Consider the following 57,671-nt stretch of genomic DNA (forward strand, 5'->3'; position numbering starts at 1 on the left):
TGGCCGTGGGACGCCGCCGCCCGGCCGCCCCCGACCAGGCCGCTGCGCTCACCGAGGCGCCGCCCGGCCCGGGGCTGCTGCTGGGCTGCCTGGTGCTGACGGCGGCGGCCGTGATCGTGGCGGGGCCGCTCGCCCTGCTGGTCCCGCTGCTGGCGGTGGTGGCCTGGCTGCGGCCCGGACTGCTGGCCCTGGTGGCGTTCGGGGCGATGGCGGCGGCCGGAGTGGTCGCCGCGCTCGGCGCCGACGACGGCTTCGCCACCGACCGGGGCGCCTTCGGCAGCACGGCCCAACTGCTGGCGCTGCTCGCCCTCTTCGCCGCCCTGGTGACCGTCGGCCCGATCCGCCCGCGCGGGCTGCACCGGGCCGGTGAGCCGGACGAGCGGCCCGACCGCGGTTTCCCGAGGGAAACGGGCGGCTCGCACCGGGAAACGAGCGGCCGGGACCGGGAAACGACCGGTCGGGACCGGGAGACGGAGGAAACCCCCAAGGAAACGGGGGAAACGAACCCGGAAGCGGTCAGGGAAACGAACGCGGAGACGGACACCCGGACGGACACGGCCCGCGGGCAGCAGCACAACCCGAGGAGTACGCCATGACCGCCACCCACCAGCAGCATTCCGCCCGGCCGGGCGGACCGCCGCGACGGCTGCCGTTCCCGGTGGTGGACGAGATCGCCCGGCACTGCGCCGACCCGGACGAGCCCGACACCGTCCATATCGAGATCCATCTGCCCGGGCGGCCCGACCCGGAGCGGCTGCGGGCCGCCGTCGCCACCGCCCTCACCCGCCATCCACGTGCCCTGGTCCGCCAGCGGGCACCCCGGCCCCTCGCCCTGCGCTATGCCTGGGAGCTGACCGGCGCGCCCGACACCGAGGTGGTCGCCTTCCCGCCACGGGCGGCCGGGGCGCTGGCCGCCGCACGCGTGCGGGCCCTGGCCGAACCACCACCGCTGACCGCCTCCCCGCCGCTGCGGCTCGATGTGGTCGAGGAGCCCGAACGGCCCGGCTGCGTCCTGCTGTTCACCCTCCACCACGCGGCCATGGACGGACCGGCCTGCCTGCGGATCGCGGCCACCGCCGCCGAGGTGTACGCGGGCGGGGCCCCGCCCGCCGCCGAGCCACCGCCCCGGTCCGCACCGGCCGGCGGCGGCACGGGCGGCCTCCCGGCCGGCGCCCGACCGCCCCGTACCCCCGGCCGCCCCGCCCGGGTGGCCGCCGGGCACCCGGGACCGCCCGCCCCCGGCAACGGCATGCTGGTCTGCGAACTGCCGGTGCCCCGCCGGGCACCCGGCTCCGGCCATACCGTCAACGACCAGCTGCTGGTGGCGACCGCGCTCACGGTCGCCGACTGGAACCGGCGCCAGGGCCAGGCCCAGGACCGGCCGGTGCGGATCACCATGCCGGTGGACGACCGCCCGCGCGGCCCGGGGATGCCGATCGGCAACGGCACCCGGCTGGTCGAGGTGGCCTACTCCGCGGCGGAGACCGCCCCCGGGACGGACCCGGCCGTGCTGCTCGCCCGCACCGCCGAACGCACCCGGCTGCTGAAGACGCTGCCCCGCCGCCCGCTCGGGCTGGGCGCCGCGCTGCTCACCGCTCCGGTCGCCCCGGTGGCCGTCCGGGCGCGCGCCACCCGGGCGCTGCGGCGACTCGCCGCGCCCTGGACCTCGACCACCCTGCTCAGCAACATCGGCCGCGTCCCCTATCCGCTGGACTTCGGCGACGCGGGCCGGGCCGAGCGGGTCTGGTTCTCCGCGCCCGCCCGGATGCCGCGCGGGCTCACCTTCACCACCGCCTCCACCGGCGGGCGGCTCCATCTGGTGCTGCGCTGGTCCCGGGCCCTGCTCGGCGCGGAGGACGCCGAGGTGCTCCGCGAGCTGTTCACCCGCCATCTGGCCGCCACCGGCGCCCCGGCCCAGGGGGAGACACCATGACCGAGGCAACCCAGGCAACGACCGGGGAAACCAAGGAAACCGAGGCAAACGGAGCGACCGGCACCACCGAGGCCGCCGGGGCCCGGCCCGTCGTCCAGGGCCTACGGGACTTCTACGAGGACCCGGCCGTCCCCGTGGCCTCGGGCGACGCCCGCTCCCGCCGCCAGGCCGCACTGCTGGCCGCCGCGCTCGGCCCGCCCGCCGCGTACGGTCCGGACGGGGCGCTCGTCCTCGACATCGGCTGCGGCGACGGCACCGCCGCGGCCGCCGCGGCACCCCTGCTCACCGGCCACCGGCTGGTCGGCGTCGACTGGTCGCAGGACGCCCTGCGCCGGGCCCGCACCCGGGTCGACCGGGTGGTGCGCGGCGAACTGGACGGCGGCGGGCTGCCGCTGGCGGACGGCTGCGCGGACGCCGTGCTGTTCAGCGAGGTCATCGAGCACCTGGTCGACCCGGACGCCGCCCTGGACGAGCTGCGCCGGGTGCTGCGGCCCGGGGGCCATCTGATGCTCTCCACCCCCAACCTGGCCGCCTGGTACAACCGGGCGCTGCTGCTGGCCGGGGTGCAGCCGGTGTTCTCGGAGGTCAGCCTGCGCGCCGTGCACGGCCGCCCGGGCCGGGAGGTGGTGGGCCATCTGCGCCTCTACACCGCCCGCGCACTGCGCTCCTTCCTCCAGGCCGCCGGCTTCGCCGAGGTCCGTATCGCCGGTGCGCCCTTCCACGGGGTGCCGCGCGGGCTGCGGCTGGCCGACCGGGTGGCCTGCGCCGTCCCCTCGGCCGCGTCGATCCTGCTGGCGCACGCCCGGCGGCGGTAGCCGTGTGGTGGGGCGTGGCGGCCGCGCTGCTCGCCAACGCGCTGTACAGCGTGGGCTTCGTCCTGCAGAAGCGGGCGCTGGGGCGGCTGCCGGAGCTGTCCGCCGCCCGCCCGCTGCGTACCGTGCTCACCCTGGCGGCCAGTCCGGCCTGGCTGGCCGGATCCCTGGCCCTGGCCGCCGGGTTCGGCGCCCAGCTGGCCGTCTACCGCACCCTGCCGATCGCCGCCGCCCAGGGCATCTTCGTCTCCGGCCTGGTGCTGCTCCTGCTGCTCTCCTCGGCGGTCCTCGGCGAGCGGACCTCGGGCCGGGAGCGGAACGCCCTGCCGGCGGTGCTCGCCGCCCTGGTCATGGTCGTCGCCTCGCTCCGCGACGGGGACGGCGTCGGCCGCACGGCGCCCTGGCCGACCGTGCTGCTGGTCTGCCTGCCCGCGCTCGCCGCCGGGATCTGGCTGTACGGGAGGGTGGACCAGCGGGCCCGCCGGCCACACCGGATGCCGACCAGCGGCATCGGCTACGGGGTGGCGGTCGGGCTGCTGTACGGCGTCAGCTCGCTGGCGGTCAAGGGCGCCTCCTCGCTCCCGTACGGCGACGGCCCGGTGGCCGCCGCACGGGCCCTGGCGGCCTCCCCGTACCCGTATCTGCTGCTCTGCACGGCCGCCGCCGGGCTGGTGATGTCCCAGGCGGCGCTGCAACGCTGCCGGGCCTCGCTGATCGTGCCCGTCTGCACCACCGTCAGCTGCGTCTTCGCCGCCGTCCTCGGCACCTTCGCCTTCGGCGAGTCGCTGCCCGCGGAGCCCCTGCCGCTGGCGCTCAGACTGGCCGGGACGGCTCTCGCGCTGGGCGTCCTGCTGGCCCTGCCGCGCCATGACGTCCCGGCCCCGGCCGCACCCCTCCACCCGCACACCTGACCTCAGCACCCGCGAGATCCGCCCCCTCCCCGTGAAGGAGCCCGCCATGTCCCCCGACGATCCGCTGCTCGGCATCCTGGTCTGCCCGCTGGACAAGGGCCCGCTGACCCTGCTGCCCACCCAGGACGCCCTGGTCAACCCGCGGTTGAAGCTGCGCTATCCGATCGTGGACGGCATCCCGCAGCTGCTCCCCTCCTCCGGGACACCGCTGGCCGACACCGCTGCCGCGGCCGCCGACCGCGCGTCCCGGACGGAGGGCTGATGGGCACCCTCGCCGCCTCCGTCGCCGCCCGCCTGCCCACCGGACTGGTCGGCGCCACCGCCCGGGCCCTGTACCCGAGGCTGGAACCCGAACTGGCCCGGCTCGCCGACTACTGCCCGGCCGGCGGCACCGCCATCGACCTGGGCGGCTGGTTCGGGCCCTGGTCGCGGCGGCTGGCCGACCGCTGCACCCGGGTGGTCACCGTGGAACCGGTCCCGCATCTGGCGGCCCACCTCCGGGCGGCCCTGCCCGCCAACGTCCGGGTGGTGCAGGCCGCCGCCTCCGACCGGGAGGGCACCGCCGAGCTGTGGCTGCCGGACGGCGACAACGGGGACCGCGGCCTCTCCTCGCTGACCCGCGCCGGGGTCCACGGACACAGCGTCGAGGTGCCCACGGTGACCGTGGACAGCCTCGGCGTACGGGACGTGGTCTTCATCAAGGTGGACACCGACGGCGGCGAACTGGCCGCCCTGCGCGGGGCCCGGGGCGTGCTGGACCGGCGGCGCCCGGCGCTGCTGGTGGAACTGGAGACCCGTATCCGGCCCATCAGCCCCGTGGTGGACCTGCTGGCGACGAAGCACGGCTACGCGGGCTGGGTGCTGCTCTCCGACGGCTGGCGCCCGCTCACCGGCTTCGACCTCCCCGCCTACCAGCGCCGCACCGAGCACCTGGTGCACCGCGGCATGCTCCGGCGCACCCTCGCCCCCGGCCGGGAGCGGTACGTCAACTCGGTGCTCTTCCTGCCCGAGGGCCGGACCCCCGGGGCGGTGCGCCGGCTGCCGTGACCGGGTCGGCGGGGGCGGGGGCGGCGGCGGGACGGAGGGCGTCGGCCCCGTACAGGGCCTCCCAGTTGGCCTGGTAGATGGTGTCCGGACACCGGGTTGTGGCGGGCGCGTCCGTACGTTCGTACGCCCGGGGTGTCAGTCCGTACGGCGTGCCCCGAGACGGCCGCGCCGGTAGGCGAACCAGCCGCCGACCATCAGCAGCCCCGCCACGCTGGCGAGCGTCAGCACGGTGACCCCGGTGGAGGCCAGGCTGCCGCCGCCCCCGGTGGACGAGGTCCCGCCCACGGCGCCGCTGGAACCGCCGGCCGAACCGCTGCCGCCGACGGACCCGCCGGAGCTGGTCCCGGAGGACCCGGACGAGCCGGTACCGCCCGAGGCGCCGGAGCTCCCCGTACCCCCGGAGGCACCGCCCGTGGAGTCGCCGTCGCCGTCGTCGGTGGCGACCGGGTCCTGGCCGGTGAAGGCGACCGGGACCTTGACGTCCTGCGAGCGGTCGCCGGACAGGGTGTGGTCGGCGCGGGTGGCGAGCACACAGGTCTTTGTGAAGCAGTCGGTGTACTGGTCCTTGGCGTCCACGGTGAGTTCGACCGAGAAGGTGCCGCCCTTGCCGTACGGCTTCGCCAGGCCCTGGCCGTAGTCCGGCGGATTGGAGGAGATCCAGGCGGAGCTGTGCGAGGAGCCGGTCATGTCGACCCCTCCGACGCACGGGGTGGGCAGCTCGCCCGCGCCGTTGTCCACGCACAGGGCGACATAGATGCCCTTGGCCTCGTGGTAACCGGAGCCGGAGACCTTGAGCTTCTGGCCCTTGGTGGCGAGGTGGTTCACCGGGGTCACCGTCAGCTTCTGGCCGTCCGGCCCGGTGATCGTCCTGGTGCCGGAGGGCTGCTGGTCGTCGTCGCCGTTTCCTCCGTTTCCTCCGTTGCCTTCGCTTGAGTTTCCTCCGTTGCCTCCGCCGGGCTCGGTGACGGTGAGGGTGACCGGCGTTGTACGGGTGGTGCCGGCGGCGTTGGTGAACTGGGCGCGGTAGCGGTAGCCGTCCTGGGCGGTACGGGCGGTGAAGGTGTACGCGCCGCGGGTGGCGCCCTCGATGTCCTGCCAGCTCTGACCGCCGTCCGCGCTGACCTGCCAGCGCACCGAGGGCTCCGGGGTGCCCTCGGCGGCGGCGACCAGCGAGACCTCGTCACCCGGGGCCGCCGAGCGGTCGGTGGGGGCCTGGACGACCTTGGGGGAGACCCGCCGGTCCAGCCTGGTGACCTTGCCCTCGGCGGGGCTGGCCACATAGACGGCCGAGCCGCCCGGGGCGACCGCGACCGAGGCCTGGCCGATCTGCCCCTGGTTGCCGTTGAGCGGGGTGGGCGTGGCGGCCTCCTGGTACGTCCGGGTGTCGTAGACCGCCAGGGAGCCGTTGTTGTCGCCGCCGTCACCGGTGTCGCCGCTGTCCTGCCAGACGACATAGGCGCGGCCGGACGTGCCGTCGAAGGCGATGTCCACCGGACGGTCCCGGCCCTCGATGGTCTTCAGCGGCTTGGCGTCCTTGTCGAACACCCGGACGCTGTTCCCGCTGCCCGCCCAGACGTTGCCGGTGGCGGGGTCGGGGGTGACGAACCAGAGGCTGTCCTCCGGCAGGGCGGCCTCGGCCGTCACCCTGAAGGAGCCGGTGTCGACCCGGCTGAGCTTCCCTCCGGCGTAGCCCGACCAGACGGCGCCGCGCGCGAGGTCCACACCGAGCCGGCTGCCCCCGTCCAGGGTGAGGCTCCGCTCGGCGGCCCCGGTGGCGGTGGTGACCTCGGTGAGCGTCCCGCCCTGCTGGACCAGGGTGGTGGAGGCCTTGGTGCCCGGGCCCGCGCCGGTCACGGTGGCGCCGGGCAGCCAGACGCCCCGCGCCGCGGTGTCCCCGTCCTCGGCGGTGCCGAGGCCGCGCAGCGGGTAGTGGAAGACGACGCCGTCACCCGGGAGCGGGGCGGCGAGGACCGGCACCCGGCGGTCGGCCAAGGCGCCGGTGGACCCGGGGGCCTTGCTGATGTGGCTGCGGACCGTGCCGTCGGCGGCGTCGAGGATGTAGAGGCCCTGCTCGTTGACGTCGGCGGTGTCCACGATGTTGTCGGCGCCCACGTAGAGCTTGCCCGAGCCGGGGTGCACCAGCAGGTCCAGCGGCTTGCCGGCCCGGGTGAAGTCGGCCGCCTTCGCGTGGCTGACGGTGCCGGGCGGCACGTCCACCCCGTCGCCGCCGTCACCCCCGCCGGGGTCCTGGCCCTTGAAGGTGACCGGGATGCGGACGTCCTGGGAGCGGTCGCCGCTGCCCCGGTGGTCGACCCGGGTGACCACCGAGCAGGCCACCTGGAGGCAGTCCAGACCGGAGTCCTCGGCGGTCAGCTTCAGTCGGACGTCGAAGGTGCCGCCCTCGCCCCAGGGCAGCGCGAGTTCGCCCGCGTACGGGTCGTCCTCGGGCACGATCCACCGGGAGGCGCTGCCCCCACCGGTGGTGTCGGCGCCGCCCAGACAGGGTGAGGGGATGCGGTCGTCTCCGTTGTCCTTGCACAGGGCCGCGTAGATGGCCTTGCTCTCGTCATAGCCCGAGCCGGTGACGCGGATCGTCTCACCGGCCGGGTCGAGGTGGGCGGAGGCGGAGACGGTGAGCTTCTGACCGGCCTTGCCGAGCGCGGTCCGCGGGGTGTCCGCCGCCCGCGCGCCCGGGCCGGTGGCGACGGACGCGGCGGCGACGGAGGCGAATACGAGCGCGGCGGCCGCGAGGAGCGCCGGACGTCCGCGCCGGGAGGGCGGGACGGCCGCACGGCCCGGTCGCCGCCGTCCCGTCGGGTCAACTGCCATGGAGTGGTCCTCACGTGTCGGGTGCGTCCGGCACCCCGGGGGACGCGGAGGGCCGGGCCCCGAGGTCACGGGGCCCGGCCGGCGCGCGGGCTACTGGAAGGTGATCGGGACGTGGACGTCGTACTTGCGGTCGTTGGTGTCGAAGTGGTCGGCGCGGGTGACCACGGCACAGGTCACGTCCTCACCGCAGACGCTGCCGTCCTGGAGGGTGGCCTTCACGAAGACCTTCGCGGTGAAGGTGCCGCCGGTGCCGAACGTGGAGGTGTTCGGGAGCGTTCCGCCGAAGGAGTTGTTCACCCAGTGCGAGGCGCCGGTGGTGCCGGACTGGTCCTGGCCGCCGAGACACGGGGTCGGCTTGTTGGCGCCCGGAGCACCGTTGACCACGCACAGACCGACGTAGACGCCCTGGGACGGGTTGTAGCCGGAGCCGGTGACCGTGATGACCTGGCCCGCGGCGGCGGCCGTGTCCGGCGAGGTCAGCTTCAGGTTGTAGGTCACGCCCCCGTCGGTGACGGTCCGGGTCGAGGTGGCGGCCGAGGCCGAGGTGGCCAGGCCCAGCGTGAGCGCCGTGGACGCGACGACGGCGAGGCCGGCGCGGGCGGCGGTACGGGCAGAAGGCAGGACCTTGATGGCTCGCATGGGTGACAGCACACCTTTCGGCAGGCGGAGCCCGGATCGGGGATCGATCCGAACTTAGGTAAGGCATACCTAAGTGAAGATCGAATCGATTGTCAACAGAGTGTGAGAGAACGGTGGTGAGATCAACTGGGGCTTTTATGCGACGAGTTGAGGCGCCGGGGCGTGCCTGGGAGCGGACCGTTTCCGGTCCGCTCCCAGGGCCGCAACCATGGTGGTGGCTCAGGGGCTCCCGGCCCCGGTGGCCTCGTCGGCTCCCGTGACGGTGAATCCGGCGGCGGGCGCGGCTCCCGTGCCGGACACCGGGCGCAGCTCGACGGCGTGCGCCCCCGGGGTAGCCGTCCGGTACACCGGGAACGCCTGGGACACCCGTCCCTCGTCGTCGGCCACCACGTCATACCGGGTGTCGTCGTCGATGGCGACCAGGACCACCTCGCCGGGGCTGAACCCGGCGCCGGTGACCAGTTGTTCGCCCCCGGCGGCCACGGCCGGGTGCGCCAGGACCGCGGTCGGCGGGGCGGCCGGTTCATCGGCGGTGCGCGTCTGGGCGGGTGCCGAGGAGGTGTCCCCCCGGGGCGGGGCCTCGGGGGACGGCGACGGTGGCCCGCTCGGCTCCCCGGCGGGCGTACCGGCCCCGTCGCCCTGGTCGCCCGTGCCCTGGCCGGCCAGCCCCACGGTGACGTCCAGCGGGGCGAGTTCGCCGCCCTTCTCGTACCGCTCACCGCTCCAGTCGGAGAGGAGCGCGGCACCCTGCCCGGTCAGGGTGAGCCGCAGCCCGGACCAGGTCGCGCCCGCGCCCCGGACCAGGGGTGCCGTGCCACCCGGGTGCACCTCGGCGAGGGGCAGCCGCTCGGTGGCGCCGGGCCGTGCCGCGTACGCCGAGAGGACGCCCCGGCCGCCATCGAGGCTCAACCGCAGTTGGCTGAGCGCCAGTTCCGCGCCGTCGGCTCCCGCCGCCGTCAGTCGCAGCGTGCCGGTCAGCTCCATGGCGGCGTCCCCGGCGGCCGGGTCCGCGCTACCGTCGCCCACGGGGAACCAGACGCGCTCTCCCGTACCGGCGGTGGCCGGCCGATCGGCGTGTACGGTCACCTCGGCGCCGCCGCGGCCGGTGAGGCTCCCGCCCGCGAGTGCCCAGCTCGCATACCCGCCGGACACCTCCCGGGGCGTTCGGGGCTCGTTCTCCCGTGCGCCCGCCGACGGTTGGCCCAGGAGCGCCAGCAGCACTCCCGCGGCCAGGGCGGCGGCGCCCGCCTTCCTGTTCATCAAGCCCCCTGGTATGCGGCCGTACGCCCGCTGCGATGGGATGGACTCGGGTAAGTGATCAGTGCGCCGACGGGGTGCTCCCGGCCGCTCCGGTGGACCGGCGGCGACGGGCCCACAGCCAGGCCGCGCCTCCGGCGGCCACCAGACCCGCCGCGCCCAGTGACAGGGGCAGGGCCGTGCCGGAGCCGGTGGAGGCCAGCGGGCCCCCGGGGGTGCCGCTCTGGGAGGCTCCGTCGGACGGAGTCGTGCCGCCCGTGGTGGCCCCGGGGCTGGGTGAACCGGTCGAACCGGAGGCGGCCGAAGGCGAGTCGGTGCCGGTGCCGGTGCTCAGCGAGGGCTTGCCCGGGGCCGCCGCTCCGCCGAAGGTGACCGGGACACGGACGGTCTGGCTCTGGTCGCCGCCCCGGGTGTGGTCGTTGCGGGTGATGACCGCGCAACGGACCCCGGGCTTGGCGCAGTCGGTGTTGGCGTCCTTGGCGCGCACCTTGAGGCTCACCGAGAAGCCGCCCTTGTGCCCGCTGCCCTGGTAGGGCTTGGCCAGCCCCTTCCCGTACGAGGGCGGGTGGGAGGACACCCACACCGAGGCCCCGGACTCTCCCGACATGTCGACCCCGCCGACACAGGGGGTCGGGGTCTTTCCGACACCGTTGTCCACGCAGAAGGCGACATAGATGCCCTTCTCCGTGTTGTAGCCGGAGCCCCGCACGGTGACCGTCTCGCCCGCGGCGTCCAATCCGGACGTCCTGGACACGGTGAGGCTCTGCCCCTCGGGTCCCTTCGCCGATCCGCCGGCCGCCGCCGCGCCGGGCGAGACCGCGATGACCAGGGCGGAAGCCAGTGCCAGCGCCGCGGGTCCGACCCGCAGGGCCCGTTGGCCGGTTCTGTGCATACGCATACGTGTCCGCACCCCCACATAGGCAACTCAGGTAAGCCTAACCTAAAGTATTCCGGGTTGAGTTCGTACGGACGAGAGGGAACGACCGAGCGATGCGCACCCCTGGAAGAGCCGAACTGCCCTGCCTGTGCAGCGGTGTTGCCGTCCGTCGAGGTGTCTCCCTCCGCGGCGGTGCCGCCGCTCTCGCCGTCGTCCTGGCGGTGCTGCTCACCGGCTGCGGCGGTGGCGCCGGCGCCTCCGCCAAGACCTCGGCGTCCTCGGCTCCCGCCGACGCGGGCACCCGCGCCGCGGCCGCCGCCAAGCAGCTGGCGACCAACTCCGTGATCCCGTTGAAGGGCGAGCCGCCCACGCCCGAGCTGCCCGTCACCGTCGACTCCTCCGACGGCCGGAAGGTCACCGTCACCGACGCCTCGCGCATCCTGCCGCTCAACGGCGGGGTCGCGGAGATCGTGTTCACCCTCGGCCTCGGGGACCGGGTCGTCGGCCGGGACATCACCGCCACCTTCGCTGAGGCCGAGAAGCTGCCCCTGGTCACCAAGGCCCACGATGTGAGCGCGGAGAGTGTGCTCTCGCTGAAGCCGACCGTGGTGCTCGCCGACACCGACACCGGGCCTTCCGAGGCCATCGACCAGATCCGCGCCTCGGGCACCCCCGTGGTGGTCCTGGACCCCGCCGGCAAGCTGGCCGATGTCTCGACGCGCACCACCAGGGTCGCCGAGGCCCTGGGCGTACCGGAGGCGGGGCGGGCCCTCAACGAACGGATCACCGGTCAACTCGCCGAGGCCCGGGCGGCCGTGCCGAAGGGCAGCAGGCCCAAGGTCGCCTTCCTCTACATGCGGGGCACCGCGGCGGTGTACCTGATCGGCGGCAAGGGCTCCGGCGGCGACTCGCTGCTGGAGGCGGCCGGCGCGGTGGACGCGGGCAAGGAGTCCGGTCTCGACCGGCCGTTCACGCCCATCACCAGTGAGGCCCTGGTCACCGCGGAGCCGGACGTCATCCTGATGATGTCCAAGGGGCTCGACTCCGTGGGCGGGACGGACGGGCTCCTCGCCATCCCCGGAATCAGCCAGACCCCGGCCGGAGCGGACCGCCGGGTCGTCGCCCTGGAGGACGGCGTCCTGCTCTCCTTCGGACCTCGGACGCCGCTGGTCATCGACATCCTGGTGGACCGCATCCACCGCACCTGAGCCCCTGCCGGTCGCGGTCCGGCCGCCCGGCGGGCGCGGCCGGACCGCGCGCGGGGTGGTGCCCGGTGCGGCGCACAAGGCCTTGCGCGAGGTATGGACAGCCGTGTCCCCGCATGCTGTCATTCCCCCGCACCCCGTTTTTACATCGTTGAAATCGAGACGCGGGCCGTCAACGGCCCATGGGGCGCCCCGACTTCCTCGCCATCTCCGCCGAGGGGACAGACAAGGGGACAGATGTGATGACACCACCTCACACCCGCCACCGGAACCGGCTTCGCGCGCTGCTGACCGCCGTCGCGCTGCTGCTTCCGGCCGCCGCGCTGACACCGGGCACCGCGACCGCCGCGCCAGCCCTGACGGAGAAGCAGCAGGCCCCGACCGGGGATCAGCTGACCGTGGCCGGGCGGCAGCAGGCCCCGGCCGAGAAGCCCCCGATCGAGGTGCACGGGCTGAAGGGCGAGTACTTCCGCATGTCGGCGCCGGGAGCCCGGGACTTCGCCGAGCTCGGCGGCACCTCACTCGACCCGCAGATCAACCTCCCCGGCCTCGCGGCCGTCTTCGAGAAGCTGACCGGGGGCGCCGAGCACACCACCGCCCGCTGGACGGGCGGCATCAAGGCGCCGGCCACCGGCGACTACACCTTCCACGGCATCGGGGACAACGGCTTCCGGCTGCTCATCGACGGCAAGCCGGTCATCGACCACTGGGTGCCCGACTGGGACAGGGAGCAGACCAGCGCCCCGGTCCGGCTCACCGCCGGCCGGACGTACGACTTCCGGCTGGAGATGTTCCAGGACACCGGCGGGGCCAACATGTTCCTGCGCTGGTCCACCCCCACCCTGGCCAAGCAGCTGGTGCCCGAGTCGGCGTTCACCCCGCCGGCCGACTTCGAGGTCCACCCGGTGGAGCTCACCGCGGGCCGGGACGGACGCACTCTGCGGGCCCGCTTCGAGGGCCGGGTCGGGGACATCGCCCGGGTCAGGGACCATCTGACCGTCGAGGCGGACACCACGGCCATGCCGATCTCCTCGGTCGAGGTGCCGCGCGCGGAGCGTGACACCCTCCTGGTCCGCCTCGCCAAGCCCATCCAGAAGGACCAGCAGGTCCGGTTCGTCTACGACGGCAAGGGCGGCCTCACCGACGGCGGCAAGGCCGTGCCCGAGATCGCCCGCACCGCCCGGAACACCTCCACCCACCGCCTCACCACCTCCTGGGGCGACCGGCTCGACACCCGGCGGCCCCTGCCGGAGTACCCCCGTCCGCAGGCGGTCCGCTCGGCCTGGCGCAACCTCAACGGGCCCTGGCAGTTCAGCGCGGCGAAGGCGGGCGAGCAGCCGGTGTCCGGCCGGAACCTCGACGAGCGGATCATCGTCCCGTTCCCCGTGGAGTCCCAGCTCTCCGGGATCGAGCGGCATGAGGACCACATGTTCTACCGCAAGCTCATCGAGGTGCCGAAGGATTGGAAGATCGGCCGCGGCAACCGGCTGAAGCTCAACTTCGGCGCGGTGGACTACCGGGCCCGGGTCTATGTCAACGGGCGGCAGATCGCCGAACACACCGGCGGCTACGACGCCTTCACCGCCGATGCCACCGACGCGCTCCGGGGCGGCGGGAAGCAGGAGGTCGTGGTCGCGGTCACCGACACCGGCGGCGCCGACCAGCCGAAGGGCAAGCAGTCCACCGACCCGGGCGGCATCTTCTACACCCAGTCCTCCGGCATCTGGGGCACCGTCTGGATGGAACCCGTCGCCGCCACCGCCATTGACCACCTTGTCACCACCCCCGACATCGACAGCGGCACCCTCGCCGTCACCGCCGAGTCCGCCGGCGCCTCCCCGAAGGCCCGGGTGGAGGCCGTCGCCCGGGACACCCGGGGCAGGGTCGTCGGCCGGGTCAGCGGACCGGCCAACCGCGAACTGCGGCTGCCGGTGGCGGACCAGCGGCTGTGGAGCCCCGACGACCCCTACCTCTACGACCTCGACGTCCGGCTGACCGACGGCAGGTCCACCGACCGGCTCGGCAGCTACTTCGGCATGCGGAAGATCGCCGTCAAGAACGTCGGCGGCTTCCCCAAGCTGGTCCTCAACGACAAGCCGGTCTTCTCCCTCGCCACCCTGGACCAGGGCTTCTGGCCCGACGGCCTCTACACCCCGCCCAGCGACGAGGCCCTCGCCTTCGACCTCAAGGCGCACAAGAAGCTCGGCTTCAACGCCGTACGCAAGCACATCAAGGTGGAGTCCGCACGCTGGTTCCACCACGCGGACCGGCTCGGGCTGCTGGTCTGGCAGGACTTCGTCTCCGGCGACCTCACCAGCGAGACCGGCCGCACGGCCTTCACCGACCAGGGCCGCGCGATGATGCGCCAGCACCACAACTCCCCGTCGGTGATCGGCTGGATCGTGTTCAACGAGGGCTGGGGCGAATGGGACCGGGAGGCGACCGGGCGTATCGCCGAACAGGTCGAGGCCGCCGACCCCTCCCGGGTGGTCAACGCCCACAGCGGGGTCAACTGCTGCAACTCCAAGGGGGATTCCGGCAAGGGCGACATCATCGACCACCACGACTACAACAACACCGACCCCGCCTACCCGGACGCCACCCGGGCCGCCATGGACGGTGAGCACGGCGGCTTCACCCTGCGCACCCCCGGCCATATGTGGCCCGGCCCGCCGACCGTCATCTACAGCGGCGTCGCCGACAAGGAGGCCCTGACCCGCACGTACGTCGAGAACACCGAGAAGTTCTACCTGGAGGCGGCCGGCGCCGAACTGTCCGGCTCGGTCTACACCCAGATCTCCGACCTGGAGAACGAGCTCAACGGGCTCTACACCTACGACCGCAGGGAGATCAAGGTCGACCCGGTCCGGGTCCGCCAGGTCAACGAGAAGGTCATCGCCGCCGGCGCCGCCGCGGGCGCCCGCCCCGCGCCGAAGGGCGGCGGCTCCTGGGCCCTGGACGAGGGGAGCGGCACCACCGCCCGGGACGGCGGCCCCCAGCAGCGGCCGCTGAAGCTCAGCGCGGGCACCGGCTGGACCCCCGGCGTCAGCGGCAGCGCGCTCTCCTTCGACGGCCAGGGCCAGTACGCCCAGACCGACGGTCCGGTCCTGGACACCACCAAGGACTACACCGTCTCCGCCTGGGTGAAGCTCGCCTCCCTGCCCGGCAACTACGCCACCGCGGTCAGCCAGGACGGCCGCCGCCGGGAGAACCCCTTCTACCTCCAGTACGGCCAGGGCGCCTTCGCCTTCAGCACCCCCGGCGCCCACCGCGCCCGCGCCGAGACCGTCCCCGAACTCGGCCGCTGGTACCACCTCGTCGGCGTCCGCGACGCGAAGAGCGGCACCCTCAGCCTCTACCTCGACGGCCGGCTCGCCGCCACCGCCCCGGCCGGCCCCGCCGATGTCAGCACCGGCCCGCTGTCCGTCGGCCGGGCCAAGTGGGGCGGCGGGAACGTCGACTTCTGGCACGGCGCCGTCGACCGGGTGCACGCCGTCGACCGGGCCCTCGCCCCCGAGGAGGTGACCGCGCTCCACGACCGCGAGCGCCCCTGACGACCCGCGGGTGCGGCCGGCGCGCGGTGGTTCAGCCCCGGGCGCCGGCCACCGCGGCCAACCGTCCCGCGACGAGGGCCCCGGCCACCTCGGTCACCCGCTGGTGGGCCGTCCCCGGCCCCTGGCCCGCCCCCCGCTGGGCCCGGGCCCGGGCGCGGTGCTCGGTGGGGCGGATCCCGCGGGTGCGCTTGAACGCGACGCTCAGCGCGTACGCGTTGGCGTAGCCGACCTGGCGGGAGACCGCGTCCACGGTGGCGTCGGTACGGGCCAGCAGATCGGCGGCGCGGCAGATCCGCCACTCGGTGAGATACGCCATCGGGGACTGCCCGACCAGCTCGCCGAACCGGCGCGCGAACCGGGCCCGGGACACCCCCGCCTCCGCCGCCAGCGAGGCCACCGTCCAGCCGCGCGCCGGATCCCCGTGCATCAGCTTTAGCGCCCGCCCGACCACCGGGTCCGCATGCGCCCGGTACCAGGACGGGGCCTGGGCGCCCGGCAGCTCGAACCACTCCCGCAGCGCGCACACCAGCAGCAGGTCCAGCAGCCGGTCGAGCATCACCTGCCGCCCGGGGGCGTCCCGCCGCAGCTCCGCCTCGATCATCTCCAGCGCCGGGCAGCCCTCCGGGGTGGCGGGCACCAGCGCCACCCTCGGCAGGGCGGTGAGCACCCGCTCCGAGACGCTGCCCCGCACCTGGAAGGTGCCCCGGAGCAGCTTCGCGCCGCCCTGCCCGTCGACCGCCGGGCCGGGCCCGCACATCGGCAGGGCGTCCCCGACCACCAGCGCCCCGCCCGGGGTGGTGCACCGGTCGCCGGAGTGCACGAGCACCAGCTGCGGCGTCCCCGGATCGTCCGCCACCGTGTACGGCTCAGGCCCGGTCACGATCGCCACGTCACCCTGGAGCACCCGCACCGGCTCCCCGCCGTCCGGGACCACCCAGCCGCCACCGCTGACCATGGTCAGCAGGGAGAGCGGGGCCGCGTCCAGGAAACGCAGCGACCACGGGGGGTTGACCACCGACTGGTCGAAGAGCGCCCCCTGCGGGCGGACATCCTGGAGCAGGCCCGACAACGCGTCATCCATGCCACCCGATCCTACAAACCCCCGGCGACCGCGATTCCCGAAGGAAACCGCGGGAAACGAGGCACCGACTCCAGGGAAACCGGTGGGAAACGAGGTACCACCCCTAAGGGAAACCGGCGGGAAACGAGACGATCGGACATCGAAACGAGTGGATCAGCCATCGCCGGTGCCGCCCGCAGGCGGTGTACTGGCGCCCATGACCACTCACACTTCCTCCGCCCCCTCCACGATCCTGGTGCTCGGCGGCACCGGCAAGACCGGGAGCCGGGTCGCGGCCGAGCTCCGCCGCCGCGGGCTGGACCCCGTCGTCGCCTCCCGCCGCAGCGCGGTCCGCTTCGACTGGTCCGACCGTTCGACCTGGGGCCCGGCCCTGGAAGGCGTCGACGCCGTGTACGTGGTGGACTCCGAGACCGCGGACGCGCCCGCCGAGGTGGCGGGCTTCGCCGAGCTCGCCGCCAAGTCCGGGGCCCGGCGGCTGGTGCTGCTCTCCGCCCGGGTCTGGGACGAGCTGCCCGGCGAGGACAACCTGGCCACCGAGCGGGCGGTCCGGGAATCCGGCCTGGAGTGGACGATCCTGCGCCCCACCTGGTTCGCCCAGAACTTCACCGAGTTCGAGCTGCTCGCCCCCCTGCTGGGCGAGGGCGAGCTGCGGCTGCCGACCGGCGAGGGCCGCGAACCCTTCGTCGACCTGGAGGACCTGGCCGAGGTGGCGGCCGTCGCCCTCACCGAGGACGGGCACACCGGTCGCACCTATGTGCTCTCCGGCGCCCGCGCGCTGAGCTTCGGCGACGCGGTCGCGGAGATCGCCCGCGCCTCCGGCCGCCCGCTGCGCTTCGTTCCGGTGGACGAGGCCGCCTACCGCGCAGACCTCGCGGCCGCCGGATTTCCCGAGGCCGACACCGAGCTGCTGGCCGCGCTGTTCCGGCACATCCGCGAGGAGCGCGGCGCCGAGGTGACCGACGGCGTCCAGCAGGCGCTGGGCCGCCCGCCCCGCGACTTCTCGGAGTACGTCGCCCGCACCGACTTCACCAGGGCGGGTTAGCGGGAGAGCACCTCGGCCAGCCAGCGGTCGACGGCCCGGGCGGTGGTACGGGCATGCTCCTCCAGCATGGTGAAGTGGTCCCCGTCCACGGTGACCTCGGAGTGCGGCCGGCCCCACGCCGGGGCCGGCTCGGTGCCCGGCAGCAGGTCCCGGGCCCGTACGAACAGCGTCGGGCAGGACAGCGGGGCGGGCTCCCAGCCGGCGAACAGGCCGAAGTAGCCGGCCATGGCGGTGAGCCGGCCGGGGTCCGCCGCGGCGAACTCCGCCGCCCGGTGCAGCATGTCCGCGGTCATCGCGGACAGCTCCCCGGCGCTCCCGGTGTCATCGCTGGGATGGGTGTCGACCAGGACCAGAGCGAGCGGACCGGAGCCCTCCGCCTCCAGCCGCTCGGCCACCGCCTGCGCCACCCAGCCGCCGGCCGAGCGCCCCAGCAGCACCACGGGCTCACCGCCGCCCGCCGCCGCGCGCACCGCCGCGCTCTGGGCGGTGACCAGGGCGTCCAGGTCGGCCGGCAGCGCCTCCCCGGGCCCGAAGCCCGGATGGCGCAGCGCCGACACCGGGCGCAGATCCCGCAGACCGGCCCCGAACCGCGCGTACTCCTGGGGCCCGGACAGCGGGCTGAGGGCGGGCAAGCAGACCACCCGGGCCCCCGCGCCACCTGCCGCCAGCACGGTGGGCGCGATTACCGCACCGGGCGCCCCGGCGGCGTCGAAGACGGTCCGCAGCCGAGCGGCAGCGGTGAGCAGCACCATGCCGTCATAGGTCCTCCCCTGGGCGCAGGCGCTACGGAAGAGGGCACCGAGGAAGTCGGAACCACCCCCCGTCTCCGGCACCCGGCCCCGGTCGGCCCGGAGTTCGGACCCGGCACCGGCCGTCTCCCGGGCATGACGCTCCACCAGCTCGGCGGCGACCGCGCGCGGTGTGGGGAAGTCGAACAGCAGGGTGGTGGGCAGAGCCGACCCGACCGCCGCCGAGAGCCGGTTGCGCAGCTCCACCGCGGCCAGCGAGTCAAGGCCCAGCTCGGCCAGCAGCCCGTCCGGGGCGATCGCCTCCGCCCCCTCGGGATGCCCGAGCACCAGCGCGGCCAGGCTTCTGACCTCGGCGAGCAGCAACCCCTCCCGCTCACCCCGGGAGGCGGCGGCCGTCAGCCGAGGGCCGAGGAGCGAGCCGGTGCCGCCCGGAGCGTCGACCCGTCGAGGCCGTACGGGTGCCAAGGCCCCGCCACCCCTCACCACCTCCGGATCGAGGCGGGCCGCCACCACCACCGGATCGTCGCCGCCCACCGCGGCATCGAACAGCGCCAGCCCCTCCTCCGCCTCCAGCGGGGCGAACCCGGCCCGGGCCATCCGCCGCAGGTCCACCTCGGTGAGGTGCGCCATCATCCCGCCGCTCTGCCGCCACGGCCCCCAGGCGATCGACGTACCCGGCAGACCGAGCCGCCTGCGGTGCACGGCCAGGGCGTCCAGTACGCAGTTGGCCGCCGCGTAGCCCGCCTGCCCGGCCGAGCCGAACGTCCCCGCCACCGAGGAGAACAGCGCGAAGACCGCCAGGTCGAGGTCCCGGGTCAGCTCGTGCAGGAGGAGCGCGGCATCCGCCTTGGGCCGCAGCACCCGCTCCAGACGGTCGGCACTGAGCGCCGGAACGATCCCGTCGTCCAGCACACCCGCCGTATGCACCACCCCGGTCAGCGGATGCTCCGGCGGCACCTCGTCGAGCAGGGCGGCGAGCGCCGTCCGGTCCGCGGCATCACCGGCCCGTACGGTCACCTGGGCGCCCGACTCGGCCAGCTCCGCGACGAGTTCGGCGGCCCCGGGAGCCTCCGGGCCGCGGCGGCCGACCAGCAACAGCCGGCGCACGCCATAGGCCGCGACCAGATGGCGGGCCACCAGCATGCCCAGCGAACCCGTGCCGCCGGTGACCAGCACGGTGCCCTCCGGATCGAGCCGCCGCATGCCCGGGGAAACCTCCAAGCGGACCTGCTCCGGCGCATACGCCGCACCCCGCCGCACAGCCGTCTCCGCACCCAGCTCCGGGGCAGCCGCCAGCGCGGCCAACACGCGCCAGGATTCCGCGTCTTCGTCCACGTCGACGAGCGCGAAGCGGCCCGGATCCTCCCGCAGCGCCGAGCGGACCAGCCCCCACACCGGCGCATGGACCGGCACCGGACCCCGCTCCCCGGCGGTGTCCAGCGCGACCGCGCCCGAGGTGACCAGAACCAGCCGAGAGTCCGACAACCGTGGTTCGGCGAGCCACCCCTGCACCAGGGCCAGCGCCCGGGCCGCGACCCAGCCGACCTCGGCCGCCCCCGGCACACGGTCATGTCCCGCCTCCGACGGCCGGGCCTCCGGCGGCATCGGCAGCGGGGCGACCACCACGGCCGGCGCCCGGCCGCTCGCCACCACCGCCGCCGGATCCGCGTACACAGGGACCCCGGAGCCCGGGGGAGCGAGCCGTTCCACCAGCGCCTCGCCCACCTCGCCCAGGACGCCCCACCCTGTCCCCGCCCCCGACTCCCCGGTCGGCCGGGGCAACGGCACCCAGTCGATCCGGTGCAGCCCCGCCGTCGGTCGAGCCATGGGCGGCAGGGGGCGGAGGTCCAGCGATCGGACCGTCAGCACCGGGGCGTCCGCCTCGTCGGTCAGCCGCACCCCGGTCCGCCCGTCCGGCCCGGGCACCATCCGCACCCGCAGCCGCCGGGTGCCGGGGGAGTGCAGCCGTACGCCGCTGAAGGCGAACGGCAGCGCGATCCCGCGTTCCGGCCCGCCGCCGGTGCCGTCCGCCGAGAGACCGTCGAGCGCCAGCACATGCAACGCGGCGTCCAGCAGCGCCGGATGCACAGCGAAGCCCACCCCGTCGGCGGAGCCCGCCCCACCGGCCGAGCCCAACCCGTGGGCCGAGCCCAACCCGTCGGCCGAGGCCGCCCCACCGGCCGAGGCCGCCCCACCGGCCGAGGCCGCCCCGGCTCCGGTAACCGCCTCGGGCAGCTCGACCTCGGCGTACAGCGCCTTCCCGTCCCGGCCGCGCCAGGCCGCCCGCAGCCCCCGGAAGGCCGGCCCATAGCCCAACCCTCCACCGGCCAGCAGGGAGTACGGGTCGGCGTCCGGCTCGTCACGGTGCAGCTCGTCACGGTGCAGTGGCACCGCCCCCGGCGGCGGCCACGCCACCTCCGGCCCCCGGCTCTCCGCCGCCTCCTCCCTCTGCTCCACCGCCAGCCTCCCCGAGGCATGCCGCTCCCACGGCCCGCCCTCCCGCCGAGCATGGAAGACCACCGACCGCCGCCCCTCCGCGTCCGCCCCCGCCACCTTCAGCTGCACCTCGACGGAGCCGTCCCCGGGCAGGGGCAGCGGTGCGGTCAGGACCAGTTCCTCCAGGACCGGCGTACCGGCGAGCCCGCCCGCGTACAGCGCCATCTCCACCAGCGCCGTCGCGGGCAGCAGCACCGCACCCGCCACCGTGTGGTCGGCCAGCCAGGGCTGGTCGGCGAGCGAGAGCCGCCCGTGCAGCAGCAGCCCACCGTCATCGGCCGTCTGGGTCCGGGACCACAGGAACGGATGGGCCCGCCCCTCCGGCCGGGGCGCGCCCGACCGCTGCCGGGCAGGCGCGTCCAGCCAGTAGCGACGGCGCTGGAAGGCATACGTGGGCAGCGCGGTACGCCGCCCGCCGCGCCCGGTGAACAGCGCCCGCCAGTCCACCGGCACCCCGTGGGCGTACAGCGCCGCCACGGCGTCCAGCAGGGTGTCCGCCTCGGCCCGCCCACCCCGTAGCGTGGGCAGCACCAGCGGCGACGGCCCGGCCGCCGGGGAGGCACCGGCCCCCGGGCCATCAGCCGCCAGGCAGTCCCGTACCAGCCCGCTGAGCACCCCGTCCGGCCCCAGCTCCAGATGGTGCGCGGCACCCAGGGCGCCGAGATGTTCGACCGCGTCGGCGAAGCGCACCGGGCGGCGGACCTGGTCCACCCAGAACTCCGGCGAGCACAGCTCCTCCTCACTGGCGGCCCGCCCCGACACCGCGCTGACCAGCGGAACCGAGGGCCGGGCGAAGTCCAGCGCTCCCACCACCTTGGCGAACTCGCCCAGCATCGGCTCCATCCGGGCGGAGTGGAAGGCATGGCTCACCCGGAGCGGCGTGGTGGACCGGCCTCGCTCCCGGAAGTACGCCACCGTCTCCCGTACCGCCTCCGCGTCCCCCGAAACGACCACCGAGCCGGGCCCGTTGACGGCCGCGATCTCCACCACCCCCCGCTGTGCGGCGAGTCGGGCGGCCACCTCCCCCTCCCCGGCCCCGATCGCGGCCATGGCACCGCCCGGCGGCAGGGCGTCCATCAGCCGGCCTCGGGCGGCCACCAGGGTGCAGGCGTCTACGAGCGACAGCACCCCGGCGGCATGCGCCGCGGCCACCTCGCCCACCGAGTGGCCCGCCACCAGATCCGGGCGTACGCCCCAGGACTCCAGCAGCCGGAACAGCGCCGTCTCCAGGGCGAAGAGCGCGGGCTGCGCGAACCGGGTCGTGCCCAGCAGCGCGCCCGCCTCCGCGTCACCGTCGGCGAACACCACCTCCCGCAGCGGCACCGGCAGCAGCGGGTCCAGCAGTGCGCGGCTCTCGTCGAACGACCGGGCGAAGGCGGGAAACAGCTCCCGAGCCGCGTACAACTCCGCACCCATCCGCGCCCGTTGACTGCCCTGCCCGGTGAAGAGAAAGGCGAGCGGGCCGTGTTCCCGGCTGGTGCCCCTCCGCACCCCGAGCCCCGCCTCGGGGCCACCCTCCGCCACCGCCCGCAGGGAGCCGAGCAGCCCCTCCCGGTCCCTGGCCAGGAACACCGCCCGGTGCTCGAAGGCCGCCCGGGTGGTGGCGAGGGAGTACCCGACATCCACCGGCGCCAGGCCCGGGTCGGCGGCCACCCGCTCGTACAGCCGCCGGGCCTGGTCCCGCAGCCCCGGGCCGCTCCTCGCCGAGAGCGGGAAGAGCACCGGTACCGGTACCGCCCCCGTCCCCACGGGCGCCACCGGGGGTGGGCCCGCGGGGGCTTCCTCCAGGATCACATGGGCGTTGGTGCCGCTGATGCCGAAGGAGGAGACCCCGGCCCGGCGCGGACGGCCCGCCCCGGCCGGCCAGTCCACCTCCCCGGTCAGCAGCGCCACCCGTCCCGACGACCAGTCCACCCGGGGCGTCGGCTCGTCGGCGTGCAGGGTGCGCGGCAGCACCCCGCACGCCATCGCCTGCACCGTCTTGATGATGCCCGCCACCCCGGCGGCGGCCTGGGTGTGCCCGATGTTCGACTTGACCGAGCCCAGCCAGAGCGGACGCTCCCGCGCCTCGCTCCCGTACGTGGCCAGGAACGCCTCCGCCTCGATGACATCGCCCAGCCGGGTGCCCGTACCGTGCGCCTCCACCGCGTCGATGTCCCCGGGCGCCAGCCGCGCGTCCGCCAGGGCCTGCCGGATCACCCGCTGCTGTGCCGGGCCGTGCGGCGCCGTCAGCCCGTTGCTCGCACCGTCCTGGTTGACCGCCGACCCGCGCACCACAGCCAGCACCTCGAATCCTGCCCGGCGCGCCTCGGAGAGCCGGGTGAGCAGCAGCATCCCGGCGCCCTCGGCCCAGCCCGTACCGTTGGCGGCCGCCCCGAAGGCCTTGCAGCGGCCGTCCGGCGACAGCGCCCGCTGCCGGCTGAACTCCACGAACGACGAGGGCGCCGACATCACGGTGACCCCGCCGGCCAGCGCCAGCGAGCACTCGCCCCGGCGCAGCGCCTGGGCTGCCAGATGCAGGGCCACCAGGGACGACGAGCAGGCCGTGTCCACGGTGATCGCCGGACCCTCCAGCCCGAAGGTGTACGCGATACGGCCCGAGGCGACGCTGCCGGCGTTGCCGATGCCGAGGTACCCCTCCACATGCTCCGGCGTCTCGGTGAGCCGGCTCGCGTAGTCGCTGTACATCAGCCCGGCGTACACCCCGGTCGGCGAACCGCGCAGTGCCCGGGGGTCCAGCCCGGCGCGCTCGAACGCCTCCCAGGCCACCTCCAGCAGCAGCCGGTGCTGCGGGTCCATGGCCGGGGCCTCGCGTGGGGAGATGCCGAAGAAGCCCGGGTCGAAGCGGTCCACCCCGGTGAGGAAGCCGCCCTCGCGCACATAGGTCCGCCCCGGCCGCTCCGGGTCCGGGTCGTACAGCGCCTCGACGTCCCAGCCCCGGTCGTCGGGGAACGGGCCGATCGCGTCCCGGCCCTCGGCCACCAGCCGCCACAGCTCCTCCGGAGAGGCCACCCCACCCGGATAACGGCACGCCATCCCCACGATCACCACCGGGTCGTCCTCCACCCCGACGCCCGCACCCTGCTCCCCGGGCCCTTCCGAGACGGAGACCCCCCGCCCCCGAAGATGGTCGGCGAGCGCGGCGGCGGTGGGGAAGTCGAAGGCCACGGCCTCGGAGAGCGGCAGCCCGGTCGCCGCCGACAGCCGCTCCCTCAGCACCGTCGCCGCCAGCGAGTCCATGCCCAGATCGCGCAGCGCGGTCTGGGCCTCCACCTCCTCACCCGGGCGCCCCAGCACGGCCGCCGCCTCACGCCGCACCAGCTTCAGCACCTCCGCCGCATCCCCAAGGCCCTCCGCCGCAGCAGCCGGACTCACCACCCCCGGCATCCGCCCACCCGGCATCTGCCCACCCAGCTCCGCCAGCGCACGCCGCCGGATCTTCCCGGAGGACGTACGAGGGATCTCCTCCACCTCGTACAGCTCGGCGGGCACCTTGTACGCGGTCAACTGGGTACGGCAGGCGGCCAGCAGCCTGCGCCGGTCCAGCGCAACGCCGGGCTCGGGCACCAGATAGCCGACCGGCACCTCACCGAAGACCGGGTGCGGCCGCCCGGCCACCGCGGCGTCCGCCACACCCGGCAACCGCCGCAGCACCGCCTCCACTTCGGACGGGTGGATGTTCGCCCCGCCGCGGATGATCAGATCACCGGCCCGGCCGGTGATCACCAGCTGCCCCGAGCCGTCGAGCCTGGCCAGGTCCCCGGTGCGGAACCAGCCGTCCACCAGCACCTCCGCGGTGGCCTCCGGCCGCCCGTGGTACCCGGCCGTCACCCCCGGCCCGCTCACCCACAACTCCCCTTCACCCACCTCCCGTCCACCCGCACCACCGCCGCCGACCCGGGCCCGGGTGCCGGGCAGCACCCGGCCGCAGGCCTCGGCCGCCGTCCCGTCGTCCGGTGCCACCATGGTGACCGGCCCGGCCTCGGTGCTGCCGTAGTGCTCCAGGTAGGGCACCTTGCAGATCGCCTCGAAGTCCCGCCGGAACGCGGGCCCGGCGGAGGCGCCGCCGCTGACACATCCCCGTAGCGCGGCCGTCCCCAGCCCGTCGTCCCGCCCTCCGACCACCTCGCCCCGCACCGCGTCCAGCAAGGCGGAGTACGTGGTCGGCACCCCACCCAGCAACGTGAACGGCGCCTCCCCACCCCTGAGCCGATGCAACACCTCTGCCACCGTGAACCGTGGCAGCACCATCGCGCTCGCCCCGGTCGCCGTCACCCCGACGGTACAGACCACATGGCTCATGGCATGGTGCAGCGGCAACGGCCACAGCAGGCGATCGTCCGCGTCCATGCCGAGCACCCCGGCGAGCCCGGCCGCCACCGGAGCGAGACGGTTGCGCTGGCTCAGCAGCACGCCCTTCGGGGCCCCCGACGATCCCGAGGTGTAGAGAATCCACGCCACCTCGTCCAGCGCCAGATCATCCCGGGCCGGCGCCCCCGGCTCCGCCCCCACCAACTCCTCGTACCTCTGTCCTTCTTGTTCCTCCGAGGAACCGTCGACCACGACCAGGACCGCTCCCGGCCGCGACGGCAGCACCGGCCCATCCCGCTCCGTGATGACCACCCGCGCGTCGCAGTCGTCCAGCAGCCGGGCCAGCTCGGGCCCGGAGCTACCCGGATCCAGCGGCACGCCCACCCCGCTCGCCCGGACGACGGCCAGCAGGCTCTCCACCGCCTCCACCCGGTTGCCCAGCAGGATCGCCACCCGCTCGCCCCGCCCCAGCCCGAGCCGCACCAGATGCCCGGCCAGCCGCCCGGTTCTCCGCTCCAGCTCGCCATAGGTCAGCCGGGTACGCCCGTCCTCGAAGGCGGCCTTCCCGCCGCGCCGCCGTGCATGCTCCCGCAGCGTCTCCGGCAGCGGTCTGACAACACCATCCACCGCGTCCGTACCCATTCCCTCGAACCTCCTTCTATGGACTACTGGTTGAGGAAGCCGGCAGAGGGTGGAAGGTTGCCTTCCGGCCGCTGCACCCCCTTGACCACCCTTCAATCACTCGGCCGGAGCCGGAGATGAGTCAGCGCGAGGTCCGCCAGCGGGGGCAGCGCGTCCGGGGCGAGCCGGGGCAGCAACGGCAGTGCGTAGTACCAGTGCTCAGTCGCCAGCACCTGCCGTACCAGGTGCCGAGCCCGCTCCTCGTCAGGAGCCGACTCCGGACCGAGGGCGTGAGCCAGCGCCAGGAAGCCAAGTCCGGAATCCCTTTGAGCCCCGTCGGCCTGGGCAGCGGGCACCACCGTCCGGACCCCCGCGAGGCAAGTCGCCACCGCAGCCAGAGCCGCCGCCCGTTCCTGCGAGGTCCCACCCCGTTCGGCGATCCGGCACCCCGCCTCGACCTCCCCGCGGGCCGCGTGCAGCACGGCCCATTCCGCGACCGGCGGACCCACGGCATGGGGCGTACCGGCCATGGATCGTTCCCAGCTCTCCAGCCTGGCCCCCAGCGGCGGCGAACCATGGGGGATCGGGCCCAGATCGAGCAGCGCATGCACCAGCACCGCGCGCGGGTCCCACGACCGGATGTCCTCCCCCTGGGCGGCGCGGAAACTCTCCAGCGCCGTGCGCATACGGGCATCGGGCCGTCGTGGTTCGGGGAGCGCCAGCAGGAGTTCCGCCACCTCGGGCAGGAGCCTGCCGCGAAGGTACGGCGCACGCGCCGACCGCTCCAGTACGGCGAGACGTTCCGCCACCAGCCGACCGGAGGCTCTGGAGTCGTACGGGGCCAGGCCCACCGCCACGGCGCTACGAGACTGCTCATCCTGGTGACGCGACGTGCCCCGCGCCCCCTCTCCGCGCGTCCACCGCTCCGCAGCCTCGGCGTCACCGCTGTGCGCCAGCGCCTGCGCGACCGCTCCCCGTACCACCGCGTCCTCCAGCCCCTCGGCCTCCGCCGCGGCCTCCCGGGCATACCGCGCCGCCTCGGCCGCGGCCCCGCTCGCCGAGCAGCCCATCGACACGGCGGCCAGACCCCTCGCCCGTAGACCGGCTTCGCCCGCACCTCCTGCGAGCCGCACCGCTTCCTCGACCTGCCCGTCCGCGGCCAGCGCCTCGGTGAGCGGCAGCCTCCACACGGGTCCGCCCACGGCCGCGGTCTCGCCTTCCCACTGCCCGAAGGCCTCCGCGAGCAGCCGTTCACCGCGTGCTGGGTGCCGCCTCAGTGCCTCCTCGATCGCCGCGACCTGGGCGGGCTCGACCGGCTCCGCTTCAGCGCCGGAGTACACGGCGCCTCCTGGCTCCAGCACGGCGAAGGCCGCCTCCCGGATGTCGTCGCCGAGCACATCGGTACGGAGCCGGTCCGGGACTTCATCCAGCGAGCCTTTGGCAGCGACCGGCTGTCCGACGACCAGCAGCGCGTGGACGACGCGGGCCAGAGTGGTGGACAGTTCGAGTCCGAGGTGGGCGCGGTCGGCGGGGGAGAGGCGGTCGGGGTCGGCGAAGGCGGCGCGCAGTCTCTTTCGCGCCTCCTTCGCCAGCTCCCTCGACTGCTTGCTCCTCGGTGCTGACGTGCCCGACACGAGGGCGATGGCACCGAGCGCCAGCAGGTCGATGTGGTGCAGGGAGTCTGTCGGCTCCAGCCGGGCGCAGAAGATCGCGACCCGCTCGCGGATCGCGGCGGTGCCCAAGGTCCTCACGTCCTTCTGCGTCACCCCAAGTGCGGCGGCGACGAAGCGAGCGAAGGCCTTGTCGTCCCTACCCGCCCCCTTGACCAACTCGGCCCAGGCTTCGAGCGCTTCCGCCTGCTCCTGCGGTCCGCCCCGGCTCAGCTCCTCCGCACGCTCCGCCAGAGTGACGAGGCAGTGGGTCCCCAGTTCCTGGGCGGCCAGGACTCGGGCCGCCCAGCCCATGGTTTCGCAGGCGACCACCGATCTGAGCACCGCGACCCCCGCCTCGCGGTGGCCGCTTGAGCGCAATCGGCACCCGACGTGTGCCAGCTCGGCGGAGGGCGGCTCCCCTCCGGCGTACGTCCTGGTGCGGTCGGCCGCCATGGCGTGCTGCGCCCAATGGGCTGTCTCGTGCGCCAGTTCCCCGCTCCCCGCCCGCCCCTCCTGGCCGAGCACCTCGACCACCTTCGACAGCGAGATCGCCCGGTCCGTGGCCTTTGGCGCCGACAGGGCCAGTTCCCGGGCCCGAGCCGTATCGCCGGCCAGCGCGAACAGCCGAGGGAAGTAGGGCGGTACGGGCCGTGCCTGCCAGGTCAGCAGGTCCCTGGACGCGGCGACCCGCGCAGCGAGCGTGAGGTCCGCGTCCTCCGTCCCGGCTATCAGGTCGAGTTGCCCGAGCGCCTCGTCCGTCAAGCCCGCCGCCACCATCCGCGTCTGGCGGCGAGGGTCGAGCACATACCGTTCCCGGCGTCCCTGTTGGCCGTCCAGCAGCCCCGGGTAGTGCGACAGCAAATAGCGCGGGGTCGAAGCCGGCCAACCGCGCCCCTGCCAGTCGTCGGCCCAGGCATGCAGCGCGTCGAGGCAGCGCACCCGGAGGTCGGCGTCCGTCCTCTCCCGCGCGGCTCGCAGCACTGGTTCTGGTACGAGGACATGGCCTCCGTCGTCGAGGCCGCCGCCGAGGCGGTGGCACCGGGCGACCGCCAAGACGCGTTCCGTCTGGACGCGTTCCGTCCTGGCCAGTTCTGTCAGGTCACGCAGGCTCAGGTTCGATCCCGCACAGGCCAGCAGGCCCATGATGGTGCGGTCGGGTTCGGCCTCGTAGAGCGGCGCAAGCACCTCACGTGCCTGAGCGGCGGCGTAGCCCGGCAGCAACTTCACGGGGGATAGCGCCCGTACCACCCCGGTCTGCCGCAGTGGGTGGTCCGAGGGCACATCCGGTGGTGGCTCGGTGACGGGGAGACTCGACACGATGACCCGGATGGTGCGCTTGTCATCGTGCTTGGACGCTCGCCGGGGGCGGGGCACGTCGGGATACGGGAGCAGTGCCGGGATGCTCAGCAGGCCGAGGTGGTCGTCCCGCACGCCGCCCTGCCACGCCTGCCAGGCCGCGTCCCGGTCCAGTCCATCCACGATCACCAGCAGCCTGTGGCCCTTGTTGGCACAGCGGATGGCGACATTCTGGAACAGCTTCTGCAACTGTTCGGGGGTGACGTCCTGAGGGACGGCGGGCTGCTTCCGGTCGAGAAGCTCGTACAACCGACCCACCAGCTTCTGAGTGACGTACGAGGAGGGCGTCCCGCCAGGCGTTGAGGGAACGAACCAGCCCACGACCTCGAGGTTCTTGTCCTCTCGCAGTTCCTTCAGGAAGTCTGCGATAAGGGCGGACTTCCCGGCGTGACTCGCCCCCTGCCACCAGAGGTACGACGGCGCGTCGCTTCCGGTGGCCTGGACGAAGTCCCGCATGGCCTGGAGTTCCGCGACTCGATCGTGCAGGGCACTGTTCACGAAGTCCTCGGCCCCGAAGCGGGCTAACCACTTTCGCAGCTCTCCTCGGCCCTCGGCGCTGCCCCGGCGATCCGCGCCCTCCTGTTGGGCGGACTCCAGCAGATGGTGCCATGTGTCATCAAACCCGGCAGTCTCTCCGAGCTCCCCGCGCAGCTGTCTCACCAACTGCCGTAGCCGGTCCGCGTTGGTGCCCCGGGGCGCCACCTCACCCTTCCGCCACCTGTCGACTGCTTCCCGGCTGACGCCCACTCGAGTCGCGCAGTCCGAAGGGCTCAACCCGGCCTGGGTCAGGAGGCCCTTCAACGCATCGCCGAAGTCCATCCGCCTCTGATGTGTCTTCGGATTGGTGTCCATCAGACTCCCTCCCTGATGCATGAATGTGCATGACACGTCCGTTGACCTGCCGCTTTTCAGTGGTCTCTCACAGGCCTCGGTTAACCGGCCCCAGCTCGCCAGAGTGGAACCACAGCCCGGCACTCGAAGCCCGGGCGCTCTGCGGAAGGACCACCGTGCCCGTGCTTCCTGCTGCCCTCCACGACGCTGCCATCCTTGCCGTCGCCGGCGCCGCGACCTATCCGCTCGTCCTCGCTACCGTGGCCCTCACCTCCATCCTGGCGCGCACCCCCGACCGCCGCCGCGATGCCCGAGCCACCCTCACCATCCTGATGAAGCGCCGCCCGCCGCGTTGACGAGGGAGTGCCTCAACCCGGGAGAGCGTGAGTGCAAGTGGAACTCACGCTTGCAAGGGCATGCGCAAGCCAAGATTGCCCCGATCGGGTGGATGTGCAGCGTGCCCGCTCGTGCCCTCTCCCTGCCGCAGGTGACCGTCGTACGTTGGCCTGGTGAGATCGCAATGCAGACCTCACCCCAACGAGTAAGGAGAAGTCGATGGTTATCCAGCTGTCGCTGAGGATCCACTTCAGGAATCAGCGGTCCTGCGTACGGCCGAGCCGCGCAGGCGGGAGGACCGGGCCGCGCAACGTCCGCCGGCCAGTTCCCGGCCAGCGTCACCACTGATCGCTGACCTCTCTGCCTGCTGACGTATGCGGTCTCGGCGACTCCTAATCGCCGAGACCGCTACACCGGACGCCAGCGGCTTCGCTCTGTCCGCGGCAGCCGACACGAGCGAATCAAGGCCGGATGGCATTATGCGGACGGCCGTCCAAGGGGCGGCCGTCCGTTTCGGCAATCAGAAACCATACTCCGATGCGCCACCGGTTTTCCCCAAGAAGGTAGTGTCTTTGTAGACTTCATGGGAGCCGGAACAGAATGAGCCTGCACTTGCGGGAATGGCCCGTCACGTATGTCCAGGGCATGGGCGAGCCCTCCACCCTGCGCAAGCGGGGATTTTGGAGCACTGGTCGCCGCACAGATGTGCGTCTTCCGAGGGGTGTCTTGAAACGACCTGAACGCCAACACGCTTACTGCTAGGGTCCCTTGGGTCACCTTTCGGAACCTGACGAGCGGCCCGCCTCACCTTGTCCGACATCACCGCCCCGCGTCCCTCCTGGGATCCTCGGCACCAAGCGTGTGTGCCCGCCCTGACCGCCAAGGGCGAAGACATCCATTTTTCGCTGCTCGATGTCCTCCGGCGGGCCGATGAGCTGCACGCCCCCCTGTGCACTACCCCGGGGGAGGCGGTTGCGCTTATCGAGTACCTGCTGGCCATCTGCTTCGCGGCCGAGGACTACCCGGCGTCCCCCGACGAGTGGTGCACCTGGGTGATAGAGGGACACCCGTTCGACAAGGCTGTGGAATGGCTAGCGGACGGGGCGCCAGGTGATTGGGACCTCTTTCATCGGGACACCCCGCTGGGCCAGAACAGCCAGTTGCGATGCAAGATGGACGTGGAGGGCACCGGCCCGGCCCAGCTGATTCTCGAACGAGTGGGCGACTACAGCCAGTTCTTTGATCACCACCACCTTGAAGACCCGACGCCGATCCCGGCCGCTGAGGCGTTCCGGGCGCTGTTGGTCCAGCATGTGTACGGGCTGGCGGGGCGGGCCCGGCTGTCCGGAAAGTGGCTCGGGCCGAAGCTGACCAATCTGGCCGCAGGGCGGCTTCAGAGCCGCATCCGGGTGGTGGCGCAAGGCAACACACTTGGGGAAACACTGCGGTTGAACCTCTACCCGGCCGCCGGCGGCGAGGTCGGCCGGTTCAACCACTCGTGGACGAGCGCGATCTTCAGCCGCCGTGGTTTCCAAACCAAGCCGCCGGGACGCGTCACCTCCGGCCCGGCGGACCTTCACAGTTGTCTGGGACGCTCGGTTCTGCTGGAGCCGGTGACGGCGGCGAATGGCAAGGACGTGCTGGTCACCCGCGTGCTGATCGGTGCCGGTGAGATTCTCGAACTCGACCCGGAACGTGATTTCGAGGACGCGGTCTCGAAGCAGAAGGTGAACGGGCACGGGAGGCCGCTCTGGCCGTCGCCGACCCGGGCGCTGTGGCGTGACGCCCACGCGCTCTACACCGCGGCGACAAAGGAGGAGAAGGGACTGTTCGGTCGGCTGCGCACTCTAGCCGCGAGGACAGGGGACGGCCTCGGCGGTGGCTCGCCGTACACCCTCTGGGCCGTCGGGCTGCTCGCCGACAAGACCCTGGTCACCACCTGGACGGACGGCTATTTTCCGTACGCCCCATCCCAAGAGATCGAGCTGTGCTGGGCCTCCCAGCACGGCTCCGCCGTCGCGGAGCGGATTGCCGACGGTCTGGAGCGGGCCGCGTACGCGGCGTGGAAGATCGTGTATCCGAACCCGAAACCCGCCGACCGCCCGGCCCAGCAGGCCCGGTTCGACGCGCGCCGTGAGTTCTGGCCGGCGGCTGAGCAGCCGTTCCTATATCTGCTGGAGGAAACGGCCCTGGGAGCCCCCGCAGCGCAGGCCCTCCCCGACTACACCGCCGAGCTGCGCCTGCTGGCAGAGGACTTCCTCAAGCACCGCCTGGACTCGCTCCCCGCCAACGACACCGGCATGCGCGCCCGGGCCCGGGCCGAACAGCGCTTCCGGGAGTGGCTTGCCGCACCCGGTGCCCCCGTAGAACTCCGAGGAGGGAGTGGATGAGGGACAGCAGCGGACTTGAGTGGACCGGGCCCGTCCCGGACCAGCGGGGCGGAGACCAGCTCACGGCCTGGTTGGTGTCCCTGGTGCACAACCGCGAGTACGGCAGCCTGGCCGAACTGCGCCGTACCAGGACGACCGACGCCCATATCCGCGCGGGCTGGTTCAGCCCACAGAAGCACCGCGAGATCTACGAGAACGTGGCCTTTCTGTTCGGCGTCTACCACCAGGGCCGGTCCACGCCCTTGTACGGCAGCGGAAGCCTCGGCACGGCGGCGCGCAGGATCGGGGACGGCACCGGGCGCGGGCCCGACAACCCGGGCGCGCAACGGCTGCTGGCGCGGGTGGTGGCCAGTCGCCGCATCCCCTGGCGGCACCTCCAGCACACGGTCACCCGACTGCGCTCCTGTGAGCAGCCACCGCCCTCCTGGACCCGGCTCACCGACGACCTGACCCGGTGGTACGACCGCCGGGCGCGCATCGCCTACGGGTGGTCGGTCGACTTCCACCATCCGGGAACGCGCGGCCGGACCGGAAGCAGCACCACCACGACGCGGAAGGACGCGACCCAGTGACCCAGGCCCCCCGAAGCCAGTTCCTCTCCCTGCATCTGCTGGAGACCCTGGTCGCCGTGCTCCCGGTCAGGGACGAGAACGGCTCCCCGAAGAGCCTGGTCTATGGCGGAGTCGAACGTCATATGATCAGCAGCCAAGCGCGCCGCCGGGCCGAACGGGTGCACGCACGGAACCGGGCCAACGCCGGGATCGGCGCCCTGGCGGGTCGCAGCACCGGGCTGCGTACCCGGGAGTGGGCGCTCATCACGGCCAGGAGCCTGGAGACCGCGCACGGATGGGAGCGGGAAGAGGCGGTCGCCACCGCCCGCGCCGTCATCGAGGCCACCGGGCTCAAGTTCGGTGACCGGGCCAAGAAGACCGTGGCCAATCTGACCAAGGTCCTCCTCTTCGCCCCTGCCGACACGGGCGACCGGATCGCCGCCTACGTTCATGAGAACGCCGAGGACTTGCGGGCCTGGCGGGACGACTACCTTGCCGCGCAAGAGAAGGCGGCGGCCGGAAAGGGGGGAGGACGGCGGGGAGCGCGGAAGGGCTCTGCCCGTGCCGCAGACGGCGGCGACGTCGAACCCGACGGCACCGAAGACACGACGGAAACGACAGGACCCGGCGAGACAACCCTTCCCCCGCTGGCCAAGCGCCACCGCGACGCCGTACTGCTCGCCATCGCCCCCCGGGACGCCATCGACATCGCGCTCTACGGCCGCTTCCTCGCGGAGATCGCGGACTCCCCGAATGTGGACGGCGCCGTGCAGAGCAGCCACGCCTTCACCGTCCAGGAGGCCGAGCAGGTGGACGACTTCTACGCGGCCGCCGACGACGCCAAGCTCCACCGCAAGCGCAACGCCCTGGACTTCCTGGACTCGGCGGACGACTCGGGGGCCGGGATGACCGGCTACCAGTCCCTGATCTCCGGTACCTTCTACCGCCACGCTGTCCTGGACCGGACCCAGCTGCGCACCAACCTCCGCATCGCCGGGATGACGGAGGCCGAGGCGGAGGACGCCGCCGTCGCCGCCGAGAAGGAGTTCGTGAACGCCTTCGTGGAGGCGTTTCCCGAGGCGAAGAAGAACTCCACGGCGTCTACCGGATCGCTGCCCGCGCTGGTCCTCGCCTTCGAGGGGGAACGGCCCTACAACTACGCCGCCGCCTTTCAGCTGCCTGTGGACGAGAACCCGCTCGACAAGGGCGGCGAGGGTCCGGCGGGTCCTGCCGCGGTGCGCAGACTGCTGGCCCACCACGCCTTCGTGAGCGAACGCCGCCCCGATCTGACCGATGCACGGGTGCTGACCTACGACCCGCAGATCGACGCCGTGCTGAGGGACGCATCGAGGGAGGCGGGCGCGAGCGTGGTCGCCGTGAAGATGATCGAGGAGCTGACGCGGTGAGCCACGTCCTGCTCATCCGGCTCGCCGCTCCCCTCCAGTCCTGGGGTGTGGCCAGCCGGTTCTGGCGGCGTGACACCCACAGCAGGCCGACGAAGTCCGGGGTCATCGGACTGTGCGCGGCGGCGCTCGGCCTGCCACGCGAGGCGCCTTCGGATGACCCCGGGGATCCGCCCGGACCTGATCCGCTCGCCGAACTGGCTCCGCTGCGGTTCGGGGTGCGGGCCGACCATCCTGGCAAACCGGTGCGGGACTACCACACCGTGGGCGCCGGCCGGTATCCGCTGCGGCCTCGGGACCTGGCCACCGACCACCGCCGGGCGGCCGCCGCACTCGCGGTCGGCGAGGAGGCCGACGACCTCGCGCAGGGCGGCGAACCGTCCCCTCACCTCGTACGACCCTTCGGGCGGAAGGAGTTGGCGGGCTGGTACGGGGCGCCGAAGAGGATCGCGGCCGATCCGCTCTCCGGGACGCTGGTCTCCGCCGAGGTGCGGCGCAAGGCGCTGATCACGGAGCGCTGGTATCTGGCCGACGCCACCTTCCTCGTCGGGCTCGAAGGCGAGGACAAGGACAGGGCGCTGCTGGAGCGGATCGGGCATGCCTTGGAGCATCCCCGGCGCCTGCTGTGGTTGGGGCGCAAGTCCTGCCCGCCGTCCGGGCAGTTGGCGCTGGGTGTCTGGCCCGGCAGGCTCAGGGAGGTCTTCAGGGCGGTGGCCCTGCTGCCGGCCTTCTATGAAGCGCCTCCGCGCCGACTGGACCCACGGCCGTGGGCGTGGATCGAGAGCGGGCGCCCCCTCCCGGGCACCGGTCCGGTGATGGACCAGCCGGTCGGCTTCCACGCCATGGGACCCCAGCACCGCGCCCGCTGGGAGACCCGGGAGCGCGTGGACATCAATCCGAACGCCCGTGATTGGAACATCATCCCGTGACCGCGCCCCGCACCACGGCCGCCAGGTTCGTCGCCACCCACACGCTGCTCACCCTGGACGCCAGGCACCCCTACGTGGCCAAGTCGCTCATCGACGCCCAGGACATGCACCGGACGGTGATGAGCGGCTTCCGGGGCTGGGTGGACGACGGCAGCGCCGACGCCCGCTCCCAGATGGCGGTGCTGTCCACGTGGACGCTCAACCTGCGTGAGGCCCTGCTCTCCCTCGTGGTTCAGTCTCAGGTGCCCGGCGACTGGAGCCGGATCCCGCGGGCCGCCCTCGCCGAGGAGGCCGTCACGCTGACGCTCGACCGGACCTTCCGCATCGGTGACACGGTTGACTTCCGGACCGTGGTCAACCCCGTCCGCAGCCTCCCGCCCCCCTCCGGCTCGCCCGAGAAGACCCGCGGCGCTCGGGTGCCGCACACCCGGCCCGACCATGTGCGGACCTGGTTCACCCGCCGGCTCCAGCCGCTCGGCGAGCCCTCCGTGGTGGAGGCCACCGGCCTCACCCGGCTGGGGGCCGACGCGCACCCGGACGACCTGGGCGTCCGGATGCTGCCCCAGGTCTCCAGCCCCTCGCCGCACAAGGGGCTGCGGCTGACGCGCGCGGAGATCAGGGGCAAGCTGACGGTGACGGACCCGGCCGTGTTCGTCCAGGTGCTGACCCGGGGACTGGGACATGGCCGGGCGTACGGCTGCGGACTGATCCTGGTGCGGTGAGGAGGGACGGAGGCTCGGCGACTCCCTCGGCGGCGGGCGGTGTGGGAGGCGGTCGGCGGGGCACCTGCTCGGCACGCTCGGTCGGCGGCCCCCTACGGGGCTCGGCCGGGCGTTCGAGACCCCGGTATGAGAGCACGAGAGGACGTACCCCGATGGCAGCCGACGACGTGGTCCGGCTCATCCTCGCCGACCATCGCACCATGGAGGACCTGCTGCGGCGTATGCGCAGCGTGGACGAGGACCGGGCCGGTGCGCTGCGCGAGTTCTCCGGTCTGCTGGTCGCGCACGCCGAGGCCGAGGAGGCGGAGGTCTACCCGGCGCTCAAGCGATACAAGAACGTGGACGACGAGGAAGTGGAGCACGGCTCCAAGGAGCACGACGACGGCAACGCCGCGCTGCTCGCGCTGCTGGAGACCGACCAGGACGACCCGGAGGCCTGGGACGAGGCGCTGGAGAAGCTGTCCGAGGCGGTGACCCACCATCTGGACGAGGAGGAGCGCAGCCTGCTCAACGACACCCGGGAGAACGTGTCCGACGAGCGCCGCGACGCGCTCGGCCGGGCGTTCCGGGACCGGCGGGCGAAGCTGCTGGACGCCGACTGCGGCAGCGTGGACAACGTGCGGCGACTGGTGGAAGGGTGAGGGCGGACGGTACGTCCTGAGGGTGGACGGCGCGTCCCTGGGAGCGGGACTCCCGAACCGTGACGGCGGAAGTCCCGCTCCGACGGCGTTCAGCCGCGCGAACGCCCCGTCACACCTGCTCCCTGGCGTCCAGGTCGGTGGCGAGCAGGGCGGCCAGCTCCTCGACGGCCGCCTCGGCGCCCTCGCCCTCGGCACGCAGCGTCAGGGTGTCGCCGTGCCGGGCCCCGAGGGCGAGTACGGAGAGCAGGCTGCGGGTGTCGACCGGGGCGCCGCCGTCCCGGGCGACGGTGACCCGGACCGGCTGGCGGCCGGCGGCCTGGACGAACAGCGAGGCGGGGCGGGCGTGCAGCCCGGAGGCGGAGCCGACGACGGCGGTGCGCTCGAACATGGGGACACTCCTGAAGTGAGGCGAAGGGGGCGGGGGGTCAGGCCGCGGCGGGGGTCTTGGCGGGGGGGTCGGGCGAGGGTTCGGCCTCGGTGGTGGGATGGTCGGGGGCGGTCGGGTGGCGGCGGCTCTTCAGCAGGACGACCAGGGCGGCCGTGACCAGCGTGCCCGCGGCGATGGCCACCAGGTACAGCAGCGGCCGGCCGATCAGCGGGACGACGAACACCCCGCCGTGCGGGGCGCGCAGGGTCGCGCCGAAGGCCATCGACAGGGCGCCGGTGACGGCACCGCCCGCCATGGCGGAGGGGATGACCCGCAGCGGGTCGGCGGCGGCGAACGGGATGGCGCCCTCGGTGATGAAGGAGCCGCCCAGCACCCAGGCCGCCTTGCCGTTCTCCCGCTCGGCCCGGCTGAACAGCCGGCCGCGCACGGTGGTGGCCAGCGCCATGCCCAGCGGCGGCACCATGCCCGCCGCCATCACGGTCGCCATGACCTTCAGACTGCCGTCGTTGGGGGTGGCCAGGCCGCCGACGGCGAAGGCGTAGGCGACCTTGTTGACCGGGCCGCCCAGGTCGAAGCACATCATCAGACCGAGCAGCACCCCGAGCAGGACCGCGTTGCCTCCGGAGAGCCCGCCCAGCCAGTCGGTCATCGCCCGCTGGAAGGAGGCGATGGGCTTGCCGACCACCACGAACATCAGGAAGCCGACCACCGCCGCCGACAGCAGCGGGATCACCACCACCGGCATGATGCCGCGCAGCACGGCGGGCACCTCGACCCGCTGGATCACCATGACCACCGCGCCCGCCAGCAGACCGGCGACGAGGCCACCGAGGAACCCGGCCTCGATGGTGACGGCGATGGCGCCGCCGACAAAGCCGGGCACCAGACCCGGGCGGTCCGCCATCCCGTACGCGATGTAGCCGGCCAGCACCGGGACCAGGAAGCCGAAGGCGGCGCCGCCGATCTGGAACATCAGGGCGGCCCAGCTGGCGGTCTCGGTCCACCGGAAGTGCTCGGCCACCGAGGGGGCCTCGGTGATCCCGTAGCCGCCGACCGCGAAGGCGAGGGCGATCAGCAGACCGCCCGCCGCGACGAACGGCACCATATAGCTGACGCCGGTCATCAGCCAGGTACGCAGCCGGGTGCCGAAGCCCTCGCGCTCACCGCCGCCGGCCTGCCGGTCCATGGGCGCGGCCCGGTCGGGCGCCGGAGCCCCGGTCTCGCCCCGCTCGGCCCGGGCGCGGGCCTCGGCGACCAGTTCGGCCGGACGGTTGATGGCCGCCTTCACCCCGGTGTCCACGGTGGGCTTTCCGGCGAACCGGGCCTTCTCGCGTACCTCGACATCATGGGCGAGGACCACGGCGTCGGCGGCCGCGATGACGGCCGGGTCGAGACGGGTGAAGCCCGCCGACCCCTGGGTCTCGACGGCGATCTCCACTCCCTCCGCCTCGGCGGCGCGCTGAAGGGCCTCGGCGGCCATATAGGTGTGCGCGATACCGGTGGGGCAGGAGGTGACCGCGACGATGCGGAACGGGCGGTCGGTGACGGTAGGGGCCGGTCGCTCGGGAGCGGGGGCGGCCGGAGGCTGCTCGTCGTCGCCGCGGATCAGGGCGGCGGCCCGTACCGGGTCGCCCTCCGCCCGTAGCGCCGCGGTGAACTCCTCGTCCGCCAGCCGCCGGGCGAGGGCGGACAGGATGGTGAGGTGGTCGGTGTCGGCGCCGGCCGGGGCCGCTATCAGGAAGACCAGGTCGGCCGGGCCGTCCGGGGCGCCGAAGTCGATGCCCCGGGCGCTGCGCCCGAACGCCAGGGTGGGCTCGGTGACATGCTCGCTGCGGCAGTGCGGGATGCCGATGCCGCCCTCCAGCCCGGTCGGCATCTGCTCCTCGCGCGCGGCCACATCCGCGAGGAAGCCCTCCAGGTCGGTGACGCGGCCGGCGGCGACCATCCGCTCGGCCAGGGAGCGGGCGGCGGCCTGCTTGGTGTCGGCGGAGAGGTCGGTGTCGACCAGCTCCGCGGTGATCAGTTCGGTCATCGCACGGCTCCTTGCCGGGGGTGCGCCCGCGAGGGGTGGGGAACGGCGGATGGTGGGGCGGCGGTGTCCGTTCGGGCAGTGGCCAGGGGAAGCGGACGGACGGATTCGGGCATATGGCAACGGGGTGGGGTGCGGCGAGGGGTCATGGCGCCGGCTCCGTGAGCGGGCGGTCGAGCGGGATCTCCCGCCCCGTGGTCACCGCGGCGGGCGCCAGGTCGGACGGCGTCGGCATCACACTGCCGGGCAGCTGCACGGCGGCCGCGCCATGGGCCACCGCGGCGGCGAGCGCCACCGGGCCGGTGCCGCCCGCGGCGAGGAAACCCGCCAGGGAGGCGTCGCCCGCACCCACGTTGCTCCGGACGGCGGCGGCCGGGGCGTGCCCGAACCAGCTGCCGTCCGCCTCGACCAGCAGCTGCCCGTCCGCGCCCAGGCTGGCGAGCACGGCGCCCGCACCCCGTTCCCGCAGCTCCTCGGCGGCCTTCACGGCGTCGCCGACCGTGGCGAGCGGGCGGCCCACGGCCGCGGCGAGCTCCTCCGCGTTGGGCTTCACCACATCGGGCCGCGCCCCGAGCGCGGCGGTGAGCGCGGCCCCGGAGGTGTCCAGGGCGACCCGGCCGCCGGCCCGGTGGGCGCGGGCCACCAGCTCCGCGTACCACTCCGGGGGCAGCCCGCGCGGCAGACTGCCGCAGCAGGCGATCCAGTCGGCCCCCGCGGATCGCACCCGGACCGCCTCCAGCAGTGACTCCGCCTCGGCCGGAGTGAGCTCCGGGCCCGGGGCGTTGACCTTGGTGAGTGTGCCGTCGTCCTCGACCAGGGTGATGTTGACCCGGGTCGAGCCGGCGACCGGGACCCCGGCGGCCTCGATGCCCTGGGCGCCCAGCAGGCTGCCCAGCAGCGCCCCCTCGGGGCCGCCGAGCGGCAGCACCGCGACCGTCCGGCCGCCGGCCGCGGTCACGGCCCGCGAGACGTTCACGCCCTTGCCGCCGGGGTCCACCCGGTCGCGGGCGGCGCGCAGCACGGCGCCCCGGTCCAGCGACGGCAGCTCATAGGCGCGGTCCAGGCTGGGGTTGGGGGTGACGGTGAGGATCATGCGCGGACCACCTCCGGGCCCTGGCGCTCGACGGCCCTGGCGTCCTCGTCGGACAGCCCCCGGTCGGTGATGAGCAGATCGACGTCGGAGAGCCCTCCGAAGCGGGCGAAGTGCTGCTGGCCGAACTTGGCCGAGTCGGCGAGCAGCACCACCCGGCGGGCCGCCCGCACGGCGGCGCTCTTCACCGCGGCCTCGGCCAGGTCGGGCGTGCTCAGCCCGCCGTCCGGGCAGAAGCCGTTGGTGGCGAGGAAGACCACATCGGCCTTGATCTCCGCGTAGGCCCGCAGCGCCCAGGCGTCCACGGCCGCCCGGGTGCGGTGCCGGACCCGCCCGCCGACCAGGTGCAGTGCGATGCCCGGGTGGTCGGCCAGCCGCGCGGCGATCGGCAGCGCGTGGGTGACCACGGTCAGCTCCGACTCCATCGGGAACGCGGCGGCCAGCCGGGCGCAGGTCGTTCCGGCGTCCAGGATCACGCTGCCGTCGGCGGGCAGTTCGGCGAGCGCGGCCCGGGCGATGCCGTCCTTCTCATCGGCGGCGACCGCGTCGCGCTCGGCGAGGTCGGGCTCGAAGTCGAGATGGCCGGCCGGGATGGCGCCGCCGTGCACCCGGCGCACCAATCCCGCGCGGTCGAGGGTCTTCAGATCGCGCCGTACCGTCTCGGCGGTGACCTGGAACTCCTCGGCGAGGGACAGCACGTCCACCCGGCCGCCCTCCCGGGCCAGCCGCAGGATCTCCTGCTGGCGCTCCGCTGCGAACATGTGGGTTTACATCCGTTTCATGACCGACTCTGTGGTTTTCCCGGATGCTACGCCTGCGTCGCAGGGAAGTAAACAGTGAAGTACACAGATGTGGGCATGGATCGGAGCGAAAACAACATCGCAGCCGCAGGGAAGCAAGGCAGGAAGCGGAGGGGCCGCGGGGCGGGTGCCCCGCGGCCCTGACCGGCCCCGGCGTCGGCAGCCGGCCGCCGTCACCATCCCGGCTCTCGGTCCCCAGCTCCCGGTGCCCGGCTCCGGGCTTCCGGTGTCAGCCGAGCGAGCCCGTCCTGCCCGTCCCGCCCGTCCCACGCGGTGCCGGGGCGTACCCGTCGGGACGGGAGGTGAAGGAGCCGCGGCCCTGGGTGCGGCCCCGCAGCCCGGAGGCGTAGCCGAACAGCTCGGCCAGCGGGACCAGGGCCGTGACCACCGCCGCACCGGAGCGCACCGACTGCCCGGTGACCCGGCCGCGCCGGGCCGCCAGATCGCCGAGCACTCCGCCGACGGTGTCGGCCGGGACGGTGGCCGTCACCTCGGCCACCGGCTCCAGCAGCACCGTCCCCGCCGTGCGCAGCGCCTCCCGCAGGGCGAAGCGGCCCGCGGTGCGGAACGCCGGCTCCGAGGAGTCCTTCACATGGGTGGCCCCGTCGGTGAGCGTGACCCGCACCCCGGTGACCGGATGGCCGCCGAGCGGACCCTCGGCGAGCGCGTCCCGGCAACCGGCCTCGACCGCCCGGACGTACTCCCTCGGCACCCCGCCGCCGACCACGGCGGAGCCGAACACCAGGTCCGCGCCACCGGCCGACCCGGCGTCGTCCAGCACCTCCACATCGATGACGACCTGGGCGAACTGGCCCGCGCCGCCGTCCTGTTTGACATGCCGGTAGACGAAGCCGCGCACCGCGCCCGCCGGGGCCTCCCGGTAGGAGACCTGCGGACGGCCGGAGTTCAGGGCCAGCCCGTGCTCACGGCGGATCCGCTCCACCGCGACCTCCAGATGGAGCTCGCCCATCCCGGACAGCACGGTCTGGCCGGTCTCCGGGTCGGTGCGGACGGCCAGCGAGGGATCCTCCTCCACCAGCCGGGCCAGCGCCGACGCCAGCCGCTCGGTGTCGGCGCGGCTGCGCGCCTCCACCGCCACCGAGACCACCGGGGCGGCCGCCGTGGGCGGTTCGAGCACCAGCGGCCGGTCCGGCGCGCAGAGCGTCGCACCGGCCCGGGCGGCCTTGGGGCCGACGACGGCGACGATGTCACCCGCGAGGGCCCGGTCCACCTCGGTGTGCCGGCCTGCCTGGACCCGCAGGATGCGGCCGATCCGCTCGGTGCGGCCGGTGCCCGCATCCAGCACGGTGTCCCCCCTCCTCAGTGTCCCGGAGTAGACCCGCAGCGAGGTCAGCCGGCCGGTGGCCGTGGACGCCACCTTGAACACCAGCCCCGCGAACGGGCCTTGGGTGTCCGCGGTGCGCTCCTCGACCGCCCCGGCGTGCTCACCGCGCACCGCAGGCACGTCCAGGGGCGAGGGCAGGTAGGCCGCGACCGCGTCCAGCAGCGGTTCGACACCGCGGTTGCGGTACGCCGAGCCGCACAGCACCACCACCGCCTCACCGCCATGGGTGAGGTCGCGCAGCGCCGCCGTCAGCGTCGCCTCCGACAGCTCGGAGTGCTCGCAGAACTCCTCCAGCGCCCCCGGATGCAGCTCGGCCACCGCCTCCATCAACCGCCGTCTGCGCTCGCGCACTTCGTCGGCCAGCTCCTCGGGCACGGGCTCCACCGCGAACCCGTCCGCGCCGTCCGTCCACACCAGGGCGCGCGGGCGCACCAGGTCGACGACACCGGTGAACGCGTCCTCCCGGCCGATCGGCAGCTGGACGACCAGCGGTACGGTGCCGAGCCGTTCGCGGATCGAGGCGGCGGCCGCGTCCAGGTCGGCGCCCGCCCGGTCGAGCTTGTTGACGAAGGCGATCCTGGGCACGCCGTGCCGGTCGGCCTGGCGCCACACCGACTCGCTCTGCGGCTCCACCCCGGCCACCGCGTCGAAGACCGCGACTGCCCCGTCCAGCACCCGCAGCGAGCGCTCGACCTCGTCGGCGAAGTCGACATGGCCGGGTGTGTCGATCAGGTTGACCCGGTGCCCGGCCCACTCGCAGCTGACCGCGGCGGCGAAGATGGTGATGCCGCGGTCGCGCTCCTGCGGGTCGAAGTCGGTGACGGTGGTGCCGTCGTGGACCTCGCCGCGCTTGTGGACGGCCCCGGCGAGGTAGAGGATCCGCTCGGTGACGGTGGTCTTGCCGGCGTCGACATGGGCGAGGATGCCGATGTTGCGGACGGCGTCGACAGTGTTGACGGTGGTGTGAAGGGTGCTGCGCACGGCCCTTGGCCTTTCGGGCGGGAGGAGAAGAGGGGCGGCGCGATGGGGCCCGGACGGGTGGCCCGCGGGCGTACCGGAGCAGGCCGGGTACGGCGGGGCGGCGCACCGGCACGGGCAGGAGCCCGCGACGGTACGCGGAGAGGCCTTCGGCGGGGACGGTACGGGGCCGGCGGGCGGTGCCGCGTCGGCGCGGGCGTCAGAAGGCGGTCGTCACGGGCATCCGGTGACGGCCGCGCAGCCGGCACCGGACCCCCGAGGACACCATGATCACGTCGTACCGGGACCGGGGGACGACGACAGCGGCGCGGTGACGCACGGCCGGTCTCCCCTCACTCGTCGACATGGTTCACATGGTCCAACGGCGCCGCGGATCCATGCCGTTCGGCGCACGAGCCGACTGTAGTGAGGCCGACCGGTTCCACGACACCGAATTTCCGGGCCGGGGGCGGTACACCGGCCACCATCTGTTCAGGGCTGGCGGCGCAGCAGGGCCAGGGCGACCAGTCCGCAGAGCGCGCCCTGCGCGGCGTTGAACACCACCATGGCGACCATGCCCGGCACCGGAGGCAGCTCGGCGCCGGCCAGGAAGGGCTGGAGCGAGAGGTTGAGCAGCAGCGCCAGCACCCCGTAGGCGACGCCCGCGAAGGCCAGCGACTCCACCGGGCGCGGGAACCGGCGCACCACCGCGGTGGCGGTCCACACCAGGATCACCACCACGGTGAGCAGGATCGGGCCCACCGGCTTGCCCAGCGGGCCACCGTCGTACGCCCCGGTGATGCTCAGCACCGGCCGCAGCAGTGCGAAGGCCCCGAGCGCGATGATCACCGCCCAGGGCAGTGTGCCGAGACCCTGGCGGGGCGGGGTCGGATCGGTCATATGCGTGCCCCCTGACGTCCGGCGGCCGGAGGGAGCAGCACCCCCGCAGCCGTCCCATCAACATACGTAGCTGAGCTACATGTAGGCATGCGACACTAGCAGCTGCTGTAGATTGCCTGCATGTTGTCCGAAGCGCTGCGCGGCCATCTGGACGCGCTGATCCTGGCGGTGCTGGAGGGCGAACCCCTCCACGGCTACGCGGTCATGGAGGCACTCCAGGTCAGGAGCGGCGGCACGCTGGACCTGCCGACCGGTTCGCTCTACCCGGCGCTGCGGCGGCTGGAGCGGTCCGGGCTGCTGGAGAGCGAGTGGAGCACGGTCGGCGGCCGCCGTCGGCGTACCTACCGGCTCACCTCCGCGGGCGGGCGGGCCCTGGCCGCCGAGCGGACCGAGTGGCGGAGCTTCGCCGCCATGGTGGACGGAGTCCTCGGGGCGGGTCCTGAGCCCGCGGCGGACTGACGGCGGCCGCCTCCCCGCCCGTACCCGAGCCGTCAGACGGCGGCGAGGCAGCGGCGGCCCGCGAGGGCGACGGCGGCCAGTGGAAGGTGGAGCAGCAGCAGGGTGCCGGGCAGCCCGGTGGGGCCGAGCAGCGCGCCGGTGGCGGGGCTGGTGAGGGTCATCAGCACGCCCAGCACCGCGAAGAACCCGCACACCGCGAACGCCAGCACCCCGGCCGTCCGCACCAGTCGGCGCGGGGACAGCCGGGGAGGGGTGAGACGACGGGGCAGCCCGGCGCCCGCCGCGCAGGCGACCGCCAGGGCCAGGGCGACGGCGGCGGTGCCGCTCCACCGCGCCAGGGCGTCGACCAGTGGGAAGACGGGCCCGCCCGGCCCGCTCGGCCCCGCCCCGAAGAGGCGGTCCAGCAGCCACCAGGCCACCGGCTGGGCGGTGAGCACCGCGCAGATCAGCAGCGCGGTGCGCCGGCCCTCGGCCAGCCCCAGTTCGCTCTGGTAGCCGGGGGCGATCAGCCGCACCGGGCCGAAGTCGGCCACGGCCCGCCGTTCCGCGTCCTCCCGGTCGAGCCCCGCCTCCCGGTAGGCCGCCGCCGCGTCCTCCAGTCCGTCCCGAGCCTCGGCGAGCAGGTCCGCCCTCAGCCTTCGCGGGCCGCGCAGGGAGCGGCCCAGCTCGGCCATATGCCGGTCGATGTGCCGGTCTTCCACCCGCCACCCCCTGGCCGTGCTCCGCGCCGTACTCCCGATCGTCCACTCTAGGCGGCGGGGGAGGGGAGCCGAGGGCCACCGGCAGCTCAGAGCCGCCCCGCCTCCAGCGGCAGGTCCGTGCCGGGCGTGAAGCCCTCGGGCAGGTCCGCGCCCGGCCGGGCCACCACCGAGGCGGCGACCCCGGCCGCGTACTCCAGCAGCCGCCGTACCGACTCCTCCGGCGTTTCCGGTCCCGGGACGCCCTCGCGGGCGAAGCGGTCCAGGCAGGCGGCGGTGAAGGCGTCCCCGGCGCCGATGGTGTCGGCCACCCGCACCGGCGGGGCGGCCGCCCGGACCCGTCCGCCGCCGGGCAGGAAGGCGGTGCTGCCCCGGGCGCCCAGGGTCAGCAGCACCAGCCTGCCCCCGGCGGCGAGTTGGGCGCAGCTCTCCTCCGGTGCCCGGTCCGGCCACAGGGCCCGCAGGTCCTCGTCGCTCGCCTTCACCACCCGGGCCAGCTCGCACAGCCGGCGCAGTCTCTGCGCCCCGTCCACCGGATCCAGGGTGCGGTCGGCGCGGACGTTGGGGTCCACCACCAGGCGGCCGAGTGCGGCGGCCCGCTCGGCGACGGCCGCCACCGCCCCGGCGGCCGGCTCCCGTACGGCGGCCAGACCGCCGGCGTACACCGCGGCGAACCGGTCGAGCCCGCCGGACGGCGGGGTGAGCTCGAAGGTCGCGGTGGCGTGGAGGTGGAAGTCGTAGCGGGTGGACTGGCCGTCCGGGTCGGCCACCGCCAGCGCGGTCGGCAGCTCCGAGCGCCCGCACAGCGACAGATCGGCCCCGGCCCGCCGCAGCCGCTCCTCGCACCGGCGGCCGAAGGCGTCCGAGCCGAGGGTGCCGGCGAACACCGCGTGCCCGCCGAGCCGGGCCAGGGCGGCGGCCACATTCGCCGCCGCCCCGCCCGGCAGCGGGCGCAGGCCGCCGCCGGCCGCCGGGACCAGGTCCACCAGGGCCTCGCCCACCACCAGCACCGGCCGTGCGGCGGCCTCACCGCTCACGGCTCCACCACGATCTTGCGGCCCTGCCCGGCCGCGAACCGCTCCAGCGCCTGCGGATAGGCGTCCAGCGGGAAGCGGTCGCTGATGAACACGCTGGCGTCCAGCACCCCGGAGGCGAACAGCGCGGCCGCGCGTTCGAAGCTGTGCAGCACCGCCATGGAGCCGGTGATGGTGATCTCCTGGTTGTAGATCCGGTACGGCTCGATCACGGCCGTGGTCGCGTAGTCGGCCACCCCGAACTGGAGGAAGGTGCCGCCCTTGGCGACCCGGCCCAGCCCGTCCTGGATGGCGCCCGCGTTCCCGGTGGCGTCCACCACCACGTCCCAGCCGTCCGGCTGGTCGAACTCCTCGGCCCGGGCCCCGGCGCGGCTGGTGCCCAGCAGCCGGGCGGTGGCCAGCCGTTCCGGGTTGATGTCCAGGATGTCCACGCTCGCGGCGCCGGTGCGCTTGGCCAGCTCCAGCATCATCAGCCCCATGGTCCCGGAGCCGTAGACCAGCACCCGGGCGCCCAGGGTGCTCCGCAGCACGTCGTAGCCGCGCACCGCGCAGGACAGCGGTTCGATCAGCGCCGCGTCCCGTACGTCCACCTCGTCCGGCAGCTTCACGCAGTTGGCCACCGGGGCCAGCGCGTACCGGGCCGCGCCGCCGGGCACGGTGACCCCGATGGCGGCCCAGTTGTCGCACAGGTTGCCGCGCCCCGAGCGGCAGTAGCGGCACTCGTGGCAGTGCAGCGAGGGGTCCACCGCCACCCGGTCGCCGACCGCCAGCTCCCGTACCTCCGAGCCGGTCTCGGCGACCACCCCGGCGAACTCATGGCCGGGAACGACGGGCAGGGTGGGGGCGAACTCGCCCTGGAGGATGTGCAGATCGGTGCCGCACAGCCCGCAGGAGGCCACCTCCACCACCACCTGCCGGGGCCCGGGGGCGGGGTCGGGCACGGTCGTGACGGACACCTTGCCGGGGGCTTCGATCAGCGCTGCCCTCATTTGACGGCTCCCAGGGACAGGCCCTGGACCAGTTTGTCCTGGGCGGCGAAACCGGCGGCCAGCACCGGCAGGGACACCACGACGGACGCGGCGCACATCTGGGCCAGGAACAGTCCCTGGCTGGTGACGAAGGAGGTGAGGAAGACCGGCGCGGTCTCGGCCCGCACCCCGGTCAGGACCCGGGCGAACAGCATCTCGTTCCAGCTGAAGATGGTGCAGATCAGCGCCGTGGCCGCGATCCCCGGCGCGGTCACCGGGGCGATGACCCGGGCCAGCACGGTCGGCAGCCGCGCCCCGTCCACCCGTGCCGCCTCGATGATCGAGACCGGCACGTCGGCCAGGAAGGACTGGAGCATCCACACCGCGATCGGCAGGTTCATCGAGGTGTACAGCAGGACCAGCAGCCAGATGTTGTCCAGCAGCCCGCTGTTCTTGGCGAACAGGTACACCGGCAGCAGCCCGGCGATCACCGGCAGCATCTTGGTGGACAGGAAGAAGAACATCACATCCGTCCACTTCTCCACCCGGCGGATGGACAGCGCGTACGCGGCGGGCAGCGCGAGCAGCAGCACCAGCAGCGTCGAGAACACGCTCGCCATCAGCGAGTTGAGCAGCGGCGCCCACGGCTCGGCGCCGAAGAAGGCCCGGTAGCCGTCGAGCGTCAGCGGCGCGGCCAGGGACGGCGGGCTGGTCGCCGCGTCCGGCTCCGAGTGCAGCGAGGTCAGCAGCATCCACAGCGCCGGTACGCAGAACAGCAGCCCGGCCACCCAGGCCAGCAGCCCCAGCGCGGCACCCCGGCGCCGGGCCCGGCGGGCCGCCGGCGGCAGCGCCCCGGACGGGCGGCCGGGTGCCTTCGCGGTCGTCAGGACCGTCATCCGCGGCCCACCTCCTCACGGAACAGCGAGGACACCACCCGCAGCGCGAAGGTCGCGACGACCAGGGTGCCCAGCACCACCAGCACCCCGGCCGCCGAGGCGAGCCCGTACTCGTGCGCCTTGTAGAACGTCTGGTAGATCGTGTACGGCAGGTTGGCGGTGCCGAGCCCGCCGGAGGTGATGGTGAACACCGCGTCGAAGTTCTGCACCACATGGATCGAGCCCAGCAGCACCCCGAGCTCCAGATAGCGGCGCAGATGCGGCAGCGTCAGGAAGCGGAACGCCTGCCAGGCGCCCGCCCCGTCCAGCCGGGCCGCCTCCAGGGTCTCGGCCGGACGGCTCTGCAGCCCGGCCAGCAGGATCAGCATCATGAACGGCGTCCACTGCCAGATCAGCGCCAACTCCACCGCCAGCAGCGGCATATCGGAGATCCAGTCCGGCTGGGCCGGGCTCTCCACGCCGAACAGCGAGGTGAACCACGCCCAACCGCCGTTCAGCAGACCGTACTCGGGGTTGTAGAGGGCGTGCTTCCACAGCAGCGCCGCGGAGACCGGCACCAGCAGGAAGGGGGTGATCAGCAGGGTGCGCACCACCCCCCGGCCGGCGAACGACCGGTCCAGCAGCAGCGCCAGGCCCAGCCCCAGCACCACACTGACCACCACCACGGTGGCGGTGAGCAGCACCGTGGTGAGCACCGACTCGCGCAGCGCCGCGTCGGTCGCCACCGAGGCGTAGTTCTCCAGCCCGGCGAACGAACGGGCGTCCGGGGCCAGCGCGTTCCAGTCGAAGAGCGAGATCAGCAGGGTGGCCACGAAAGGAAGCTGGGTGACGGCGATCAGGAAGACCAGGGCGGGGAGCAGCGGGGCGCGGGTCGCCCAGCGGCGCGCTGTGCCGCCTCCCCGGACCGTACGGGACGAGCCCGGCCGCTGCCGCCCGGCGGCGGCCCGGTCCTCGACGAGGGTCGCGGGCGCGCTCATCGGCGGCCTCCGGCCACCTTCTCGGCGAGCTTCTGCCCCTCGTCCAAGGCGGCGCCGACCGAGGTGCGCCCGGCGATGGCGGCGCTGACCTCCTGCGACACCCGGGTGCCCAGATCGGTGAACTCCGGTATGGCGACGAACTGGATACCGGGCGCGGGCCTCGGCTGGACCCCGGGGTTCCGCGGGTCGGCGGCGGCGATGGCCTCCCGGGTCACCTCGGCGAACGCCCCGGCCTCCTTGCGGTACTCGGGGATCGCGTAGGTGGAGGAGCGCTTGCCCGCCGGGACGGCCGCCCAGCCGGCGTTCTCGCCGACCAGCCGCTCGTACCCCCGCCCGGACGCCCAGGAGATGAACTTCCAGGCGTCACCGCTCTTCTCCGACGCCTTCTGTACGCCCCAGGCCCAGGTGTAGAGCCAGCCGGAGCTCCTGGTCCGCTCCACCGGCGCCGCCACATAGCCCACCTTGCCCTTCACCGGTGAGCCGGCCGCCTCCAGACCGGCGGCCCCGGCGGTCGCGTCGTACCACATGGCGGTCCGCCCCTGCGTCATGTTGTTGAGGCACTCCGCGTAACCGGACTGGGCGGCGCCGGCCTGCCCGTGCTTCCGCACCAGGTCCACATAGAACTCGGTGGCCTTGCGGAACTCCGGCGAGGTCAGCCCCGGGGTCCAGTCCTTCTCGAACCAGGTGCCGCCGAAGGTGTTCACCACGGTGGTCAGCGGGGCCATCACCTCACCCCAACCGGGCAGGCCGCGCAGGCAGATGCCCTTCATCCCGGGCTCGGCCCCGTCCGCCTTCGCGGCCAGTTCGGCCACCTGGGTCCAGGTGGGCCGGGCGGGCATGGTGAGGCCCTTCTTCGCGAACACGTCCATGCGGTACATCAGAAAGGACGACTCGCCGTAGAACGGCTCGGCGTACACCGAGCCGTCCACGGTCAGCGACTCGCGCACCGGGGGCAGGATGTCGTCCTGGCCGAACGCCGCGTCCCCGGCGATGTGCTCGTCCAGCGGATGCAGCCAGTCGTTGGCCGCGTAGATCGGCACCTCGTAGTTGGAGATGGTCGCCACGTCGTACTGCCCGGCCTGGTTGGAGAAGTCCTGGCCGATCTTGTCCCGGACGTCGTTCTCCGGCAGCACGGTGAACTCGACCTTGATCCCCGTCTCCTCGGTGAAGTGCTCGGCGGTCAGCTTCTGCAACTGCACCATCTGCGGGTTGTTCACCATCAGCACGTTCAGGGTGCCGGCGCCGCCCCCGCCGATGCCGCCCTCACCCCCGGCGCCGGCGCACCCGGCGAGCAGCAGTAGCGCGGCGAGGGCTCCGGCGGCCCGCCGTACCGGCCCGCGCCGGGACGGGGCGAAGGCGCGGACCGGGGCCGGTCGTGGTGTGCGGGGCGTCGGCGGGGGAGGGAGGTACGGGGACGGCATGCGGCTCTCCAGTGCGTGTCGGATGCGCCGGACGCGGGGCGACGCCCGGCTGCGGGTCCGTTTCTATCCCCGGGGCACGGCCGGGGACCGCTTCGTCGCCGCACCGATCGTGCCCGGTCCTGCCCGGAGCGTTTCCCGCGTCGGTGCAGGTCGCAGCCGTGCACGGCGGTTCCGGGCGGCGAGGGGCTGCCCGTTTCCCTTGGCGGCCGTGCCCGTTTCCCGCCCGGACCGTACGATCACCGCCACCGGTGCGCCTCGCGAGCCCGCCGGTCCGGCACGCCTCTCGAAAGGACACGCCCATGGACTCCGACGAGCGCAGGCGCGCCATCCTGGACCTGGCCCGGCGGCAGGGCTCGGTGGAGGTGGCGGCGCTGGCCGGCCGGCTGGCCGTGGCGCCCGAGACGATCCGCCGCGATCTGCGCGCGCTGGCCGAACACGGGCTGGTCCAGCGCACCCGGGGCGGCGCCTACCCGGTGGAGAGCGCCGGTTTCGAGACCACGTTCGCCACCCGCACCACCCGCCATGTGCCGCAGAAGACCCGGATCGCCACGGCGGCGGCGGAACTGCTCGGCGACGCCGAGACGGTCTTCGTGGACGAGGGTTTCCTGCCCCAGCTCATCGCCGAGTCCCTCACCGGCGAACGCCCGTTGACCGTGGTCACCGCCTCCCTCGGGGCGGCGGCCGCACTGGCGCCCCGGCCCCACACCACCGTGCTCCTCCTGGGCGGCCGGGTACGCGGCTCCACGCTCGCCACCGTCGACCACTGGGCGGGCAGGATGCTCGCCGGCTTCGTCATCGACCTGGCCTACATGGGCGCCAACGGCATCTCCCGCGAGCACGGGCTCACCACTCCGGACCCCACGGTCGCCGAGGTCAAGGCCCAGGCCATCCGCAGCGCCCGCCGCCGGGTGTTCGCCGGGGTGCACACCAAGTTCGGCGCGGTGAGCTTCTGCCGCTTCGGCGACGTACCCGAGCTGGAGGCCATCGTCACCGACACCGGGCTGCCGCTCGCCGAGGCCCACCGCTACCAGCTGCTCGGACCGCAGGTGCTGCGGGTCTGACAGCGGCGGGCGCCCGGCCCCTTCGGACGGCTCCAGGTCCGGGAGCGGGGCTCGGGAGTGCCGCCATGGGAGGCCGGGTGGCCCGGCGCGCTTCTCGTCAGCCGGCGCGCTCCTCGGCCTTCAGCGGCGGCTCCGGCGGGGTCGCGGGCACCGGCGCGAAGAGCACCGCACGGGCGACCTTCGGGGCGAAGAGCACGGTGACCGGGTCGACCAGGGCCAGCACGGAGCGGAAGGCCCTGCCCACCACCGGGTCGCCGGTGTACCGGGCCTGCACCCGGCCGAGGTACCAGGCGGCGGGGCGCTGGACGGCCGGAGTGTCCAGCGCATTGCCCCGCGCGCCCGGCATCTTCTTGTCCGCCCCGCTGGAGATGGCCCAGGCCTGCGCGGAGGCGCGGAACACGGCCCGCTGCACCCGCCGGGTGGTCGGCGTCCGGCGGCGGTCCGCCAGGGCGTCGCGCAGCGCCAGCGCGCTGAGGGCGGCGACCGCCATGCCCTGCCCGTAGATCGGGTTGAAGGCGCACAGGGCGTCCCCGGTCACCAGGAACCCGGCCGGCCGGCGCCCGGGACGGTCGTAGCGCCGCCGGGTGTTGGCCGTCCCCCGGAAGCCGCGTACCGGCGACTCGGCGCGCGCCAGCCGCAGCCAGTCGTGCACGATCGGATGCGGCAGCCGCTTCGCGTAGTCCTCGAACGCCGCCCCGTCCGTGGGCGGTTCGTCCCCGCGCAGCCCCGACAGGGTGACCAGGTGGCGCCCGCCCTCGATGGGGATCACCCCGCCGCTGTACGGCTGGTCCGGGCCCGGCAGCAGGTAGTAGCCGAGGCAGTCGGCCAGGGCGCCCTCCGAGCCGTCCCGGTAGACGCGGGTGGCGTAGGCGAGACCGGTGTCGATGGTCTCCTCGTCCGGGCGTTCGGCGCCGATCGCGTCGAGCCACCGGGGCGCCGGGGAGCCGCGCCCCGAGGCGTCCACGACCAGGTCCGCCGTCAGCGGCCGGGTCCCGGCGCCCGCGCCCTTCTCCCGCAGCAGCACCCCGCGCACCCGGGCGGCGTCCCCCAGCAGCCCGACGACCTCGGTGCCCTGCACCGTGGCGATCCGGTCGTCCGCCAGCACGCGCCGCCGCAGCAGGTGTTCCAGGGCGGGCCGGGTGCCGGTGTAGAGCGGGGAGGTGGCGGCGGTACGCCGGAACCACCGGCCGCCGTGGCACTGCACCATGTCCTCGGGCATACCGACCCGGGGCGCCCCCGAGGCGCGCAGCTCGTCCATCACGCCCGGCAGCAGCTCCTCCAGGGCCCGCTGCCCGCCCTCCAGCAGGACATGGGTGTGCCACCCCTGCGGCACACCCGCGCGCTGCCCGGGCTCCTCGGGGAAGCGGTCCCGCTCCACGATGGTGACCCGGACCGCGTGCTCGGCCAGCACCCGGGCCGCGAGCAGCCCCGCGATGCCGCCGCCGATCACCACGGCGTGGCGGTTACCCGCCCCCGTACCCAACTGCTCGCCCATGCGCGCCCCTTCGCATCGTCGGATGGCAACCGGCCCAGTATCCCGGACCGGGCCCGGCCGGTGCGAAAGGGCGCACCCGGCGGCGGACCGGGGCCCTGCGCCGGCGCAGGGTGCCGGACGACGGGCGCCGACGGGTCCGGGGGCCACCCGCGCGAGGGCGGTGAAAGTCAGTCCACCCGGATCGGATTGGCCTTGTTTCCCGCCGGATTGGTCTCGCTACCGTGCGGCCATGCGATTCCATGTGATTGACGCCTTCACCGACCGCCCGTTCGCCGGCAACCCCGCCGGTGTGTGTCTGCTGCCCGCCGGGGACTGGCCCCAGGACGACTGGATGCAGCAGGTCGCGGCCGAACTCGGCTTCTCCGAGTCCGCCTTCGCGCTGCCGCTGCCCGCCTCGTCCGAAGCGGACTGGGAGATCCGCTGGTTCACCCCGCTGGTGGAGACCAACCTCTGCGGCCATGCCACATTGGCCACCACCCATGTGCTGCGCACCGAGCACGGGCTCACCGGCGCCGTGCGGTTCCGCAGCAGGCGCAGCGGCACCCTGGTGGCGCAGGCGGACGAGGACGGCACCGTCACCCTGGACTTCCCGGCCGCGCCCGGCACCGAGACCCCGGTGCCGCAGGGGCTGGCCGAGGCCCTCGGGCAGAAGCCGGACACGGCCTTCCGCACCGGCGCGCTCGGGGACCTGCTCACCGTGCTCCCCGACGAGCAGGCCGTCCGGTCCGCCGTCCCCGATCTCGACGCCCTGGCCGGACTGATCCGCCGTGAGGGGCTGCGCGGAGTGATCATCACCGCGCCGGCCGCCCGCCCCGACCAGGGGTACGACTTCGTCTCCCGGTTCTTCTCGCCGGCCGAGGGCATCCCGGAGGACCCGGTCACCGGCAGCGCCCACACCGCGCTCGCCCCCTACTGGTCGGCGCGGCTGGGCCGGGACGGGCTCACCGGGCTCCAGGTCTCCGCCCGCACCGGCCGGGTGCGCACCGCGCTGCACGGCGACCGGGTCCACCTCAGCGGCCACGCGGTCACCGTCCTGGACGGGACGCTGCACCTCTGAGCCCGGCCCCGGCCCGGCGCCCGCCGCCCGGGACCTGACCGCCCGCCACCGCCCCGGCCGCGCGATCGCGCACGCACGGGCGGCTCCCGAACGCATTGTCACAGGGTGCCCCTAGAGTCTCTCCCACTCGTCACGGTGCGTCGCCGTCGACGGGTCTCATCAGCGTGCCGCCGGTCAGGCGGCGGCCGGACGGCGGGGAGAACAGCGCATGGGGTGGGTAACGGCGGGCGACTACGAAGTCGCCCTGGAGGCGGGCCGGCTGGTCTGCCGCAACGGGAAGGGACGGCTGCTCAAGTCCGTCCCGGCCAAGCTGAAGGACGATCCGGCGGTCGTCGGCCTGCGGCAGCTGACGGAGTGGCTGGAGCGGCACGAACGCCGCTGCCTGACCGATGTCGAGCAGTGGATGGTGCGTTCGCTGCCGGTCCCCACCGCGGTGCTCGCCCGGGTGTGGCCCGACCCGGCGTGGCAGGCGGCCCTGCGCGACGTGGTGGTCACCGGTGCCGACGGCGGGGTCGCCGGATTCCTGCGGGATGTCGACCCCGACCGCGGTCTCGGCCTGGTCGACCTGGACGGCGACACGGTCCGCATCACCCCGGACGTGGTCAGCGTCCCGCACCCGGTCCTCCTGGACGATCTGGAAGAGCTGCGCGAGTTCGCGGTCGAGCTGGGCGTGGGCCAGCGGGTGGAGCAGCTCTTCCGCGAGGTGTGGCACCGCCCGCCCGGCCTCGGCCCGGACACCACCTCCGTGGACACCTACGCGGGCGGCGCCTTCAAGCAGCTGCGGTTCCTGCACGGCCGGACCACCCAGCTCGGATACCGCTCCCGCGGCGGCTACGCGGTCTGCCCGGTGGTCGAGGACGGCCGGAGCGTCGAGGCGCGCATCTGGATCGGCGAGCACGACGGCTACGACGACTACGGCACCGAGACGGGCCCCCTGGGCTGGACCGACCCCGCGGGGCGCACGCTGACGGCGGCCGAGGTCGGCCCCGTCGCCTGGTCCGAGGGCATGCGCATGGCGGCGGCGCTCTACGCCGGACGCGACGTGGAGAACGAGGAGCAGGCGGCATGAGCACCACCACGACCGACACGGCGACGGCGGACACCACCGTGAAGCCGCCCGCGCAGGCCTCCGGTGCGGACCCCGCCGCCGAGGCCCGCGCGGGCGCCCTGCTGGAGGCCGGCGCCGTCCTGCCCGCCGGCACCACCGGCCGGGACGACGCCGACACCCTGACCGCCCGCACCTACACCCACCCCGCCCTGGGCGAGCGCCCCGTGGTCCGGCTGGTGCCCGGCACCCTGGGCGAGGCCGAGGACCTGGCGCTGGAGTTCCTGGGCCTGGCCCGCACCGCCGAGGCCCCCGTGGTGGGCCAGGTCCGCCGGGAGACCCTGGGCTTCCCGGCCTGGGCGCTGGTCAACGACCCGGCCAACGGGCACCACGCCCTCGCCCTGGTCAAGGACATCGAGCGGCTGGGCCGGCAGGCCAAGACCCGCGCCGGAGCCGCCAAGGAGGGCTTCGACACCCTCGGCACCCGCCTGGGCCGGGCCGTCCCGCACTTCCTGCCCACCTACTACGAGCAGGTGGCGCGGCTGTTCCTGCAGGCGGAGAACACCACCTACGCCGCCACCTTCTTCGGCAAGGCCCGCGAGGCCGAGCGGGTGCACGGGCTGGCCGTGGACGAGGACCGGCAGCGGGCCGTCTTCCTGGAGTTCGCCTTCGCCGGGGCGCTGACCGTCAAGGCGCTGCGCCAGTACGTACGGGACCTGGTGGCCCGGCTCGCACCGGTGGACGCCTGGACGCAGTTCCGCCGGCTGCTGGTCGAGCGCTGCGCCGCCGGGATGCCGCCCTACGCGGCGCTGCCGCAGGACGTGCGCGCGCTGGCCAAGGCCGCCGCCCTGGACCGCGCGACCGCCGAACGCGACCTGGTGGCCGACCTGATCGGCTCGCCCGGCGTGGTCCGCGCCCCCGCCTCGTTCTGGGCCGCCTACCGCCCCGCGCTCCTGGACCTCGCCCGCCGGGACGCGGCCGTCCGCGCCCGGCTGCTCGGCTTCTTCCCGGAGACCTTCACCGAGGGCGGCGGGGACGGGGACGGCGAGCACGGCTGGCTCGCCCTGCTGGCCGCATCCGGTGCCGAGGAGCTGCTAACCGCCCTCCCGGGCGCCCCCGCGGCGGACCCGGGCGCCTCCGGCGAGGCCCCGGCCGTCTCCCCGGCGGAGTGGCTCGGCCGCTGGGAGGCGCACCGCAAGGGCCACCGGTCCACCTCCGGCCGCAGCCCGCGCACGCTCGCCCTGGTCACCCGGATGGCGGAGCGGCTGCGTGCCGACGGGCGCCCCGTGGAGCTGTTCCAGGGCCGCTGGCAGCGCGTCGCCGACCTGGACCTCCTGGACCTCTGCCTGGCCTCCGGCATCCCGGTGGCCGACCCGGAGGCACCGGGCCCGGACGCCGCGCGCCGCCCCGCCCTTCCGCTCGTCCGGTGGCTCGCCGACACCGGGCCCGGCGCACGGGACCTCACCGCCGTCGCCGAAGAGCCCGCCTTCCGCGCCCTGCTGCGCCGCACGGTCGGCGACCTGGGCAACGGCCGCCACAACCACCCGGACGACGCCACCCTGGCCCGGCTCGCGGCGCACCCGGTGCTCTCCGCCGTACTGCGGGAATGGCTGACCGCCCGCGCCGAGGAGTACACCGCCGCGCGCGGACTGCCCGCGCTGCACTCCGCCCTCGGCAGGATCTCGGTGTTCCGGCCGGTGGCCGGCCAGGTCGCCCCGGAGGCGGTCCGGCTCCTCCGGGCCCACGACGTGGCGCCGCTGCTCGCCTCCTCCCTGCGCACCGGTGTCCTGGACGAACTGGGCTGGCCCGCGCTGGACGAGACCTGCGCCGAACTGACCGCGGAGGCCGACGCCGCGGCGCGCCGGAACCGGCGGGCGCAGGGCGTGAGCGTCACCGGCGCCTGGCCCGCACTGGTCCTCAGCACCCTCGAACGCGCCGTCGTCGTCGGCCCGGAGGGCGTCCTGCTGCGCCACACGCTGCGGCTGCCGCCGACCGCCGACCACTGGCGGGCGCCCGCGTTCCGCTACGTCGACGGCGAGTTGCTGGTCATCTGGTGGGAGGACGGCACGCAGCACGGCTACTGGTCCCACCGCCCGGCGGAGAGGTTCACCCTCGGCGGCGAGCAGATCCCCCGCTGGGGCGGCTCCGGCGCCTCGGAGGACGTCTGCCTGCCGCTGCCCGGCGGCGGCCGTGCCACCGGGGGCAAGGCCCTGCACGCGGGTGACACCTCCCTTCCGCCGCACCGCGCCCTGCTCTCCGACGGCACCGGCTACTGGCGCGAGGGCCACCAGGGCCGGCAGCACGTCTGGCTGGAGTACGACCCGGCCGGCGGCACCCACGGCCGGGCCTCCCTGCCCGCCTTCCTCCGCTCGGCGGTGCGGGACGGCAGCCGGCTGCTCTCCGAGCACTGCCAGGTGCTGCCCCTCCAGCCCGGCCTGGAGAACACCCCGCTCGGCACGGACGGCACGGTCCTCGGCCGCTGGGTCCGCCGCACGGTCAGCGAACCGGGCACCGCCGCCCCCGCGGACGGCCACCGGATCACCGCCGGCACCCCCGACGGCCACACCGTGCGGCTGCCGCACCCGCTGCCCGGCGGCGGCAGCCCGGTACCCCTGGGCGCCCTCACCCTGCCCGGCGGATCACGGCCCGTCCTGGTGCGGCAGCACCGCTGCGTCGAGGCCTACCCGGCGGACACCGACGGCACCGGCGGCACCCTCTGGTCCGTCACCCCCGACTCCTGGGTCGGAGGCGACGCGCCGGGCACCCCCTATCTGCCGCCCGTCGCCTACTGGCACGCCCTGCGCCCCCGGGACGAGCGGGGCTCGGCCGCCCTGCGGAGCCTGGACGACTCCCGGGCCGCACAGCTCATGAAGGAG

The 57,671-nt window shown here is 74.2% G+C and carries 41 protein-coding genes (2 of these 41 cut by a window edge); 21 read left to right on the top strand and 20 right to left on the bottom strand.

The window, feature by feature from the left end; genetic code table 11:
• The 6 genes in view from M1O15_RS13295 to M1O15_RS13320 are tightly spaced (at most 46 nt apart) and all read left to right on the top strand, a layout consistent with a single transcriptional unit that may run on beyond the window.
• Window positions 1–596: the 3' end of an alpha-(1->3)-arabinofuranosyltransferase domain-containing protein gene (locus tag M1O15_RS13295; RefSeq protein ID WP_248634005.1), read on the top strand. It extends 3,796 nt beyond the left edge of the window; the window shows 596 of its 4,392 coding nt (coding positions 3,797–4,392); its start codon lies off the left edge, out of view; its stop codon occupies window positions 594–596.
• On the top strand, window positions 593–1,933 hold the full coding sequence (locus M1O15_RS13300; RefSeq protein ID WP_248634006.1) for a condensation protein: 1,341 nt from the start codon (window positions 593–595) through the stop codon (window positions 1,931–1,933). Before M1O15_RS13295 ends, M1O15_RS13300 begins: the two co-directional genes overlap by 4 nt.
• Window positions 1,930–2,748 (top strand): class I SAM-dependent methyltransferase, encoded by an 819-nt coding sequence (locus tag M1O15_RS13305; RefSeq protein ID WP_248634007.1) that lies wholly within the window; start codon window positions 1,930–1,932, stop codon window positions 2,746–2,748. Before M1O15_RS13300 ends, M1O15_RS13305 begins: the two co-directional genes overlap by 4 nt.
• A 2-nt stretch (window positions 2,749–2,750) precedes the next feature.
• Window positions 2,751–3,656, top strand: coding sequence for a hypothetical protein (locus M1O15_RS13310; RefSeq protein ID WP_248634008.1), 906 nt, complete (start codon window positions 2,751–2,753; stop codon window positions 3,654–3,656).
• A gap of 46 nt (window positions 3,657–3,702) precedes the next feature.
• Window positions 3,703–3,918 (top strand): Trm112 family protein, encoded by a 216-nt coding sequence (locus tag M1O15_RS13315; protein ID WP_248634009.1) that lies wholly within the window; start codon window positions 3,703–3,705, stop codon window positions 3,916–3,918.
• On the top strand, window positions 3,918–4,703 hold the full coding sequence (locus M1O15_RS13320; protein ID WP_248634010.1) for an FkbM family methyltransferase: 786 nt from the start codon (window positions 3,918–3,920) through the stop codon (window positions 4,701–4,703). Before M1O15_RS13315 ends, M1O15_RS13320 begins: the two co-directional genes overlap by 1 nt.
• 135 nt (window positions 4,704–4,838) lie before the next feature.
• On the opposite strand, the gene M1O15_RS13325 is transcribed toward M1O15_RS13320, so the two are convergent.
• The 4 genes from M1O15_RS13325 to M1O15_RS13340 all read right to left on the bottom strand — a co-directional run bounded on the left by M1O15_RS13325 (window position 4,839) and on the right by M1O15_RS13340 (window position 10,326).
• On the bottom strand, window positions 4,839–7,532 hold the full coding sequence (locus M1O15_RS13325; protein ID WP_248634011.1) for a DUF8696 domain-containing protein: 2,694 nt from the start codon (window positions 7,530–7,532) through the stop codon (window positions 4,839–4,841).
• A gap of 90 nt (window positions 7,533–7,622) precedes the next feature.
• Complete coding sequence (locus M1O15_RS13330) at window positions 7,623–8,171, bottom strand: neocarzinostatin apoprotein domain-containing protein (protein WP_282576704.1); 549 nt, start codon at window positions 8,169–8,171, stop codon at window positions 7,623–7,625.
• 219 nt (window positions 8,172–8,390) lie between these two features.
• On the bottom strand, window positions 8,391–9,431 hold the full coding sequence (locus tag M1O15_RS13335; RefSeq protein ID WP_248634012.1) for an HtaA domain-containing protein: 1,041 nt from the start codon (window positions 9,429–9,431) through the stop codon (window positions 8,391–8,393).
• A 58-nt stretch (window positions 9,432–9,489) separates the two neighbouring features.
• Window positions 9,490–10,326 (bottom strand): LPXTG cell wall anchor domain-containing protein, encoded by an 837-nt coding sequence (locus tag M1O15_RS13340; RefSeq protein WP_248634013.1) that lies wholly within the window; start codon window positions 10,324–10,326, stop codon window positions 9,490–9,492.
• 92 nt (window positions 10,327–10,418) lie between these two features.
• Between M1O15_RS13340 and M1O15_RS13345 the strand changes: the two genes are divergently transcribed.
• Together M1O15_RS13345 and M1O15_RS13350 are read left to right on the top strand one after the other, a co-directional pair.
• Entirely contained in the window at window positions 10,419–11,513 is a 1,095-nt protein-coding gene (locus tag M1O15_RS13345) for a heme/hemin ABC transporter substrate-binding protein (protein WP_248634014.1), read from the top strand.
• Between the two features lie 239 nt (window positions 11,514–11,752).
• On the top strand, window positions 11,753–15,064 hold the full coding sequence (locus tag M1O15_RS13350) for a LamG-like jellyroll fold domain-containing protein (RefSeq protein ID WP_248634015.1): 3,312 nt from the start codon (window positions 11,753–11,755) through the stop codon (window positions 15,062–15,064).
• Window positions 15,065–15,095: 31 nt separating this feature from the next.
• Here the strand turns inward: M1O15_RS13350 and M1O15_RS13355 are convergent, their stop codons facing one another.
• Complete coding sequence (locus tag M1O15_RS13355; RefSeq protein WP_248634016.1) at window positions 15,096–16,145, bottom strand: AraC family transcriptional regulator; 1,050 nt, start codon at window positions 16,143–16,145, stop codon at window positions 15,096–15,098.
• 196 nt (window positions 16,146–16,341) lie between these two features.
• Here M1O15_RS13355 and M1O15_RS13360 point away from each other — a divergent pair, with 196 nt between their 5' ends.
• Window positions 16,342–17,187 carry an NAD(P)H-binding protein gene (locus M1O15_RS13360; RefSeq protein WP_248634017.1) on the top strand — a complete coding sequence of 282 codons (846 nt, stop codon included), beginning with the start codon at window positions 16,342–16,344 and terminating at the stop codon, window positions 17,185–17,187.
• Here M1O15_RS13360 and M1O15_RS13365 read toward each other — a convergent pair.
• Together M1O15_RS13365 and M1O15_RS13370 are read right to left on the bottom strand one after the other, a co-directional pair.
• Window positions 17,184–25,385 carry a type I polyketide synthase gene (locus M1O15_RS13365; RefSeq protein WP_248634018.1) on the bottom strand — a complete coding sequence of 2,734 codons (8,202 nt, stop codon included), beginning with the start codon at window positions 25,383–25,385 and terminating at the stop codon, window positions 17,184–17,186. The genes M1O15_RS13360 and M1O15_RS13365 overlap by 4 nt on opposite strands.
• A gap of 92 nt (window positions 25,386–25,477) precedes the next feature.
• Window positions 25,478–29,224: a helix-turn-helix domain-containing protein gene (locus M1O15_RS13370; RefSeq protein ID WP_248634019.1), complete on the bottom strand. Its 3,747-nt coding sequence runs from the start codon at window positions 29,222–29,224 to the stop codon at window positions 25,478–25,480.
• A 161-nt stretch (window positions 29,225–29,385) separates the two neighbouring features.
• Here M1O15_RS13370 and M1O15_RS13375 point away from each other — a divergent pair, with 161 nt between their 5' ends.
• The 7 genes from M1O15_RS13375 to M1O15_RS13405 all read left to right on the top strand — a co-directional run bounded on the left by M1O15_RS13375 (window position 29,386) and on the right by M1O15_RS13405 (window position 36,175).
• Window positions 29,386–29,559: a hypothetical protein gene (locus M1O15_RS13375; protein ID WP_248634020.1), complete on the top strand. Its 174-nt coding sequence runs from the start codon at window positions 29,386–29,388 to the stop codon at window positions 29,557–29,559.
• Window positions 29,560–30,402: 843 nt separating this feature from the next.
• On the top strand, window positions 30,403–31,929 hold the full coding sequence (locus M1O15_RS13380) for a type I-E CRISPR-associated protein Cse1/CasA (protein ID WP_248634021.1): 1,527 nt from the start codon (window positions 30,403–30,405) through the stop codon (window positions 31,927–31,929).
• On the top strand, window positions 31,926–32,501 hold the full coding sequence (gene casB / locus M1O15_RS13385) for a type I-E CRISPR-associated protein Cse2/CasB (protein ID WP_248634022.1): 576 nt from the start codon (window positions 31,926–31,928) through the stop codon (window positions 32,499–32,501). Before M1O15_RS13380 ends, casB begins: the two co-directional genes overlap by 4 nt.
• Window positions 32,498–33,886, top strand: a complete 1,389-nt coding sequence (locus M1O15_RS13390; RefSeq protein ID WP_248634023.1) for a type I-E CRISPR-associated protein Cas7/Cse4/CasC — start codon at window positions 32,498–32,500, stop codon at window positions 33,884–33,886. Before casB ends, M1O15_RS13390 begins: the two co-directional genes overlap by 4 nt.
• A complete protein-coding gene (cas5e, locus tag M1O15_RS13395; protein ID WP_248634024.1) occupies window positions 33,883–34,812 on the top strand; it encodes a type I-E CRISPR-associated protein Cas5/CasD in 930 nt (309 codons plus the stop codon). The genes M1O15_RS13390 and cas5e overlap by 4 nt, the downstream gene beginning before the upstream one ends.
• Window positions 34,809–35,534, top strand: a complete 726-nt coding sequence (gene cas6e, locus M1O15_RS13400) for a type I-E CRISPR-associated protein Cas6/Cse3/CasE (protein WP_248634025.1) — start codon at window positions 34,809–34,811, stop codon at window positions 35,532–35,534. Before cas5e ends, cas6e begins: the two co-directional genes overlap by 4 nt.
• A gap of 152 nt (window positions 35,535–35,686) precedes the next feature.
• Entirely contained in the window at window positions 35,687–36,175 is a 489-nt protein-coding gene (locus tag M1O15_RS13405; protein ID WP_248634026.1) for a hemerythrin domain-containing protein, read from the top strand.
• Between the two features lie 109 nt (window positions 36,176–36,284).
• Here M1O15_RS13405 and M1O15_RS13410 read toward each other — a convergent pair whose 3' ends face one another.
• The 6 genes from M1O15_RS13410 to M1O15_RS13435 form a co-directional block, all read right to left on the bottom strand.
• Window positions 36,285–36,563 (bottom strand): HPr family phosphocarrier protein, encoded by a 279-nt coding sequence (locus tag M1O15_RS13410; protein ID WP_248634027.1) that lies wholly within the window; start codon window positions 36,561–36,563, stop codon window positions 36,285–36,287.
• 37 nt (window positions 36,564–36,600) lie between these two features.
• Complete coding sequence (locus M1O15_RS13415) at window positions 36,601–38,595, bottom strand: PTS fructose transporter subunit IIABC (protein ID WP_248634028.1); 1,995 nt, start codon at window positions 38,593–38,595, stop codon at window positions 36,601–36,603.
• Between the two features lie 142 nt (window positions 38,596–38,737).
• The gene (gene pfkB, locus M1O15_RS13420) at window positions 38,738–39,685 is read right to left on the bottom strand and encodes a 1-phosphofructokinase (RefSeq protein WP_248634029.1); all 948 of its coding nucleotides are present in this window, start codon (window positions 39,683–39,685) and stop codon (window positions 38,738–38,740) included.
• A complete protein-coding gene (locus tag M1O15_RS13425) occupies window positions 39,682–40,443 on the bottom strand; it encodes a DeoR/GlpR family DNA-binding transcription regulator (protein WP_248634030.1) in 762 nt (253 codons plus the stop codon). Before M1O15_RS13425 ends, pfkB begins: the two co-directional genes overlap by 4 nt.
• A gap of 268 nt (window positions 40,444–40,711) precedes the next feature.
• Window positions 40,712–42,808: an elongation factor G gene (fusA, locus tag M1O15_RS13430; protein WP_248634031.1), complete on the bottom strand. Its 2,097-nt coding sequence runs from the start codon at window positions 42,806–42,808 to the stop codon at window positions 40,712–40,714.
• A 468-nt stretch (window positions 42,809–43,276) separates the two neighbouring features.
• Complete coding sequence (locus M1O15_RS13435; protein ID WP_248634032.1) at window positions 43,277–43,684, bottom strand: hypothetical protein; 408 nt, start codon at window positions 43,682–43,684, stop codon at window positions 43,277–43,279.
• Between the two features lie 120 nt (window positions 43,685–43,804).
• Here M1O15_RS13435 and M1O15_RS13440 point away from each other — a divergent pair, with 120 nt between their 5' ends.
• Complete coding sequence (locus M1O15_RS13440; protein ID WP_248634033.1) at window positions 43,805–44,143, top strand: helix-turn-helix transcriptional regulator; 339 nt, start codon at window positions 43,805–43,807, stop codon at window positions 44,141–44,143.
• A 32-nt stretch (window positions 44,144–44,175) separates the two neighbouring features.
• Here M1O15_RS13440 and M1O15_RS13445 read toward each other — a convergent pair whose 3' ends face one another.
• The 6 genes from M1O15_RS13445 to M1O15_RS13470 all read right to left on the bottom strand — a co-directional run bounded on the left by M1O15_RS13445 (window position 44,176) and on the right by M1O15_RS13470 (window position 50,137).
• Window positions 44,176–44,844, bottom strand: coding sequence for a permease prefix domain 1-containing protein (locus M1O15_RS13445; RefSeq protein WP_248634034.1), 669 nt, complete (start codon window positions 44,842–44,844; stop codon window positions 44,176–44,178).
• Between the two features lie 86 nt (window positions 44,845–44,930).
• Complete coding sequence (locus tag M1O15_RS13450) at window positions 44,931–45,878, bottom strand: PfkB family carbohydrate kinase (RefSeq protein ID WP_248634035.1); 948 nt, start codon at window positions 45,876–45,878, stop codon at window positions 44,931–44,933.
• Window positions 45,875–46,864, bottom strand: coding sequence for a zinc-dependent alcohol dehydrogenase family protein (locus M1O15_RS13455; protein WP_248634036.1), 990 nt, complete (start codon window positions 46,862–46,864; stop codon window positions 45,875–45,877). The genes M1O15_RS13450 and M1O15_RS13455 overlap by 4 nt, the downstream gene beginning before the upstream one ends.
• Complete coding sequence (locus M1O15_RS13460) at window positions 46,861–47,739, bottom strand: carbohydrate ABC transporter permease (RefSeq protein ID WP_248634037.1); 879 nt, start codon at window positions 47,737–47,739, stop codon at window positions 46,861–46,863. The genes M1O15_RS13455 and M1O15_RS13460 overlap by 4 nt, the downstream gene beginning before the upstream one ends.
• Complete coding sequence (locus tag M1O15_RS13465) at window positions 47,736–48,716, bottom strand: carbohydrate ABC transporter permease (RefSeq protein ID WP_248634038.1); 981 nt, start codon at window positions 48,714–48,716, stop codon at window positions 47,736–47,738. The genes M1O15_RS13460 and M1O15_RS13465 overlap by 4 nt, the downstream gene beginning before the upstream one ends.
• Window positions 48,713–50,137, bottom strand: a complete 1,425-nt coding sequence (locus M1O15_RS13470) for an ABC transporter substrate-binding protein (protein WP_248634039.1) — start codon at window positions 50,135–50,137, stop codon at window positions 48,713–48,715. Before M1O15_RS13470 ends, M1O15_RS13465 begins: the two co-directional genes overlap by 4 nt.
• 299 nt (window positions 50,138–50,436) lie before the next feature.
• Here M1O15_RS13470 and M1O15_RS13475 point away from each other — a divergent pair, with 299 nt between their 5' ends.
• Entirely contained in the window at window positions 50,437–51,198 is a 762-nt protein-coding gene (locus tag M1O15_RS13475) for a DeoR/GlpR family DNA-binding transcription regulator (protein WP_248634040.1), read from the top strand.
• A gap of 97 nt (window positions 51,199–51,295) precedes the next feature.
• On the opposite strand, the gene M1O15_RS13480 is transcribed toward M1O15_RS13475, so the two are convergent.
• Window positions 51,296–52,693, bottom strand: a complete 1,398-nt coding sequence (locus tag M1O15_RS13480; RefSeq protein ID WP_248634041.1) for an FAD-dependent oxidoreductase — start codon at window positions 52,691–52,693, stop codon at window positions 51,296–51,298.
• A 229-nt stretch (window positions 52,694–52,922) separates the two neighbouring features.
• Between M1O15_RS13480 and M1O15_RS13485 the strand changes: the two genes are divergently transcribed.
• From M1O15_RS13485 to M1O15_RS13495, 3 genes are all read left to right on the top strand, one after another.
• Window positions 52,923–53,750 (top strand): PhzF family phenazine biosynthesis protein, encoded by an 828-nt coding sequence (locus tag M1O15_RS13485; protein WP_248634042.1) that lies wholly within the window; start codon window positions 52,923–52,925, stop codon window positions 53,748–53,750.
• A 208-nt stretch (window positions 53,751–53,958) separates the two neighbouring features.
• The gene (locus M1O15_RS13490) at window positions 53,959–54,819 is read left to right on the top strand and encodes a DUF4132 domain-containing protein (protein ID WP_248634043.1); all 861 of its coding nucleotides are present in this window, start codon (window positions 53,959–53,961) and stop codon (window positions 54,817–54,819) included.
• A protein-coding gene (locus M1O15_RS13495) for a hypothetical protein (RefSeq protein ID WP_248634044.1) crosses the window boundary here: on the top strand, window positions 54,816–57,671 show its 5' portion. The gene runs 2,322 nt beyond the window's last position; the window shows 2,856 of its 5,178 coding nt (coding positions 1–2,856); its start codon is at window positions 54,816–54,818; its stop codon lies off the right edge, out of view. The genes M1O15_RS13490 and M1O15_RS13495 overlap by 4 nt, the downstream gene beginning before the upstream one ends.

Origin of the sequence: Streptomyces lichenis, from assembly GCF_023218175.1 — a bacterium.
Lineage (GTDB): Bacteria > Actinomycetota > Actinomycetes > Streptomycetales > Streptomycetaceae > Streptomyces > Streptomyces lichenis.

Bases quoted from the DNA above. Each gene is read 5' to 3' on its own strand.
- M1O15_RS13480 (WP_248634041.1), bottom strand. From the start codon at position 52,693: ATGGGCGAGCAGTTGGGTACGGGGGCGGGTAACCGCCACGCCGTGGTG.
- M1O15_RS13365 (WP_248634018.1), bottom strand. From the start codon at position 25,385: ATGGGTACGGACGCGGTGGATGGTGTTGTCAGACCGCTGCCGGAGACG.
- M1O15_RS13435 (WP_248634032.1), bottom strand. From the start codon at position 43,684: ATGACCGATCCGACCCCGCCCCGCCAGGGTCTCGGCACACTGCCCTGG.
- M1O15_RS13300 (WP_248634006.1), top strand. From the start codon at position 593: ATGACCGCCACCCACCAGCAGCATTCCGCCCGGCCGGGCGGACCGCCG.
- M1O15_RS13410 (WP_248634027.1), bottom strand. From the start codon at position 36,563: ATGTTCGAGCGCACCGCCGTCGTCGGCTCCGCCTCCGGGCTGCACGCC.
- M1O15_RS13325 (WP_248634011.1), bottom strand. From the start codon at position 7,532: ATGGCAGTTGACCCGACGGGACGGCGGCGACCGGGCCGTGCGGCCGTC.
- M1O15_RS13455 (WP_248634036.1), bottom strand. From the start codon at position 46,864: ATGAGGGCAGCGCTGATCGAAGCCCCCGGCAAGGTGTCCGTCACGACC.
- M1O15_RS13315 (WP_248634009.1), top strand. From the start codon at position 3,703: ATGTCCCCCGACGATCCGCTGCTCGGCATCCTGGTCTGCCCGCTGGAC.
- M1O15_RS13440 (WP_248634033.1), top strand. From the start codon at position 43,805: ATGTTGTCCGAAGCGCTGCGCGGCCATCTGGACGCGCTGATCCTGGCG.
- M1O15_RS13470 (WP_248634039.1), bottom strand. From the start codon at position 50,137: ATGCCGTCCCCGTACCTCCCTCCCCCGCCGACGCCCCGCACACCACGA.
- M1O15_RS13350 (WP_248634015.1), top strand. From the start codon at position 11,753: ATGACACCACCTCACACCCGCCACCGGAACCGGCTTCGCGCGCTGCTG.
- M1O15_RS13425 (WP_248634030.1), bottom strand. From the start codon at position 40,443: ATGTTCGCAGCGGAGCGCCAGCAGGAGATCCTGCGGCTGGCCCGGGAG.
- M1O15_RS13320 (WP_248634010.1), top strand. From the start codon at position 3,918: ATGGGCACCCTCGCCGCCTCCGTCGCCGCCCGCCTGCCCACCGGACTG.
- M1O15_RS13485 (WP_248634042.1), top strand. From the start codon at position 52,923: ATGCGATTCCATGTGATTGACGCCTTCACCGACCGCCCGTTCGCCGGC.
- M1O15_RS13370 (WP_248634019.1), bottom strand. From the start codon at position 29,224: ATGGACACCAATCCGAAGACACATCAGAGGCGGATGGACTTCGGCGAT.
- M1O15_RS13305 (WP_248634007.1), top strand. From the start codon at position 1,930: ATGACCGAGGCAACCCAGGCAACGACCGGGGAAACCAAGGAAACCGAG.
- M1O15_RS13345 (WP_248634014.1), top strand. From the start codon at position 10,419: ATGCGCACCCCTGGAAGAGCCGAACTGCCCTGCCTGTGCAGCGGTGTT.
- M1O15_RS13330 (WP_282576704.1), bottom strand. From the start codon at position 8,171: ATGCGAGCCATCAAGGTCCTGCCTTCTGCCCGTACCGCCGCCCGCGCC.
- casB (WP_248634022.1), top strand. From the start codon at position 31,926: ATGAGGGACAGCAGCGGACTTGAGTGGACCGGGCCCGTCCCGGACCAG.
- M1O15_RS13360 (WP_248634017.1), top strand. From the start codon at position 16,342: ATGACCACTCACACTTCCTCCGCCCCCTCCACGATCCTGGTGCTCGGC.
- M1O15_RS13460 (WP_248634037.1), bottom strand. From the start codon at position 47,739: ATGACGGTCCTGACGACCGCGAAGGCACCCGGCCGCCCGTCCGGGGCG.
- M1O15_RS13475 (WP_248634040.1), top strand. From the start codon at position 50,437: ATGGACTCCGACGAGCGCAGGCGCGCCATCCTGGACCTGGCCCGGCGG.
- M1O15_RS13340 (WP_248634013.1), bottom strand. From the start codon at position 10,326: ATGCGTATGCACAGAACCGGCCAACGGGCCCTGCGGGTCGGACCCGCG.
- M1O15_RS13490 (WP_248634043.1), top strand. From the start codon at position 53,959: ATGGGGTGGGTAACGGCGGGCGACTACGAAGTCGCCCTGGAGGCGGGC.
- M1O15_RS13335 (WP_248634012.1), bottom strand. From the start codon at position 9,431: ATGAACAGGAAGGCGGGCGCCGCCGCCCTGGCCGCGGGAGTGCTGCTG.
- M1O15_RS13465 (WP_248634038.1), bottom strand. From the start codon at position 48,716: ATGAGCGCGCCCGCGACCCTCGTCGAGGACCGGGCCGCCGCCGGGCGG.
- M1O15_RS13415 (WP_248634028.1), bottom strand. From the start codon at position 38,595: ATGACCGAACTGATCACCGCGGAGCTGGTCGACACCGACCTCTCCGCC.
- pfkB (WP_248634029.1), bottom strand. From the start codon at position 39,685: ATGATCCTCACCGTCACCCCCAACCCCAGCCTGGACCGCGCCTATGAG.
- M1O15_RS13405 (WP_248634026.1), top strand. From the start codon at position 35,687: ATGGCAGCCGACGACGTGGTCCGGCTCATCCTCGCCGACCATCGCACC.
- M1O15_RS13355 (WP_248634016.1), bottom strand. From the start codon at position 16,145: ATGGATGACGCGTTGTCGGGCCTGCTCCAGGATGTCCGCCCGCAGGGG.